The following is a 55,674-nucleotide window of genomic DNA, read 5'->3' as shown; positions in this document are numbered from 1 at the left end:
GCAGCCGGACACGGTGATGCTCGACGGCATCGGCCACTACCCGCAGACCGAGGCGCCGGAGCAGGTGCTGGCGCACTACCTGGCGTTCCGCGCGCGCCTGGCCGGGCAGGTGCAGCCGGCGGCCTGAAGGGGCCGCCGGCATCATCCCCGGACCTTATCGGGGCATATTCAGCCCCGGCGTCTTGGTTGTGACCGTCAAACGTCTGTTTGACACTCCGTAGCCATCAACCTGCCAGGGAGTTCCAACCATGAGTGATGCCGTTCGTTTCGACGACAAGGTCGTGATCGTCACCGGTGCCGGCGGCGGCCTCGGCCGTGCCCACGCCCTGCTGTTCGCCAGGCATGGCGCCAAGGTGGTGGTGAACGACCTGGGCGGCAGCACCCACGGCGAGGGCGCCAACGCCTCGGCGGCCGACCGCGTGGTGGCGGAGATCCGCGCCGCCGGCGGCACCGCCATCGCCAACCACGACTCGGTGACCGACGGCGAGAACATCGTGCGCCAGGCCGTGGAAGCCTTCGGCCGCGTCGACGTGGTGGTGAACAACGCCGGCATCCTGCGCGACAAGACCTTCCACAAGATGGAGGACGCCGACTGGGACCTGGTCTACAAGGTCCACGTCGAGGGCGCCTACAAGGTCACCCGCGCCGCCTGGCCGCTGATGCGCGAGCAGGGCTACGGGCGGGTGATCTTCACCGCCTCCACCTCGGGCATCTACGGCAACTTCGGGCAGAGCAACTACGGCATGGCCAAGCTCGGCCTCTACGGCCTGACCCGTACCCTGGCCCTGGAAGGCCGCAAGAACAACATCCTGGTCAACGCCATCGCCCCCACCGGCGGCACCCGCATGACCGAGGGGCTGATCCCGCCGCAGGTGTTCGAGCAGCTCAAGCCCGAGCTGGTCAGCCCGCTGGTGGTCTACCTGGGCAGCGAGGCCTGCCAGGACACCTCCGGCCTCTACGAGGTGGGCGGCGGCTGGATGGGCAAGGTGCGCTGGGAGCGCAGCCTGGGCTTCGGCTTCGACCCGCGCGAAGGCTTCGATGCCGAGGACGTGGCGGCGCACTGGCAGCAGATCAGCAGCTTCGAGAACGCGGTGCACCCGGCGGACAACGTCAAGGCCCTGCGCGAGATGATGGCCAACCTGCAGAAATACGTCGGCTGATCGCGACAGCCTGACGGGCGGAACGGCCAGGGTGCTGCTCCGCGCTCCGTGACGCAGTAAGGTGGAGGGCCGGCGCAAGTCGGCCTTCGTCCTTTCCGTCAGCCTGGAGTCCAGCATGAGCGTGATCGTCGAGCACAACGGCCCGGTAACCACCCTGATCATCGATCGTCCCGAGGCGCGCAACGCCGTCGACCGGCCCACCGCCGACGCCCTGGCCGAGGCCCTGCGCGCCTTCGAGGCCGACGAGCAGGCGAAGGTGGCGGTGCTCACCGGCGCCGGCGGCACCTTCTGCGCCGGCGCGGACCTCACCGCGGTGGCGCAGGACAGCGAAAGGCGCAACCGCCTGGAAAACGAAGGCGACGCCCCCATGGGCCCCAGCCGCATGCAGCTGAGCAAGCCGCTGATCGCCGCCATCGAGGGCTACGCGGTGGCCGGCGGCCTGGAGCTGGCGCTGCTCGCCGACCTGCGGGTGATGGCCGAGGACGCGGTGTGCGGGGTGTTCTGCCGGCGCTTCGGCGTGCCGCTGATCGACGGCGGCACCGTGCGCCTGCCGCGCATCGTCGGCCAGGGCAGGGCGCTGGACCTGATCCTCACCGGCCGCCCGGTGGCCGCCCAGGAAGCCCTGGGCATGGGCCTGGCCAACCGCGTGGTGGCCAAGGGCGAGGCCCGCGCCGCCGCCGAGGACCTGGCCCGGCAGATCGCCGACTTCCCCCAGGCCTGCATGCTGGCCGACCGCGGCAGCGTCTACGCGCAGTGGAACCAGTCGTTCGACGTGGCCATGGCCAACGAATTCCAGGGCGGGCTGATGGTGATCCTCAGCGGCGAGACCCAGACCGGGGCGCAACGCTTCGCGCGGGGGGAGGGGCGGCATGGGAAGTTTTGAGGGGTGGGGCGGGGCTGCTTTTCGTAGGAGCGCTCGCGAATGAAGTTTCCCTGGGGCGCTGCTGCATGAGGGAAGCGCCTTTCCCTCTCCCTAACCAGGGGACTGTCCTCTGCCTGCTGCGGGTTCGGCGTAATCCTGTGAGCATGGCGTATCAGGAGTAGGCCTGACTTCCAACTCGCTCCGAACGGCTCCCTCTCCCTTCAGGGAGAGGGCTGGGGAGAGGGGGCGGAGTCAACCCGAAACACTGCAATCACCGGGAAACTCCATTCGCGAGCAAGCTCGCTCCTACGAAGGGCCTCGGCCTCAGCGCTTGATGATCACGTACGTCTTGCGAACCGTCTCCTGGATGTCCCACACCCCCAGGCTGTTCTGCGGCAGCAGGAAGGCGTCGCCGGCCTGGAAGGCGATGGGCTCGCCGTCGTCCGGGGTGAAGGTGCCGCGGCCGCTGATGAAGTGGCAGAACTCCTGCTCGACGATCTGCCGGCGCCAGCGGCCCGGGGTGCATTCCCAGATGCCGGTGTCGACCTGGTCGGGGCGTTCCACTTCGGCCACGCGGGTGTGCGAGACGGGCTCGCCCAGGGGCACGGCGACCGGGTTGGCTTCGCCCAGGGGGGCGTTGGGGGTGTCCTTGAGGTGGGTGATCTTCATCGGGGCTCCAGGGTGTCGGTGGGAAAGGGGCGGCCGGCTTCAGCCGACCTTCCAGGTCATCAGGCCTTCCATGCTGGCGGCCAGCTTTTCCGCCAGCTGCCGGCGCCAGGCCGGGGTATGGGGGTTGGCCAGCACCTCGTCCTCGTGGACGAAGCTGCGGATGATCGCGTTGTAGCCCAGCCAGCGGCACGGCTCGGGTTCCCAGGCGCGCAGGGCGTCGGTCATGGCGCGGTCGTGGATCACCCAGTTCTGCCGGGTCTCCAGGCTGTCGTTGCCGAGGATCAGGTCGGCCAGGGTGCGCCCGCCCAGGTTGGTGGCGCCCACGCCCTCGCCGCCGTAGCCGCCGGACAGGGCGATGCCGTTGCGGCGGTCGACCAGCATGTGCGGGTGGAAGCGCCGCGACATGCCCAGGTTGCCGCCCCAGGTGTGGGTGATCTTCACGTCCCTGAGCTGCGGGAAGAGTTCGCCGAACAGGTAGCGGCGCAGGCCGACCTCGTCGTCGGTGAGGCTGAAGTCGCTGCGCAGCTTGCCGCCGAAGCGGTAGCCGCCGCGGGCGCCGAAGGCCAGGCGGTTGTCCCGGGTGCGCTGGCCGTAGGTGACCTGGCGGCTGAATTCGCTGAAGGCCTGGCCGCGCTCCAGGCCGATCTCCGCCCATACCGATTCCGGCAGCGGCTCGGTGGCCACCAGCAGGCTCTGCACCGGCAACTGGTAGTTGCCCAGGGGCGGCAGCGCGGCGGCGTAGCCTTCCACCGCCGGCACTATCCACTGGGCCTTCACGCTGCCCTTGTCGGTGCGCAGTTGGCCGGGCTGCCAGTGGCTGACGCGGCTCTTCTCGAACACTTGCACGCCCAGGCGTTCCACCGCGCGGGCCAGGCCGCGGGCCAGCCTGGCCGGGTCGATGGTGGCGCAGTGCGGGGTGTAGAGCGCGCCCAGGGCGCTGGGGATGCGCAGCTGCTCGGCCAGTTCGGCCTTCGACAGCCAGCGGTAGTCGTCCTCGCCCAGGCCCTCGTGGCGCAGGTCGGCCAGGTACTGGCGCAGGCGCCGTTCCTGTTCCGGGTAGCGGGCCGCGCAATAGAGCACGCCGCCCTTGCGGTAGTCGCAGTCGATGCCTTCGCGTTCCAGCACCCTGGCCACCTCGTCGGGGATGCCGTGCAACAGGTCCCAGGTCTCGCGGCGGCGCGGCTCGGGCATGCGGCCCACCAGGCGGTCCTCGCCCAGCAGCGCGCCCATCAGCCAGCCGCCGTTGCGCCCGGAGGCGCCGAAGCCGGCGGTCTCGGCCTCGAGGATGGCGACCTTCAGTTGCGGCGCGCGGGTCTTCAGGTAATAGGCCGTCCACAGCCCGGTGTAGCCGGCGCCGACGATGGCCACGTCGACCTCCAGGGCGCCTTCCAGGGCCGGGCGGGCGATGAAGTCGTCGTCCAGTTGGTTCATCCACAGGCTGATATGGCGCCATGCCGACATAGGGGCGACTCCGGGCAGAAGGGTGATGGGGAATGTGCGCAAGCCTAGAAGCGCCCGGCATTCCTGTCGTGCGCGCGGGTACGCGGGGAAAAGCCGGGGGCGTGGCGTTGTCAGGAGGATTGAGCGGGCCCTGCCCGCGATTCGCGCGCAGGGCGCGCTCCTACGAAGAGCACCTCGGCGTTACGGGGTTTCCATGCGCTTGAGGTATTCCCGCGGCGACAGCCCGGTCTGCTGGCGGAAGCAGCGGTAGAAAGCCGACAGCGAGTTGAAGCCGGCCGAGAAGGCCAGCTCGTCGATGCGCGCCGAGGTGGCCGGGCGCAGTTGCTCCAGCAGGTGCTGCAGGCGCTTCTGGTTGACGTACTGGTAGAAGCTCAGGCCCATCACCTGGTTGAGCAGGTAGGAAATCTGGTTGCGCGTGTAGCCGGTGGCGCCGGCCACCTGGGACAGGTCCAGGTCCGGCGCCAGGTACGGCTGTGCCTTGTGGAAGTATTCCTCCAGGTCGCCGGCCAGTTGGCTGAGCTGGCGCGGCGACAGGCCCAGGCGGCTGGCCGGCGGGCGGCTGTCGGCGGCGGCGCGCCCGGCGCCCGGCGCGTCCTCGCGGACCAGGGTGGCGTATTCGTTGATGCGCCAGATCAGCCCGTCGCGCACGCTGATGGCTTCGCTGGAGTGGAACACCGCCAGGCGCCCGCTGAGGGTGATGGCGGTGCGGTACTGGATGAAGGCCGTGTCGCCGTCCACGCGGATGCGGTCGATGTGGTCGAGGAACTCGTCCGGGCGGCTGGGCATGGTCTGTGTGACGTACTCGCGCAGGTCCGCCAGGCCCATGCGGCGGTTCTGGAAGTAGTCGTTGTATTCCACCTCGGGATGGTAGAGCGCTAGCGCCGCGTCCAGGTCGCGGCGCTTCCAGCTGTCGTGGTAGCGCTGCACCACGTCGCGGGTGCTCGGGGTGAGGTGGCCGTCGGCCGGGGTCGGGTGGGTCGCTTGCATGGCGCACAGGATGCCGCAGAGCGGCCCGCTCGGGTAGGGGGGAGGGGGTGACGTCATCCAGCTGCCGCATGACGGGCCATGCCTGGCGTCAATGGTGGCCGCCCGGGGCCGTCGCAGAGGGGGGGATTCACTCTTTCGGCTGAACGTGCAAATACCTCCTTGGTGCGCTTGGTCGCGCGGCACCCGGCTGAGTAGCGTGTAGCCGCCTAGACACCGTCAGGAGTGCCGAATGACAACAAAAACAAGGCGCGTATCGTTCCAACCGAAACTGCTGGCCGCCGCTGTAGCCCTGGGTTGCGCCACCCAGGCCGGGGCCGTCTCGTTCAACATCGGGGAAATCGAGGGGCAGCTCGATTCGACGCTGTCCGTGGGGGCCAGCTGGGGGCTGCGCGACGCCGACTCGGAATACGTCGGCGCCCGCAACGGCGGCCGCGCCTCGTCGCAGACGTCCGACGACGGCCGCCTCAACTTCAAGAAGGGCGAGACCTTCTCGAAGATCTTCAAGGGCATCCATGACCTGGAGCTGAAGTACGGCGACACCGGCGTCTTCGTCCGCGGCAAGTACTGGTACGACTTCGAGCTGAAGGACGAGCACCGCGAGCTCTACGACATCAGCGACGAAGGCCGCAGCATGGGCGCGCGTTCCTCCGGCGCCGAGCTGCTCGACGCCTTCATCTACCACAAGTACAGCATCGGCGACCTGCCCGGCACCGTGCGCCTGGGCAAGCAGGTGGTGAGCTGGGGCGAGAGCACCTTCATCCAGAACTCCATCAACAGCATCAACCCGGTCGACGTCGCCGCCTTCCGCCGCCCCGGCGCGGAGATCAAGGAAGGCCTGATCCCGGTGAGCATGTTCTACATGTCCCAGGGCCTGACCGACAGCCTCACCGCCGAGGGCTTCTACCAGCTGAAGTGGGAGAAGACGGTGGTCGACAACTGCAGCACCTTCTTCTCCACCACCGACGTCGCCGCCAACGGCTGCAACCAGCTGGCCTTCGCCGGCAGCGACTTCGACCCCGACCCGGCCAGCGGCTACCGCTACCTGGCGCGCACCGGCGACAACACGCCGAGCGACGGCGGCCAGTGGGGCCTGGCCCTGCGCTGGTACGCCGCGGAGCTGAACGACACCGAGTTCGGCGCGTACGTGATGAACTACCACAGCCGCAACCCGGTCTTCAGCACCGTCGCCGGCCAGGGCCTGGCCACCGCCGACCCGGTCACCGGCGCGGCCAGCGCGCAGTACCTGATCGAGTACCCGGAAGACATCCGCCTCTACGGCCTGAGCTTCCAGACCAACATCGGCGGCACCTCGGTGGCCGGCGAGGTCAGCTACCGGCCGAACATGCCGCTGCAGCTCAACAGCACCGACCTGACCGTGGCCGCGCTCTACCCGACCACGCTGTTCGGCAACCCCCTCTACGCCAGCGGCTTCGCCACGCCCACCGCCGGCGAGGTGATCCACGGCTACGTGCGCAAGCCGGTGACCCAGGCCCAGGTGACCGTGACGCAGTTCTTCGACCAGGTGCTGGCCGCCGAGCGCCTGACCCTGGTCGGCGAGGTGGGCTACAACCACATCAGCGGCATCGACGACAGCGAGCTGCGCTTCGGCCGAGACTCCATCTGGGGGATCGGCGAGCTGCCCAACAACTCCCTGTGCCAGGGCCTGCTGAACGCCGCCAACCCCGGCGAGTGCAACAACAAGGGCTTCTACACCACCAGCAGCTGGGGCTACCGCCTGCGCGGCATCCTCGACTACCCCAACGTGATCGCCGGCATCAACCTCAAGCCGAACCTGGCCTGGTCCCACGACGTGCACGGCTACGGGCCGAACTTCAGCGAGGGCGCCAAGGCGGTCAGCGTCGGGCTGGATGCGGACTACCAGAACACCTATACCGCCAGCATCAGCTATACCGATTTCTTCGGTGGCGATTACAACCCGATCAACGATCGCGACTTCATCGCCGTCAGCTTCGGCGTGAACTTCTGATCGGCCAGTCAAGGACAGGAAAGATGAACAAGATACGAATCCTGCAATGCGGCGCCCTGGCCCTGAGCCTGCTTTCCGGTGCCGTGATGGCGGCGGTGTCGGCGGACGAGGCGGCCAAGCTCGGCACCAGCCTCACGCCCATGGGCGCGCAGAAGGAAGGCAACGCCGACGGCAGCATCCCGGCCTGGACCGGCGGCATCGACAAGAGCGCCGGCAGCGAGGACGCCCGCGGCTTCCTCAGCGACCCCTTCGCCGGCGAGAAGCCGCTGTTCACCATCACCGCGCAGAACGTCGACCAGTACAAGGACAAGCTCACCGACGGCCAGGTGGCGCTGTTCAAGCGCTACCCGGACACCTACCGCATCCCGGTGTACAAGACCCACCGCACCTTCTCGCAGCCGGCGGAAATCTACCAGGCGGTGAAGACCAGCGCGGTCAACGTGCAGCCGATCAACGACGGCAACGGCCTGGCCAACTTCGACAAGAGCCGCTACTACGCCTTCCCGCTGCCGAAGAACGGTGTCGAGGTGCTGTGGAACCACATCACCCGCTACCGCGGCGGCAACCTGGCGCGCACCGTGGTCCAGGTCACCCCGCAGACCAACGGCAGCTACACGCCGATCCGCTTCGAGGAGACCGTGGCCTTCCCGCAGAACATGGGGGACGTCGACCTCGCCAAGGTCAGTAACATCCTCCTGTACTTCAAGCAGTCGGTAACGGCGCCGGCGCGCCTGGCCGGTAACGTGCTGCTGGTCCACGAGACCCTCGACCAGGTCAAGGAGCCGCGCCTGGCGTGGATCTACAACGCCGGCCAACGCCGCGTGCGGCGCGCCCCGCAGGTGGCCTACGACGGCCCCGGCACCGCCGCCGACGGCCTGCGCACCTCGGACAACTTCGACATGTTCTCCGGCGCCCCGGACCGTTACGACTGGAAACTGGTGGGCAAGAAGGAGCTGTACATCCCCTACAACAGCTACAAGCTGGGCCTGCCCACCTACAAGTACGACGACATCGTCAAGGCCGGCCACCTCAACCAGGACCTGACCCGCTACGAGCTGCACCGCGTGTGGGAAGTGGTGGGCACCGTGAAGCCGGGCGAGCGGCACATCTACGCCAAGCGCCACATGTACATCGACGAGGACAGCTGGCAGATCGCCGAGGTCGACCACTACGACGGCCGTGGCCAGCTGTGGCGCGTTTCCGAAGGCCACCAGATGTTCAACTACGCGCACCAGGCCGGCGGCTACGTGCCGGAGGTGATCTACGACGTGATTGCCGGCCGCTACCTGGCCCTGGGCCTGTTCAACGAAGAGAAGAGCGGCTACCGCTTCGGCATCAAGGCCAGCATGGCCGACTACACCCCGGCGGCGCTGCGCAACGAAGGCGTGCGCTGAGCCGGGCCATGGCCGGCGGCGGCGAGGGCTGCCGCCGGCCATGTACCCTTCTGTAATGCCAAAGGATGATATGTCGCTACATACATCCGGCTGATAGCCCTTCCCTGGGGGCGGCCCCCTGACTAGTCTCGAACGTCAGGATCGGTCGGACCCCTGCCCATGATCGACGCTGCCACCCCGCTCGCCTCGCTACCCCGCCTGCCCCCGCAGCACCTGCCGCGCGCACGCCTGCGCCAGGCCCTGCTGCTCGAGGAGCACCGCCTGCGCCTGCTGCTCGCCCCCCTGGGGCACGGCAAGACCGTGCTGCTGGGCGAGTGCGCCCGCGCCGCGCCGGCCGGCACCCGCGTCGCCTGGCTGGCGCTGGGCGGCGAACCGCTCGACGCCGCGGCCCTGTGCCGGCGCCTGGGCGAGGCCCTGGGCCTGGGGCCGGCCGGCGAGGCCGAGGTGCCGGGCCGCCTGCGCGACTGCCGCGAGCCGCTGTGGATCATGCTCGACGACTACCCCCGCGAACCCGATGCCGCGCTGGACGCCTGCCTCGACCGCCTGCTGGTCCAGGCCTCGCCCTGGGTGTCCTGGTGGCTGGCCAGCCGGCGGCGCCCGGCGTGCAACCTGGCGCGCCTGCTGCTGGAAGGCGAACTGCTGGAACTGGGCGAGGCGGAACTGGGCTTCGACGCCGCCGAGCTGGAGGCCTTCCTGCTGCGCAACGGCCGCGACTGGCCGGAGGAGCTGCGCCTGGCGCTGCTGGAACAGACCGATGGCTGGTGCGCCGGGGTACGCCTGCGCCTGCTCGGCTGGCCGGCCGAGGCGGGCACGCCCTCGCCCGGGCAACTGGCCGAGGCCGGCCGCCCGCTGCTGCGCGAATACCTGCAGCGGGAAATCCTCGACGCCCTGCCCGCGCCACAGGCGGAAGTGCTCTGCGACCTGGCGCGGCTCACCCGTTGCTGCACCTCCCTGGCCGAATACCTCTTCGAGGAACAGCCCGGCATCCTCGACTCCCTGCTGGAGCGCGGCGTCGGCCTGCATCGGGAGGAAGGCGCCGGCGCCTGGTACCGCCTGCCGCCGCTGCTGGCCGGCGAACTCGCCGACATGGGCCATGGCTCGCCCTGCGGCCTGCACCGCCGGGCCTGCCAGTGGTACAGCCAGCAGGGCGACCTCCACGCCGCCTTCGAGCATGCGCTGCGCGCCGACCAGCCCGACGTCGCCGCCAGCCTGCTGCAGCGCCTGACCGAAGACCAGCTGCTGCAGGGGCACAACGTCGCCCGGGTGCTGCGCCTGCGCGAGGAACTGCCGGAAGAACTGCTGTCGAGCACGCCGCGCCTGCTGATCCTCAACGCCTGGGCGCTGCTCTTCGCCGGGCGCCTGGACGAGGTGGAAGCCCTCCTGGAACGCTTCGCCCGCTTCCTGCCGATGCCCAGCGCGGCCCGCCAGCGCACGCTGGTGGCGCAGTGGCTGGGCCTGGCCGGCATGCTCGCCCACGCCCGGGGCCAGCGCGAGGCCGGGCCGCTGCTGCAGGCGGCCCTGGACGACCTGCCGGACGAGGCCTGGTCGCAGCGCCTGCTCTGCCTGTCCGGCCTCGGCCAGGTGGCGCTGATCGACGGCCACCTGGACGCGGCGCGCCTGCTCAACCGCGACGCCCTCAAGCTGGCCCGCGCCCAGGGCAGCGCCATCTTCGAGGCCTACCTGGAGATCGACCACGCCTACCTGCTGGCCCAGCGCGGCGAGCTGCTGCGCGCCGAGACCCTGCTGCGCCGCGTGCTCGACGCCCTGGCCGAGCAACGCCAGGCCGGTTGCCCGGTGGCCAGCCGCGCGCAACTGCGCCTGGGCTGGCTGTGCTACCACCAGGCACGCCCGGCCGAGGCGCGCCAGCTGCTGCAGGAGGGCCTGCGCGGCGCCCGCCGCAGCCTCGACTCCTGCGTCATCTACGGCTACATCGGCCTGGCGATGCTGGATGCGCGCCAGGGGCTGTTCGACAGCGCCTTCAACCGCCTGCTCGAAGCCGAGCGGCAGATGCAGCTGCAGCACGTGCCCGAGGCGGTCTACCGCGGCCCGCTGCTGCTGGCCAGCGGCACCCTGAGCCTGCGCCAGGGGCGCACCGCCCAGGCGCGGGAAATCTTCAGCCGGGTGCTGGGCCGCTACCGCGAGGATGGCCGCAGCGCACCGGCCTCGGCGGCGGACCTGCTGCTGCGGGTGGAGTGCCAGTTGGCCCTGGTCGACGCCCAGGACGGCCAGGTGCCGCAGGCGCTGGAGCGGCTCGGCGCGATGCTGGCGGACATGCGCCGGCAGGGGCGCATGGCGCTGGTCTGCGAGATCCTCCTGGGGCTGGCGCTGGCCCACGCCGCCGCCGGCGCCGACGAGCAGGCGCGGGCCTGCTGGCAGGAGGGCCTGCACCTGGCCCGCCACCACGGGCTGGAAGCGATACTGGACGACGCCCGCCGGCACCTGCCGGAACGCTTCGCCGAACAGGCCGGCGAGCGCCCCGCGCCGCTGCTCAGCCTGCGCGAACTGTCGGTGCTGGAACTCATCGCCCGCGGCTGCTCGAACCTGGAGATCGGCGAGCGGCTGTTCATCTCCCTGCACACCGTGAAGACCCACGCCCGGCGCATCAACGGCAAGCTCGGCGTCGAACGCCGCACCCAGGCCGTGGCCCGGGCCAAGGAGCTGGGGCTGCTGAAGGCGTGAAGGGCAGATAACCGCGAACGGCTATTCGCCCTACAGTTCCAGCGAGCCCGGCAGGCCGTGGTTCAGCGCCTGCCTGCCGAACACCTTGTTGGCGAGCACCGCGGCATTGATGGCCTCGGCCACGCTCGCCAGTTCGATTTCCTCGGGCGCGATGCGCATGATGCTGCTGCTGGAAAGGAACTTGAGGATGTCGGCCAGGTGCCAGATGAGCGTCGAGCCTCCATGGGCCGGGGCCGGGAAGGCGCCCTGGTACTTGTTCCTGAGCTTGAGCATGTACTGCCGGGAAACGCTGAGCTTGCTGGCGACGTCGCTCAGGCCCACGTAGTCGGGGGACACTTCCACCAGCGATGCGCCCGGGACGGCCCGCTGCACGTCCTTGATGGCGGAGACGATGGCGACTTCGGCGCTGCTGGCTTCGCGGATGAAGTCCAGGCCGAGCAGGCCCGGGATGCCCGTGCCGACGAACGCGTCGGTGCAGCCTTCGGCGCCCAGGCGCTCGACGATCTCATCGAACTGCGCGTCGGTCTGTGCGTCGATCTTGAACTTGAGGGTGAATTCGAATTCCATCGCTTCAGGTCTCGGAAGAATCCGTTGCCGATTCGGCCGCTTTCGCCGTTTCCGTCATTCCGCCAGTGCAGTTGTCCACCACTCGGCGGACCTGCCTGGCATGGTTGCCGGGGTTCTTGGGTGTGCTCCAGATGCAGGTCGTGCAATGGATGCCGCAGCGGCAATCGTTGGCGTTGAAGGGGCAGCGCAGCTTGCCCCACGCGTGGCCACCGCCCTCGATGACCGTCCAGCCCGCGCTTTCCGCATATTGCAGCGCCTTTTCCACGTCCTTGTCGGGATGCTTCTTGCGAGGCATGGGCTTCTCCAGCCTAGGAAAGCGTCGGTAGGTTGTCAAATGACAACCTATGCGATTGCTCGCTTCAGTGCAATGCCTTCTTCTGCACCGCGATCGCCTCGATGCGCTGGCCCAGGCGCAGTTGCTCGGCCGGGTCGTCGCTCAGCAGCAGGGCGCGTTCCAGGTCGTAGCGCTCGGCCTGGGGGCATTCCAACTGGTGGTAGAGGTCGGCGCGGGCCAGGTGGTCGGCGGCGTTGGCCGCGCCCAGTTCCAGCACGCGCTGGGCATCCTTCAGGGCGGCCAGGTGTTCGCCGGCGGCCTGGTGTAGTTGGCGCAGGTTGCGCGACAGGCGCTGGAGCATCTCGCGCGGCTCGGCGCTGCGCAGGAAGGCGGCGCTCAGCTCCACGTTCGGGCCCAGGTGGCGGGCCAGCAGGTCGCGGCAGTCGCGGGGGTAGAGGCGGCGGCCGGTGGCGGGATCGAGCAGGTGGTCGGCGCCGGGCACGCGCAGCAGGAAGCGCGCGGGGAAGTTCACCCCCTGCAGGGCGATGCCCAGGCGGCGCGCCAGCTCCAGGGCGACCAGCGCCAGCGACAGCGGCTGCCCGCGGCGCCGCTGCAGGACCTGGGACAACAGGGCGGCGCGGGCCAGCAGGGGCACGTTGTCGTCCTCGGCGAAGCCCAGCTCGTTCAGCCGGCGCAACAGCAGCTGGGCCTGCTCGGTGTCGCTGGTGGCCACCGGCAGCGTCGCCTGCAGTTGCCGCTCCAGCTCGTCGAGCACGCGCAGGGACTGCGCGGGCGGCAGGTACGGCTCGTGCTCGGCGGCTATCCACAGGGCCGCCTCGAACAGCGCTGGTGGCTCCTGGGCAAGGCAGGCGAGGCAGGCTTGGCGCGGGTCCATGGCGTTCTCCGGCTGATACTGCGTTTTACCCGCAGCGCCGGGGCTCCGTCCAGCGCCGCCGCGGCTGGTCGTCGGCGGCGCCGCTGGCCCGCGGCGCCTCTGCCTATACTGAGGGAGCCGGCCGCGGCAGGAGCCGTCGGCCGGCTTCCATGCGCCAGCAAGGGAGCGCCGCCATGTTCGACATGATGGAAGCCACCCGGCTAGAGAAACTGCACCTCGCCTACGACCCGGCCACCGGGCTGCGGGCCGTCATCGCCATCCACAGCACCCGCCTGGGGCCGGCCCTGGGTGGCTGCCGCTACCTGCCCTATCCCAACGACGAGGCGGCCCTGCGTGACGCCGCGCGCCTGGCCCAGGGCATGAGCTACAAGGCGGCCCTGGCCGGCCTGCGCCAGGGCGGCGGCAAGGCGGTGATCCTGCGCGCGCCCCACGTGGACAACCGCGGCGCGCTGTTCGAAGCCTTCGGCCGCTTCATCGAGTCCCTCGGCGGGGCCTACGTCACCGCGGTGGACAGCGGCACTTCCAGCGCCGACATGGACTGCATCGCCCAGCACACCGAGCACGTCACCAGCACCACCCGCGGCGGCGACCCCTCGCCGCACACCGCGCTGGGCGTGTTCGCCGGCATCCGCGCCAGCGCCCAGGCGCGCCTGGGCAGCGACGACCTGGAGGACCTGCGCATCGCCGTGCAGGGGCTGGGCCACGTGGGCTTCGCGCTGTGCGAGCACCTGCACGCGGCCGGCGCCGAGCTGCTGGTCAGCGACCTGGACCCGGGCAAGGTGCAACTGGCCGTGGAACAGTTCGGCGCCCAGCCCATCGCCAACGAGGCGCTGCTGACCACGCCCTGTGACATACTCGCGCCCTGCGGCCTGGGCGGGGTGCTCAGCTCGCCGGTGGTGGCGCAGCTGCGTTGCGCGGTGGTGGCCGGCGCGGCGAACAACCAGCTGGCGCACCCGGACGTGGCCGACGAACTGGAGGCCCGCGGCATCCTCTACGCGCCGGACTACGTGATCAATTCCGGCGGGCTGATCTACGTCGCCCTGCAGCACCAGGGCCAGGAGCTGCCGGCGATCACCGCGCACCTGGCGCAGATCGGCAACCGCCTGACCGAGGTGTTCGCCCACGCCCAGGCCGACCACCGCTCGCCGGCGCGGGTGGCCGACATGCTTGCAGAGCGGATTCTCTACGGGCATGGGGGATGAATAGACGCCCTGTAGGAGCGCGCCCTGCGCGCGATTTCGCGGGCAGGGCCCGCTCCTACAGGGGAATACCGAAGGTGGGGCGGCGTAGGAGCGGATTCGTCCGCGATCCGGCCGGCAGGCTGGTGTACGCCGTTGGCCGGGAGCAGCGGAGCAAGGGGCGACGGCGGATAACGCCGGGGCGTTATTGCCCTACGAAAGGCCTTTCGTGCTCATTCCCCTTCCGCGAACAGTTCTCCGAGGGCGTCGGGCTGGTTCTTGAAGGCGCGGGCGAAGGTGTCGCGGTGGCGGGCCATGAAGATGCCGACTTCCTCCACCTGCTCCTCGTTCAGCGAGGGCACCGCCTTGTGCAGGACGGCGGCGAGGTTCTCCGCCAGTTCGAGCATCTTGTCGTGCCGGTCGGCTTCTGCCTTATCCATGAACAGGCGCTCCGGATCGCGGCTGCTGCGGTACACCACTTCGACGGCCATTCATCACCTCGTATGCCTTCTTGCTGTCTGGGGGGAACAAGTACTGTTTATTTATACAGTCAAGCATAAGGCAATAGCCCGGCCCCTGGGAAGAGGTAAATTGCAGAAGGCCAGTATGGCCGGCGAACCGCTTCGGGGCACGCGGGGCCATGGCAGGGCATGCGACAAGTTGGCGCGGGGTGGGAGGATGGCGCGGGGCGTCGGCACCCGGCATGCTGGCCGGGCACGCAGGGGAGGGCTTCAGGAGGCGATGCGCAGGGCGCGGCCGGCGGTCATGTCCGCCAGCAGGCGCGGGGCGCTGTCGCCCTGCTCGATGGCGATACCGAAGCGGATGCTCTGGATCAGGCGTTGCAGCTGTTCCGCGTCCTGCAGCTGGGCATGGCGGATGAGCCGCTTGGCCGCAACGCCCGCCTCGGTCGAAAGCGTCAGGACGATGCTGCCGTCCGGCCGTTCGAGGCTGAAATTGACCCGGAACTGGGCCTGGAATGCATCGGTGAGTACCTGGAAGGGGCTTTCCATCTTCGATCCTGCCTGCGTGGTGGCGTGACCCTTCATGGACTGGAAGGCGTCAGCAAAGTTCGCATTCATATTGCCGCAGCCTCGGCAGGCTATTGCTGCCGGAGGTCAATGGCGTGTGTCTTGCACGTACCAAGCCAACAATCGCTTCAGCGAACCAGGAGTCGACGGATGAAACTGCAATGGGCCGAACGCATGCGCCAACAGATGCACGGAATGGCCGAGTCGCTGGGCAACCTGCTGGTGGAGGGCTTCCACTACCTGGCGCTGTTCGCCATCGGCGGCACCGTGTTCTGGTCGGCGGCGGTGGCCTTCGTCGAGATGTTCGAGAAGGGCCATGCGAGCATCGACGACATCCTGCTGCTGTTCATCTACCTCGAACTGGGCGCCATGGTCGGCATCTACTTCAAGACCAACCACATGCCGGTGCGCTTCCTGATCTACGTGGCGATGACCGCGCTGACGCGCCTGATGATCGCCGACATCCAGCACAACCACGTGCCCGACGACGGCATCATCCTGGTCTCGGTGGCCCTGTTGCTGCTGGCCCTGGCCATCCTGGTGGTGCGCTACGCCTCCTCGCGCTTCCCCTCGGCGCCCTCGGGCAGGGGCGAGCAGGCGCTGCTGCAGGACGACGAGCGCTGACGGCGGTTCGAACGGCAATGGCCCCCTTGGCGGCCGCCATGCACTAACATCGGAATAATTCGCGCCGCCGAGGGAAGACCCGCACGATGAAGGGCTGGAAGCTGTTCGCACCCCTGCTGCTCCTGGTAATCATCTCCATCACCCTGTACCTGCGTCTGCACACCCAGCCCCTGCTGCTGCAGGGCGAGGCGGACGCCACCGAGGTCATAGTCGCCTCCAAGGCCAAGGGCCGCGTCGAGCACCTGCACGTGCGGCGGGGCGACGACGTGACCCGCGGCCAGTTGCTGATCAGCCTGAGCAGCCCGGAGCTGCAGGCCCAGCTGGATTCCCTGCGCGCCGGGCGCAGCCAGGCCCAGGCGCAGCTGGACGAGTCCCTGCACGGCACCCGCGAGGAAACCCTGCGCGCCCTGCAGGCCAGCCTGTCGCAGGCCCAGGCCGAGCTGCGCAACGCCGACCTGGAGTACCAGCGCAACGAGGAACTGGCGGGGCGCGGCTTTGTCTCCCAGGCCCAGCTCGACCTGTCCCGGCGTGGCCGCGACGTGGCGCGCAACCAGGTGGCCGAGGCCCAGGCCAACCTCGACCAGGGCCAGCGCGGCGACCGCGCGGAAGTGCGCCAGGCCCTGCAGGCCGCGGTGCGCCGCGCCGACGCGCAGATCGCCGAGCTGCAGGCGCAGACCGACGACCTGGCGGTGCTCGCCCCGGTGGATGGCGAGGTGGGGCCGATCCCGGCGGAGGAGGGCGAGCTGATCAACGCCTACAGCCCGCTGCTGACCCTGGTGCGGCTGTCCGACAGCTACCTGGTGTTCAACCTGCGCGAGGACATCCTCGCCAAGGTGCGCAAGGGCGACCGGGTGAAGCTGCGCATCCCGGCGCTGGATAACGCCGAGGTGGAGGCCGAGGTGCGCTACATCGCCCCGCTGGGCGACTTCGCCACCAAGCGCGCCACCCGCGCCACCGGCGACTTCGACCTGAAGACCTTCGAGGTCCGCCTGTACCCGCTGCAACCGGTGCAGGGCCTGCGCCCGGGGATGAGCGCGCTGTGGCAATGGCAGCAGTAAGGCGCAACCTGCTGCGTTTCGCCCAGGCGTTCAACACCGAGACGCGCATCGCCGTACGCAGCTGGACCATCCACTGGCTCGGCTGGCTGTGGCCGCTGCTGCTGTTCACCCTGATCAGCGGCATCTACCAGGCCGGCACCCTGCTGGACATGCCGGTGGCCGTGGTCGACGCCGACCACAGCCACCTGTCGCGGCGCGTCGTGCGCGAGCTGGACGCCGGCTCCCACGCCCAGGTCGAGGTGCTCGGCGGCGGCCTGCAGGAAGGCCTGCGGCGCCTGCGCGCGGCCGACGACTACGCGCTGCTGTACATTCCCCGCGACTTCGAGGCCGACGCCCTGGCCGGGCGCCAGCCGCGCGCGGTGCTCTACTACAACTCGCTGTTCTATTCCGCCGGCTTCTACTCCACCCAGGATTTCAGCGGCCTGGTCAGCGGCGTCAACCAGGACCTGCGCCCCTACCTGGCGGCCGGCGCCGGCGCCGCGCTGCCAAAGCTGGCGAGCGTCAGCGTGGCCTACGAGAGCCTGTTCAACGCCAGCGGCAACTACATCTACTACCAGCAGTTCGCCGCCATCGTGCACCTGCTGCAGCTGTTCGTGATAGTCGCCACCGTCCACGTGCTGGCCCGCGAGGCCCCGGAGCTGCGCGCCTCCTCGCCGCACATCCTGCGCGCCCGCGCCCTGGGCGTGCGCCTGCTGGGCAAGCTGGCGCCCTACACCCTGCTGTTCAGCGCGCTGCTGATGCTGGAGCTGTTCCTGCTGGTGACGCTCAACGGCGCGAAGATCAACGGCAGCCCGCTGTGGATGCTGGCGATCACCGTGTGCTACGTGATGGCCGCGCAGAGCGTCGGCCTGGTGCTGTTCATCTTCACCGCCAACCGCTTCAGCGCCTATTCGCTGATCGGCCTGCTGATCGGCGTGGCGCAGACCTATTCCGGGGTGCTGCTGCCGGACCTGGCGATGCCCGAGATCGCCCGCTTCATTAGCCTGGCCGAGCCGCTGACGCACACTCTGCACGGCCTGTTCGACCAGTTCCTGCGCCAGGCCCCGCCGGAGTCCGGGCTGTACGCCTGCTGCCGGCTGCTGGTCTACCCGCTGCTGGCCTACATGATCGCCAAGCTGCGCCTGCGCCGGCGCCTCGACCTGAGCCCGGCCTGAGGAGGCGCCATGGAGAACTTCTGGAACGTCCTCAGGCAGACGCTGAAGAACATGCTGGGCAAGCCGCTGTGGCTGCTGACCGTGCTGTCGGTGGCGCTGACCACCTTGCCCTATGCCCACCGCACCATGGACGACCTGCCGGTGGCGGTGATCGACATGGACCACAGCGCCGCCTCCCGCGAGCTGATCCGCCTGCTCGACGCCGCGCCCAAGATCGCCGTGCGCAGCTACAGCGAGCTGCCCACGGCGCAGCACGACCTGGCCTGGCGGAAGCTGTTCGGCATCGTCATCCTCCCGGTGGATTTCGAGAAGCGCGTGCTGCGCGGCGAAGCGGTGAGTGTGCCGATCTTCGGCGACGCCACCAACCGCATGGCCAACGGGCAGATCCAGCAGGACATCAGCGCCACCTACAACGAACTGACGCTGCGCTACAACGCCGCGCTGCTGCTGCGCAACGGCTTCACCGCGGGCCAGGCCGAGGTGCTGCTGAGCCCGGTGGTGGGCCAGCTCACCGACCTGTTCAACCCCGGCACCAGCTTCGCCGCCATCGTCCTGCCGGGGCTGGTGACGCTGATCCTGCAGCACAGCCTGCTGCTGTCCTGCACCCGGGTGAACCTCAACCTGCGCGGCGGCACCCCGCGCTCGCTGCGCCAGCCGCCGTCCACGCGCTTCGGCCGCTATGCCGCGCAGCTGCTGATCTGGACGGTGCTGGGCATGCTCTTCTACGTGATCTGGCCGTGGCTGATGGGCTACCGCCAGACCGCCTCGTTCTTCATGCTCATGGGCCTGGTGCTGCCCTTCCTGCTGGCGGTGATCGCCCTGAGCGAGTTCCTCGCCGAGCTGCTGCCCTCGGAAGAGGCGGTGTACCTGACCATGACCTTCATCACCCTGCCGCTGTTCTACATGGCCGGCTTCACCTGGCCGCCCCAGGCCATGCCGGCCTGGGTGCAGTGGCTGGCCAACGGCATCCCCTCCACCTGGGCGATCCGCGCGGTGGTGGAGATGAACCAGATGAACCTGCCGCTCTCGGCGGTTGCCGACCGCATCCTGGTGCTGCTCGGCATGGCCGCCGCCTACGGCCTGCTGGGCACGCTGATCTACCAGTTCCGCAACTGGCGCTGGGACCAGCTCAAGGGTTGGTGAGCACCAGCGTTTTCCCACACCTGTAGGAGCGGGCCCTGCCCGCGATTCGCGCGCAGGGCGCGCTCCTACAAGGGCGCGGTGCGTGGCCATGGCGATGGGTATCGCTTCGCTCAACCCATCCTGCGAGTCGACGCGGCTCGGGAATGCCTTTCCATCCATCGCCGCCCCTTGCCGGGATGGCGCGCCCGTGGCATCTTTGCGTAAATGATAATACTTCGTATTTGAGCGGTGTTCACAGGCGCACCCCCGGTGCAACGCGCACCTGGCGCAGAGGGCTCCCGTGTCGTCCCCGTACGCTTCCACCCATTCCCAGGTCGGCGAACTCTACGCCGGCCACCACCACTGGCTGCTGGGCTGGCTCTACCGCCGCCTGGAATGCCACCAGCAGGCCGCCGACCTGGCCCAGGACACCTTCGTCCGCCTGCTCGATGGCCTCAGGCCCAAGGTGCGCAGCGCCTTCCTGCTGTCGCAGCCGGACGGCCTGACCTACCCGCAGATCGCCGGGCAGCTGGGCGTGTCGCTCAGCTCGGTGCAGCAGTACATGGCCCAGGCCTTTGCCCACTGCGACCAGGCGCTCTCCCCATGAGCCGGGCGCAGCCGCTGGAACACGGCGTGGTCGAGCAGGCCATCGGCTGGCGCGTGCGCCTGGCCTCGGGGCTGGCCGGCGCCGACGAACAGGCCGCCTACGGCCTGCGCGACTCGCGCAGCCTGCCGGTCCGCGCGCTGTACCGCACCCGCTACTGGGTGACGCTGGTGCCGGCCTAGCGCGCCATGCCATTGCTTCAGCGCCCGGTAGGGCGGTGCTCCGTAGCCGGATCCGGAACGCGCCTGGAATCACGGTCAAACGGCGTATAACCGCGAACGGTTATACGCCCTACGCCATGGCTGGGCATTGCGTAGGGCGCATAACGCCTACGGCGTTATCCGCCGTTTGCCTCAGGCATCGCTCGTCTTGCGCCGGTTCTTGTAGCTGCCGCGGATGTTCATCGCCGCCAGGCACAGCTGCAGCAGTACCAGGGCGTAGGCCTTGGCCGGCAGGCCCCAGGCTATCCACAGGGCGTTGCTGGCCAGGAAGGTCCAGAAGCCGAGCTTGCGCCGCCGGCGCTCGCGCGAGCCGACCAGCCAGGCGGCCAGTACCGTGACCAGCATCGCCGGCCATTGCAGCAGGTCGAGGAATTCGTGCATGAGGCGGTTTCCCGCGGCTGTCGTCCCTGCTTCAGACCAGCCCGGGCGCCGCGAAGTGCGGTCGGACTGCGTAGCCGTCGAGCAGCGCCTGTACCTTGTCCGCATCCAGTTCGCCGTTGAAGGGCAGGCCCAGGGCCTGGCGGTGGATGCCGGTGGCCGCCAGCCAGAGGGTGTCGATGCGCGCGGCCAGGGCGCCGGGCACGTCGGTCACCAGGGAGTCGCCGACGAACAGGATGTTCTGCACCCCGCGGGCCTGCAGCTGCCGTTCGGCGATGCGGAAGGCCGCCGGGTCCGGCTTGCCGAACCAGCGCACCTCGCCGCCTTCCTCGGCGAAGGCCTCGGCCAGGCGGCCGGCGCCGAACACCGTGCGCCCGGCGGAGACCACCACGCGGTCCGGGTTGGCGCAGAGGAAGGGCAGCTCCAGGGCATGGCGCAGCGGTTCGAAGCGCGCCTCCAGCTCGCCCTGGGGGAAGCTGCCGACGCCGAGGATCGCCCTGGCCTTGTGGATATCCGCATCGAAGCGCTCGCGGATGTGCTTCGGCCAGGTTTCCAGGGCATCGCCCACGCCGGCGATGTAGATGCCGCCGTCCTGCAGCCCTGCATCGTGCTCGATGGCGTCGATGGCCAACTGGCCGGAGGTGGTGATGCCGGTGTACAGCTCGCGCGGCACGCCCAGGCGCGCCAGGATGTCGGCCATTTCCGCGACGCTGCGCGAGGCGTTGCTGAGGAACCACACCGGCCGGCACTCGGCGGCGCGCCGGCGGAGCCAGGCGAGGGCGCCGGGGAAGACCTCGGCACCGTCCATCAGCACGCCCCAGAGGTCGAGGATGAAGCCGTCGTAGCCGGCGCAGAAGGCATCCAGGCCGGCGTGGTCGATGAGGCGGGTGTGGGTGACGGCGCTGAAGCGTGGGGAGGTCATGGCAAGCCTGTCGCGGGGGAAAAGCCCCAGCCTAGCGCACCGCGGGCCGGCAGGTGAATGCTTTCAGCTGGCCGGGTGGGCCTGGGCGACGCTCACCGGCGCCGGGGCCACCGGCACCTCCACCAGCCCGCGCAGGTGGCACAGGCTGAACGGGCTGGGGCTGCAGCGGCCCTCGGCCATGGCCTGGCGGATGGCGGCGACGTCGGCGTTCTGCACGTACCGGACGGCGTCGGCCATGTCGTCGGCGCTGCCGAAGCCGCCTTCGCGCATTTCCCTGAGCGCGTCTTCCTTGCTCCAGCCCTGGACCACCGTGCGGTACATGGCGGAAAACAGCCCGGTGCGGTCGCTGCCGTGCTTGCAGTGCATCAGCACCGGGCCCTGCTGCTGGGCGGCCTGGAGCAGATTGAGCACGCGGATCACGTCGGCGTCGTCGACGCGGTCGGCGTGGGTCGGGAAGCTCAGGACCTGCAGCGGCGCGGCGCCGGTCCAGGCCTTGTCGTCGTCCTTGATGAAGCTCAGCACCGTGTGCACGCCCAGCTGCTGCAGCAGCGGCAGGTCCTGGCCGTCGGGCAGGGCGCTGCGGTAGAGGGTGGGCGACATGCGGTAGAGGTTGAACGACTTGTCCACCGGCTGCGCCCAGTCGGCGGGGCGCTCGTCGGCGTGGGCCGCCCCGGCGGCGAGGGCGAGGGCGAGCAGGCAGCGGCGCAGGGCCGGGAAGGGCAGGGCGCGGCGCATGGCGGCCTCCTGGCTGGCGGAGCGCAGACAGTAGGCGGCGGGCGATAAAGCCCGGATGAAAAGATTGTGAAAAAAGCGTGAAGGCGCCCCGTGGCGATCAGCGGGGCAGGAAGCGCGCCTGCACCGGCGGGCGGAAGAACCACCAGGCGGCCAACGGGTAGACCAGGTAGTTCACCAGGTACAGCAGCAGCGCGGCGTGGCCCGGCGGGTTGCGCCAGGCGGCCAGGGCCACCAGCGCCAGGTACAGCAGGGCCAGGCCGGCGGCGTAGAAGCCAAGCAGGCGCCAGCGCTCGCCGACGCTGGGCAGGCGGCCCACGCGGCGGGCGAAGAAGAAGGCCATGCCGGCGCCGATGGCCAGCGCCACCAGCAGGTTCACCGGCACCAGGCCGTAGCGCAGCAGGGTGCGCAGCAGCACGTTGAGGACCATGGCGACGAGGATGCCGGCGAGGGCGTAGTAGCGGGTGCGGATGGGCATGGCTAGAGGCTCCCGTCCAGGCCGAAGCGTTTCTTCAGGGCCTTGTCCAGCAGGGCGGTGGGCAGCCAGCGGGCCAGCAGCGGCAGGGCGCGGCTGCCGTGACCGACGCGCAGCAGGCGCGGGCGTGGCTGGCGCTGCACGGCGGCCAGCAGCTGGCGGGCCAGTTCGGCGGCCGGGGTGGGCTGGTCCTGGGAGGCGCCGGCGCGGGCGCGGATGAACTCGCGCAGCGGCCACCAGGGCGAGCCTTCCGCCACCAGGGCATCCAGGTTGCGGTTGGCGTTGGCGCCGAAGCGGGAGGCGATGGCGCCGGGCTGCACCTCCAGCACCCCGATGCCGAAGGGCGAAAGCTCCAGGCGCAGCGCTTCGTTGATGGCGTGCAGCGCGGCCTTGGAGGCGCAGTAGGCGCCGGCGAAGGGGGTGACCAGCACGCCGGACACGCTGCCGATGTTCACCACCAGCCCACGGCGCTCGCGCAGCAGCCCGAAGCAGGCGCGGCTCAGCTCGACCACGGCGAAGACGTTGGTCTCGAACTGCCGGCGCAACGCTTCGGCGCCGCCGTCCAGCAGCGGGCCCATGGCGCCGTAGCCGGCGTTGTTGACCAGCACGTCCAGGCCGCCGGCCTCGCGCCGCAGCTGCTCGGCCAGGCGGGCGATGGCGGCGCCGTCGTCGACGTCCAGCTGCACACCGCGGAAGCCGGCCTGGCCCAGGGCGGCCACGTCCTCGTCGCGCCGGGCCGTGGCCCAGACGCTGTAGCCGGCGCCGCGGAAGGCCTCGGCCAGGGCGCGGCCGATGCCGCTGGAGCAACCGGTGATCAGGGCGACGGGTTGGGGCATGGCGGCTTTCCTTGGCGTGCGCGGCGGCATGGGTATTCGGCGCCTACCCTAACGGATTGCGCCGCGCGGGTGAACTCAATCGCCGAAGCGCCCCTCGATGCGCTCGGCGCGGAACTCCAGGGTGCTGGCGCGGTAGCCCGGGCGCAGTGCCGGCAGCGGCAGGCAGTCGCTCCAGGCATCGCCGCCGAGCAGCGCGCCGGGGCCGCGGTAGCGCGGCGCCTCGTAGAGGTTCTCGGCGAGGTCCGTGGTGTCGCCGGGGCGGTAGGCGGCGACCTTCCAGCGCAGCTCCAGCAGCGGCGCGTCGCTGCCGTTCTTCAGGTCGACGCGCAGCGGGCGCTCGGCCGGGCACAGCGTCGGCGCGTAGCGGATGCGCAGTTCCAGGCGCTCCAGGCGGCGCTGGTCGCGGCTGTCCTGCCAGATCGCCAGGGCCGCCACCAGGCCCAGGCCGACCAGGGCCGCGGCCGAGATCGGCAGGGCGCGGGCGGGGTAGCGCAAGAGGAGGATGATCCAGGTGACGATGAGGAGGATGCCGAAGAACATGGGCGCTTCCAGCGGGGACTTGCGCAGCAGCCTAGCAAATCCGCCGGTCTTCGAACGACTTCGAGCCGCGCTAGCGACCTGGGTCAAGGTTGCGCGGATTTGGTGCGCCGGGCGCTGCCTTCTGCCTCGAAAAGCCGCATAATGCACATTTGAGCAGGCACGCGGCGGCATATTTCCCTTGGGAAGTGTGCATTCTGAACATCGCTTGGTGTTCGTCATGCTCAAAGGTTTCCGCGTCGTTCCCCGTCGGCCTTTCCGGCCCGCTCCTTGCTCCAGGCCGACAGACATCCAACCACTTCGCGGAGACATCCATGAGTTCCCCCAGTGAATTCCCCCTGAGCGCCACGCCCAGGGAAGGGCGCAAAGGGCTGCTGCCCATCGCCATGGTGCTGTTCAGCTTCACCTTCTTCACCGGCACCATGTTCGCCGGCGGCAAGATCGGCATGGCCTTCGACTTCGTCGACATGCTCTGGGTCGCCGTCGTCGGCAACACGCTGCTGGCCGTCTACGCCGCCGCCCTGGGCCTGATCGCCTCGCGCAGCGGGCTGAACACCGTGCTCATGGGGCGCTTCTGTTTCGGCGAGCGCGGCAGCAAGCTGTCGGACTTCCTCCTGGGCTTCGCCGAGCTGGGCTGGTACGCCTGGGGCACCGCCACCGTGGCCATCGTGCTGGTGAAGATGCTGGCCCTGCCGGGCTGGCTGACCATTCCGCTGATGGTGCTGTTCGGCCTGGGCTTCAGCATTACCGCGATCATCGGCTTCCGGGGCCTGGACCTGCTCTCGCGGGTGTCGGTGCCGCTGATGTTCGTGCTGCTGGTGGCCTCGATGGTCATCGCCACCCACAAGGCCGGCGGCTGGTCCGGGCTGCTGGCGGTGCAGCCGGGCACCGGCATGACCTTCTCGGCCGCCGTGACCATGGTCTTCGGCACCTTCGCCAGCGGCGCCACCCAGGCCACCAATTGGACGCGCATGGCGCGCAGCGGGCGCATCGCGGTGGCCGCCAGCGTCATCAGCTTCCTCGTCGGCAACGGCCTGATGATAGTCGCCGGCGCCTGGTGCGCCATCGTCTACCAGAACGCCGACATCGTCGAAGTCATGGTCCTGCAGGGGCTGTCGTTCGCCGCGGTGGTCATGCTCTGCCTGAACCTGTGGACCATCCAGGGCCCGACCATCTACAACGTCTCCGCCGCGGCCTGCCACCTGGTGCGCAGCGAGCGCCGGCGCAGCATGACGCTGCTCGCCGCGGGGGTGGGCATCGTCCTGGCCATCGGCGGCATGTACGAGTGGCTGATTCCCTTCCTGGTGCTGCTGGGCTCGATCATCCCGCCGCTGGGCGGGGTGATCATGGCCGACTTCTGGCACCGCCACCGCGGCAACTACCCGGCGCTGGTCGGCCCGCACATCCCGGCGTTCAACGTCGCCGGCCTGGTGTCCTACGCGGTGGGCGCGGCGCTGGCCTACGCCTCGCCGTGGATCGCCCCGCTGGTGGGCATCGCCGCCTCGGCGGCCTGCTACATCATGCTCGGCGAAATCGCCCGCGCCCGCGCCGGCGTGGCGGAGCCGCGCGCTTGAGCCTGAGCGTCGAGGAAATCCTCCGCCTGCCGGGGCTGGAGAGCCTGACCCTGCGGGCCGGCGCGCGCAACCTGCGGCGCAGCGTGCGCTGGTCCTACGTGGCGGAGAACGAAGGCATCGCCGAGTGGGTGATGGGGGGCGAGCTGGTATTCGTCACCGGCATCAACCACCCGCGCGACGAGGCCAACCTGCTGCGCCTGGCCCGCGAGGGCGTCGCCTGCGGCATCGCCGGGCTGGTGATCCTCACCGGCGACGAGTTCATCCAGCGCATCCCCGAGGCGCTGGTGGAACTGGCCGAGCGCGAGGGCCTGCCGCTGATCGAGCAGCCCTACGCGCTGAAGATGGTCGTCGTCACCCACCTGATCGGCACGGCCCTGGTGCAGATGACCCAGGTGAAGCACTCGCGGCGCGACATCCTCGGCCAGCTGCTCAGCGGCGACTGCCCGAGCCTGGCCATCGTCCGCCGCCGCGCCGGGCACCTGCAGCTGCCGCTGGAGGCGCCACGGCGCCTGGTGGCGCTGCGCCTGGCCGGCATCGACCGGCTGTTCCGCGAGCACGCCCCGGAGGAGGCCGAGCGCCGCCTGCAGCTGTACCGCCAGCAGTTGCTCGACCGCCTGGAGGACTGGCAGCGCAACCTGCCGGACGCGCTGCCGACCCTCGTCCAGGGCGACCTGTTCGTGCTGCTGCTGGCCGACTGCGAGCAGGCCTGCGGGCGCGATGCCCTGCTGGGCCTGGCGGCGACTTTGGCGCGGGAGCTGCCATTGCGCGCCTACCTCGGCCTGTCGGCGCCCGCCGCGGACTGCGCCGACTTCCCCCGCGCGCTGCTGCAGGCGCGCCAGGCGCTGGAGGTGGCCGAGGGGCTGCGCCCGCCGGGCGGCCTCTGCGACTACCGCGAGCTGGGCGTGCTGCGCCTGCTGCGGGCCATTCCCGATCGCACGGTGATCGAGCAGTTCCTCCACGACACCCTCGGCGCCCTGCTGGCGCCGGGGCGCAAGCAGCCGCAGCTGCTGGTCGACACCCTCGACGCCCTGCTCCAGGAGGGAGGCAACGCCCTGCGCGCCGCCCAGCGCCTGGGCATCCACCGCAACACCCTGAACCAGCGGATCGCGCGCATCGAGTCGTTGAGCGGCCAGTCCCTCGACGACCCGCAGTTCCGCCTGAACGCATCCATGGCGCTGCTCATCCGCCGCACGTCCAGCGCCCAGCTCGAGGAGCCAAGACAATGAAGATCGTCAACGCCAAGCTGCGCAAGCAAGAAGGCCTGTTCACCATCCGCTGCGAGGGCGAGACCATCGCCGAGGTGCTGCCCCAGGCGGCCAGCGTCGCCGCCGCCGGCGAGGACCTCGACGCCGCCGGGCAACTGGTGATCGCGCCGCTGGTGGAGCCGCACATCCACCTCGACGCCACCCTCACCGCCGGCGAGCCGGAATGGAACATGAGCGGCACCCTGTTCGAGGGCATCGAGCGCTGGGCGCAGCGCAAGGAAACCATCACGCACGAAGACACCAAGGCCCGCGCCCACACCACCATCCGCATGCTCGCCGCCCACGGCATCCAGCACGTGCGCACCCACGTCGACGTCACCGATCCCTCGCTGGCGGCGCTCAAGGCCATGCTGGAGGTGAAGGCGGAGGCCAAGCACCTGGTGGACCTGCAGATCGTCGCCTTCCCGCAGGAGGGCATCGAGTCCTACGAGGGCGGCCGCGCGCTGATGGAGGAGGCCATCCGCCTGGGCGCCGACGTGGTCGGCGGCATCCCGCATTTCGAGAACACCCGCGAGCAGGGCGTCAGCTCGATCAGGTTCCTCATGGACCTGGCCGAGCGCAGCGGCTGCCTGGTGGACGTGCACTGCGACGAGACCGACGACCCCAACTCGCGCTTCCTCGAAGTGCTCGCCGAAGAGGCGCGGGTGCGCGGCATGGGCGCGCGGGTCACCGCCAGCCACACCACGGCCATGGGCTCCTACGACAACGCCTACTGCTCCAAGCTGTTCCGCCTGCTCAGGCGCTCGGGCATCAGCTTCGTCTCCTGCCCGACCGAGAGCATCCACCTGCAGGGGCGCTTCGACAGCTTCCCGAAACGCCGCGGCGTGACCCGCGTGGCCGAGATCGACCGCGCCGGCATGAACGTGTGCTTCGGCCAGGATTCGATCAAGGACCCCTGGTACCCGCTGGGCAACGGCAACATCCTGCGGGTGCTCGATGCCGGCCTGCACATCTGCCACATGATGGGCTTCGACGACCTGCAGCGCAGCCTCGACCTGGTCACCGACAACAGCGCCCGCGCGCTGAACCTGGGCGAGCGCTACGGCATCGCCGCCGGCCGCCCGGCCAACCTGCTGGTGCTGGGCGTGGACAGCGACTACGAGGCGGTGCGCCAGCAGACCAGGGCGCTGTATTCCATCCGCCACGGCCGCGTGCTGATGCGCCGCGCGCCGGAGAGCGTGGAGCTGCTCGAAAGTTGATGCCGGGATACCTGTAGGAGCGGGCCCTGCCCGCGATTCGCGCGCAGGGCGCGCTCCTACAGGGGAATGGCGTGGGTGGGGCGGCGTAGGAGCGGATCTCATCCGCGATCCGCGCCGATATGTCCGGCTATCGCGGACAAGGTCCGGGCGAGCACGGCTTCTTGTAGGAGCGAGCTTGCTCGCGAACGGCTTCGCTGCGGGGCTGGTTCGCGAGCAAGCTCGCTCCTACGAAGAGCCTCCCGGCGTGGCCGGCAAGGCAGCCCCGTAGGATGGGGTGAGCGAAGCGATACCCATCGCCGCCCCACCCACGGCATTCCCCTCGCACAAAGAAAAACCCCCAGGCACCGGGCCTGGGGGCGATTGGCATCGATGGGGGAGACGCCGTCCTTCAACTAGCGAGCGACCACCTGGGCACGGATGCCGCTCTCTTCGGTTCGACCGTAGACGTCCTCCAGACGTTCGATGTCGTCTTCGCCCAGGTAGCTGCCGGACTGCACTTCGATGATCTCCAGCGGGATCTTGCCGGGGTTGGCCAGGCGGTGCACCGAGGCGATGGGGATGTAGGTGGACTGGTTCTCGGTGAGCAGGAACACCTTGTCGTCGCAGGTCACCTGGGCGGTGCCGGAGACCACGATCCAGTGCTCGGCGCGGTGGTGGTGCATCTGCAGCGAGAGCTGCGCGCCGGGCTTGACGGTGATGTGCTTGACCTGGAAGCGGCCGCCCATGTCCACCGAGTCGTAGCTGCCCCAGGGGCGGTAGACGGCGCAGTGGTTCTGGGTTTCGCTGCGGCCGGCGGCGTCCAGTTCGTTGACCACCTTCTTCACGTCCTGCACGTGGTCGCGGTGGGCGATCATCATGGCGTCCTTGGTTTCCACCACCACGATGTCGTCCAGGCCGACCACCGAGACCAGCTTGCCGTTGCCGTGCACCAGGCAGTTGCGGCTGTCGTGGACCAGCACGTCGCCCTTGGTGACGTTGCCGTTGGCGTCCTTGTCGTGCACTTCCCAGATCGACGACCAGCTGCCGACGTCGTTCCAGCCGGCGGCCAGGGGCACCACGCAGGCGCGCTGGGTCTTCTCCATCACCGCGTAGTCGATGGAGTTGTCCGGGCAGCACTCGAAGGTGGCCGGGTCGATGTTGACCAGGTCGCCCTCGTGCTGGCTGCGCTCCAGGGCCAGCAGGCAGGTGTCGTAGATGTCGGCGTCGTGGCGCTTGAGTTCTTCCAGGAAGCGGCTGGCGCGGAACAGGAACATGCCGCTGTTCCAGAAGTGCCCGCCTTGCTCGACGAACTGGCGGGCGCGGGCCTCGTCGGGTTTCTCGATGAAGCGCTCGACCCGCGAGACACCGTCGGGCAGCTTGTCGTCGGCGCTGGCGCGGATGTAGCCGTAGCCGGTTTCCGGGCGGCTGGCCGGCACGCCGAAGAGCACCATCTCGCCCTTCTCGGCGGCGACGGTGGCCAGGGCCAGGGCGCGCTGGAAGGCGCGGGGGTCTTCCAGCACGTGGTCGGCCGGGAGCACCAGCAGCAGTTCGTCGCGGCCTTCGGCGACCAGCTTCATGGCGGCGATGGCCACGGCCGGGGCGGTGTTGCGGCCGAAGGGTTCGAGCAGGATGCCCTGGGTCTTGAGCTTCAACTGCTCCAGCTGTTCCTGGAGGATGAAGCGGTGTTCCTTGTTGCTCACCACCAGCGGCGGCTCCATGCCTTCGAAGGCCAGGCGCTCGAGGGTCTGCTGGAACAGCGTGTGCTCGCCGGCCAGGGCCAGGAACTGCTTGGGATACAGCTTGCGGGAAAGGGGCCAGAGTCGCGAGCCGCTACCACCGGAAAGAATGACGGGGATCATGTGGGGTTTCTCCTTAAAGCGTTCATGCGTTCTGTGGGGCGCCGGGCGCCGTTACCGTTTCGGGTGACCTCTCCGTGCGGGCCGTCTTGGCAGCTCGCTGATTTTTGGGTGCCGGTGTGGCCGGTCTTCTTGTGGTGTTCTTTTTGGTGATTTTTTGTGGGGGCTGTTCGGCGTGAAGGAGAGCCACCTCGCTCGCCGGTTCGCACAGAGCTTTCCGCTTGCACGGATAGCTCCCTCTCCCTTCAGGGAGAGGGCGGGGGGAGAGGGAGCGGACTTCGCGCCGATATGTCATGAGCGGATGAGCCTCAGTCCGCCTTCACCGGCCGCTTGACCCACACCGGCGACAGCTTGCCGCCCTCGCCGGTGACGTACAGGCACACCACTTCGCCGCGCTCCAGGGTGACGGGCTTGAGGTCGCTGACCTTCTTGCCGCCCTCGAACAGCGCCAGGTTCACTTTCACCGGGTTGATCTCGCGGTCGCCGTGGCTCTGCGGGGCGACGTTGCCGACCACCTCGGTCTTGCCGTCGGCGGTCTTCAGGGTCAGCGCCTGGCCGCTGAGGTTCTGCACGCGCACCAGGGCCTTCTGCTTGTTCTTGAAGGGCGGCTCGGGCACCAGCTTGGGCTGGCCGCCGGGCTGGCTGACCAGGGTGTAGTAGGCGTCCGGGTCGAGCTTCACCGGCAGGCTCTGGCTGCCGACCTTGGCGGTGTAGTTGCCCGGCGGCAGGAACTTGAAGTCGCTGGAGCCCAGGGGCGAGACGTCGTTGAGCTGGGCGTTGCCGACGCTCACCGAGAGTTCGCTGTTGCCGGCGTTGTAGGCCCGCACGAAGGCCGAGCCCTTGGGCGCCTGCGGGCCGTAGAGGGCGGCTTCGCCGGCGTGGGCGCCGAAGGCGGCCAGGCCCAGGGCCAGTGCCAGGGCGGGGGACTTCCAGCCGAGGGTCTTGGAACGAGTCATGGGGTGTACCTCCGTCTTCACTTTTTCATGGGGCGCGCTGGCGCCCTTTGCGTGGCGCTCAGTGCGCCGCGGTCAGGCCCGGCGGGTTGGCCGCCAGGCGTTCGTCACGGTTGCCGGCCGCGCGCAGCTGGGCCAGCCAGTCGGCATCGAACTGGCTGAGGTCGCTGTGCATCGGCAGGTAGCGTTCGGGGAATTCCCACACCAGCAGGCGCGGCGGCTTCTGCTGGAAGCCCGGGTCCTTGAGCAGTTCGAGCATGGGTTCGAGGGGGCCCTTGCCTTCCTTGGCGTAGTTGATCAGGTCGGTGGACAGCGCCTGCTTGAGGGCGCCGGCGAAGTTCCAGTGGGGGTTGGCGCTGTAGCTGGTGCCCACCAGGGCCACCTGCGGCTCGGCGCCGTCGCCGAACAGGTCGCCGCCGGCCGCGGCGTCTTCGGCCGGGTGGGTCTGGCGCGCCTGCAGCTGGTCCGGCGCCGGCAGCAGGTCGCTGAACAGCGGGTCCAGGGGCAGGAAGGTCAGCAGGTCGCCCTTGTGCGGCGCGGCCTTGCTGGCGTCGGTGATGAAGGTCTGCTGCGGCAGGTCGAGGTTCTGCCCCTCGCGGATGCTCTGGGCCAGGCGCTGGGCCACGGCCTCGGCGCCCAGCGGCGTCCAGTGGGTGTCGGTGCGCAGGAACACCTGGCCGTTGTTCTTGGCCTGCTCCAATGTCTCCAGCAGCTTGGGCGCGGCCATGCCGGCCTGGCGGGCGCGCTGCAGGAACTCGTCGTAGAGCCCGACGTGCAGCTGCGCCGGCTGTTCCTTGCCGAGGTACTCGGGGTAGATGCGCGCCTTGGCCGGGATGATCGCCAGCACCAGCTTCACGCCGCGGCGCTCCAGCTCCTGCTGCACGCCGCGCACCAGGGCCCAGTTGTCGTCCAGCTGGGTCAGGCTGGGCGCCGGCTTGAATTCTTCGTCTGTGTACAGCCAGCCGTCCTTGCCGATCACCACGCCCGGGCGGCCTTCGTCGAACAGGGCATAGTCCAGCGCGGCCCAGAGGTTGGTGCCCAGGCGCTTGATGGGGAACTGGTCGTCGTAGTGGCCTTCGAAGGCGTGGGCCAGCTTGCCGTTGAGCACGCTGGTGCCTTCGGCGGCGGCGAAGCTCGGGAAGGCCTTCAGCGACCAGCCGGCCAGGCCGACCAGCAGAGCGCCGAAGGCGGCGACGTAGGCGTATTGCAGGGGTCTGGAGATAGTCGGTTGCATGGTCCGGCCTCGCTCAGAACTGGAAGTAGAGGAAGGGCGAGTAGCTCTGCGCGGAGAGCTTCAGCACCGAGGCGGCGAACAGCGCCAGCAGTGCCGCGCGGGTGGCCAGCACGGGCAGCTGGGTGAGCCAGTGCGGGCGGTACACCGCGGCGCCGCTGCGCGAGTAGGCGATGGCCGCCGGGTCGCCCTCGGCGTCCTGCGGGCTGCGCGGCTGGGCGCTGGCCGGGCCGTCGGCGGCGACTTCGTCGGCCTTGGCCGCGGCCTTCGGCGCCTTGGCCTGCAGCGGCTGGTTGTAGAACTGGCGCAGGCCGAAGATGGCCAGCACCACGTAGGCCACCACCAGGGTGCCCACCTGCAGGCCGGTGAGGCTGGCGCGGCTCTGCTCGGACAGGCTCCAGTCGCCGAAGCTGAACATGGCCTCGTACATGCGCCAGGCCACGTGCAGGTTCTCGGCGCGGAAGATCACCCAGCCGACGATCACCAGCAGGAAGGTGAAGGCCCACTTCAGCGGGTTGAGCGCGCGCGGCGCGGCGTTCACCCCCAGGGCGCGCTCGATGGCCAGCCATACGCCGTGCCAGGCGCCCCAGATGATGTAGGTGACGTTGGCGCCGTGCCACAGGCCGCCCAGCAGCATGGTCAGGATCAGGTTGCGGTAGGTCTGGAAGGTGCTGCCGCGGTTGCCGCCCAGGCTGATGTACAGGTAGTCGCGCAGCCAGGTGGACAGGCTGATGTGCCAGCGCCGCCAGAACTCGGTGATGGACTGGCTGATGTAGGGCTGGTTGAAGTTCTCCATGAAGCGGAAGCCCATCATCAGGCCCAGGCCGATGGCCATGTCGCTGTAGCCGGAGAAGTCGAAGTACAGCTGCGCGGTGTAGGCCAGCGCGCCCAGCCAGGCGTCGCCGGTGGTCGGGTCCTGCAGGGCGAAGCAGTGGTCGGCCAGGGCCGCCAGGGTGTCGGCGATGAACACCTTCTTGACGAAGCCCTGCATGAAGCGGGTGCAGCCTTCGGCGAACTTGTCGAGGGTGTGGGTGCGGTGGTTGAACTGGTCGACCAGGTCCTTGAAGCGCAGCACGGGGCCGGCGATCAGGTGCGGGAAGATCGCCACGAAGGCGGCGAAGTCGATGAGGTTGCGCGTGGCCGGGGTGTCGCCGCGGTACACGTCGATGATGTAGCTGATCGACTCGAAGGTGTAGAAGCTGATGCCGATGGGCAGCAGGATGTGGGTGAGCACGAAGGGCTGCATGCCGAACGAGGTGATGATCTGGTTGAGGCTGTCGACGCCGAAGTTGGCGTACTTGAAGTAGCCCAGCACGGCCAGGTCGACCACCACGCCGAGGATCAGCCAGCGTTTGGCCGCCAGGGTGCGCACGCCGGCCGCGCCGATGCGCAGGCCGATCCAGTAGTTGAACAGCGTCACCCCGGCGAACAGGGCGAGGAAGTCCACCCGCCACCAGGCGTAGAAGATGTAGCTGGCCACCAGCAGCAACAGGTTGCGGTAGCGGTTCCCGCTCAGGTAGTACAGGCCGAGGAAGATCGGCAGGAACAGGAACAGGAACACGTTGGAAGAAAAGACCATTGCCCGTCTCGCTCTGGAGCTTCGTACCCTGGGTGGCTCCAGCCCTTCCGGCGCCGTGCGGCGCGCAAGGAAAAGGCCGGTGTCACCCGCCAGTTCCTCCCCGTTGTGTCGCTAAGGTGGTGCGCCCGCCCGGCGTCTTGTGCGCTTGGGTCGGGGTATCGCTGGGCCCCGCGTGTGCGGGAAGGGCGGTCAGGCGGCGGATAACGCGGAGCGTTATTCGCCCTACGCCAGGGGGCAGTCCGAACGTAGGGCGAATAACCGTTCGCGGTTATCCGCCGTTGCCTCAGCTGCCGTTGCCGCGGTTGAACACCCTGGTCACGTCGCCCCCCAGGCGGAAGCTGTTGAACGGCTCCATCTTCCTGCGCCAGTCCTGGGTCTTCGGCGCGCAGCTGTAGAGGGCGCAGTAGGGCTCCAGCCAGGCGAACTTGCTGTTTTCCTTCAGGTCGGTCATGTCCTGGTCGTTGCCGGTCCGGCGGTCGAAGTCCTGCTGGTCGTTCACGCCCTGCATCACCCGCTCGGCCAGGCGCTGCAGCGCGCCGCCGTTCTCCTGGCGCAGGTCCACGCCGTTGACCTGGGCGAAGGCGGCGATCATCGCCAGCGGCGGCAGGCTGTAGTTGTGGTAGGACAGGGCGCGCTGGCGGCGCTTGAGTTCGTTGGGCAGGTAGCCCTGGGCGTCGACCTGGCTGGCCGCCACCTTGAACTCGCGCACCGACCAGTCGAACAGGTCGCGGCGGTTGGTCACCACGGCGGTGGACATCACCGACCAGGCCGCCCAGTAGCTGTGGTTGTTGATCTTCTTCAGCGGTAGGTTGCTCCAGTCGCTGACCACCTGGGTGCCGAGCTTGCCGAACCACTGCTCGATCTGCGCCGCCTGCTGCGGGTAGGCCGCCAGCGGGCGGCTGCTGGAGAACTTCAGGCGCAGGTAGGACGAGGACAGGCTGCCCAGGGCCCATTTGCGCATGGACTTGCCGGTGTGGTTGAAGTCGGCGCTTTCCAGCGCATCGGCCCGGGCCCAGGTGGTCAGCCAGTTCAGCGCGCAGTCCAGGTCGCCCTTGTGGCCGCTGCGCATGTACTGGGTGATCAGCTTGGTGGTGCCGCGCTCCATGTCGGTGATGTCCTTGATCTGCTCGCGGAACCTGCCCTCGGCGGCCACGTTGAGGGTGGCGCGCGCCGAGTCGGAGCCCTCGTACTTGCTGGTGAACTGCAGCGAGCCGGTGTAGGGCGCGGGCACCGCCGGGCAGCTGTCGGCGTCGCCCTTGCGCTCGCCGACCGCGGCGAAGTAGCCCGGCGGCGGCACCAGGTCGGCGGCCTGGCTGCTCTGGCCGTACAGGCTGGCCAGGCTGCCCAGGGCCATGGCCGGCCAGAGCAGGCGCAGGGCCTTGCTGCGGGAAAGTCGCTGGATGGACATGGTTCTACCTCCCGGCCACGCGGCTGTCGGTGGCCTTGATCTGCGGCGTCTGGCACAGCTTCGCCTCGACCTCGAGGCCGGCCGGCATGTCGTCGGGCGCCTCGATTTCCAGGGAGAGGAACTGCTGGTCCGGCCAGTCCTCGTCGTTGCGCAGCTCGAAGACGTAGCGCCCGCCGGTGTCCACGGCCTTGGACTGCTCGATCTTCAGCTGCTCGCGGCGGCCGTTCATGTACCAGACGGTGTTCTTCAGTTCGTGGATGCCCGGGTCGCTGTAGGTGACGTCGGCGGTGTAGCTGCCGCTGCGGATCGGCAGCGCGCCGCTGTTGAGCAGCACCTCGTTGCGCCCGGCGTGCAGCTTGACCTTGCGGCTGAGCACGGCCTTCTGCTCGGCGCAGCCGTTGGCCACCAGGGGCATGGCCTGGCGGTAGAAGCTCTTCTGCGCCATGTCGTAGTGGGTGGCGAATTCCCAGACCAGGATCTTCGGCGGCTTGTCGTGGAATTCCTTGCTGGTCAGGTAGGCCAGCAGCGAGCTGTCGAAGCCGCCGCCGGAGACGGCGTTGTTGAGGATGTCGACTTTGCCGTACTGCTCCAGGAAGCCGACGAAGTTGTACGCCGGGCCGCTGTTGGAGGTGCCGACCACCGCCACCTGCGGGTCGCCGCCGTCGCCGAACAGGTCGCCGCCGCCGCTGTCGCCCACCGGCTCGGTCTCGAAGCGGTCGACGTACTGCGGCGCGTAGCTGCTGCCGCACAGCTGCGCGGCGGCCTTGTGGAAGGTGCCGAGCTTGGACAGCAGGCCCACGCGCTTGCTTTCGAATTCCTTCTTCGGGATGTCGGCGTAGGCGGGCATCTCTTTCAGGGTTTCGGCGGCGATCTTCGCGCTGCGCATGGCGCCGTAGGGCGTCCAGTGGTGGTCGCCCTTGAAGTAGTAGGGGTGCGCTTCCTTCTCGTCGAACAGCGGCGAGAAGTCCGGGGTGTAGATGCCGGCCTCGCGGAACTTGGCGATGGTCGCCAGGTAGTTCTTCTTCGCCAGTTCGTAGTTGAAGCTGGCCTTCTCTTCGGGGCTGAGCTTCTCGCGGTTGATGAGGCCGCGGGTAGGCTGGTAGACCACCATCAGCTCGACGCCGCGGCGCCTGAGCGCCTCGTTCAGCGCCTTGAGTTCGCGCCAGCCCTCGGGCGTGGTGCCGAAGTCGGTGCGCAGGTCGTAGGTGGTGCGGAACAGCCAGTCTTCCTGGGCCGGCACCAGGTGGGTAAAGAAGCCCAGGTACTTGGTGTTGTAGGCCTTGTCGTCGGCCGCGGCCGGGCACAGGCCGGCCGCGGGCAGGGCGCTGTAGGTCGGCGCGTCGGCGGCGCCGGCGGCGAGAGCACCGTGGGCCAGCAGCAGGCCGGCGGCGAGGCTCGACAGGCGCAGCAGATGATGGGGGCGGATGGTCATGGTACGGGTCCTCAATTCTGCAGTTCGGCCTGGCTTTCCACGGGGTCGATCAGCACGGCGCGCTGCTGGCGCACGAGCAGGTCGAGGATCTGGTCCTGCTTCTCGCCGAGCACGCCGTTGAAGCTGATGCCGGAGGATTTGGTCGGGCCGAGCATGGCCACCTTGTAGAGTTCCAGCGACAGCGGCGAATCCACCGACAGCGGGCCGGAGCCGTTGCCGACCAGCTTGCCGCCGACCACGATGAGCGACACCTTGGTGTCGAAGGGGTCGAGGTCGATGTTGCGGTCGGTGTTGGACAGGTCCTTGATGTGCCCGTACACGCCCAGCAGCTGGTTGCCGGCGGCGAGGTTCTCGTACAGGCGGATGTTCACGCTGTTGCGGATGCGGATGCCGTGGCGGCGGTTGCCCAGCACCTGGTTGCCGTAGATGAGGTTGTCGCCGCTCTCGTACAGGGTGATGCCGTCGGAGTGGTTGCGGTACACCTCGTTGTAGGCCACCAGGTTACGTTCGGAGTTACGGTCCAGGACGATGCCGGAGAGGTGGTTGTCGTAGGTCTTGTTGTGGAAGATCCAGCTGTCGTTGACCTCCCGCGAGACGATGATGCCGTGCTTCTTCTTCGTCCCGTACACGGTGTTCTCGGCGATGATCAGGCGGTGCGAACGGTCGTGCGGGTCGATGCCGTAGATGACGTTGTCGCGGTAGGTGTTGCCGCGCACCACCAGGTCGTCGGCCTCGTAGCAGTAGAAGCCGTACCAGTTGTCGACGAAGGTGGAGCCGATCACCCAGCCCTTGGGCCGCGGGCGCTTCATGGTCTTGTCCATGCCCGGGCTGTACTGCGAGATGGAGATGCCGTAGGCCTTGGAGGCGTTGTAGCCGAAGCTGGTAAAGGTGCTGTCGACCAGGTACGCCTCGGCGCCGCCCCAGGACACCAGGAAGGGGCGGAACTCGTTGGGGCTCTTGAACCAGGCCGGCTCGCCCTTCGCCTCGTTCCAGGCGGTGACCTTGGTGTTGCGCACGAACAGCTTGCCGTCGTTGACCAGGAAGGCGCCGCGGTCCTGGGACAGGCGCAGCTCCTTGACCTTGCCGTCGACCTCGAGGGTCGCGCCCTGGCTGACCACGATCGGCAGGCGGGCGACGAACACGCCGGGCTCGACCTGCTCCAGCGCCTTGCCGAGCTTGCCGGCGAGCTGCGCGAGGTTGACGTAGCCGCCCTCGATGAAGATGGCCTGGGGCATCTGCCGCTGGCGCTTCACCCACTCGGCCAGGCGGTTCTGCCCGCCGGTGAATTCCTTCAGCGGTTGCTGCTGCACCATGCGTTGCACCACGGCCTTGCCGCCGGGCTTGCGCACGATCTTCTTCGCCACCGCCTCGGCGGTGTAGCCGGAGAGGTCGGGCAGCTTCGGCGGCTCCAGGTGCAGCGGGCCCTCGGGCAGCGCGGTGACCGTGTAGTTGCCGGTTTCCTTGAGGCCCTGGACGTGGCCGGGCTGGTTGGCCGGCGAGGGCTGCTCGCTGGCCTCGGCATCCTTGGCGTTGGCCGCCGGGGTCGAGGCCCAGGCGGGGCCCGTGGCGGCCAGCAGGCCGCCGAGCAGCAGGGCGGCCAGGGGGAGCGGATGGCGGTTCATGGTGGGTTCTCCCTGTGGGCGTGGAGCCGGAAGGCGCTGGTTCCCCGCGTGCGCGGGAGTGACGGTCGCCGGGCGGGGGATGCGAGCCCCCGCGCTCCCCGTGCCCGTTCGCACGCGGGAGGGTTGTTCCGTCATCCCCGCGAACGCGGGGAACCAGTGACTGCCAGCTCGCATCGCCCTGATCCTCAGAAGCGCCAGATGAAATCGACGAAGGCGTGGTGCATCGTCGAGTCGACGTGGCTGCCGTAGGCGTCGCCGGGCTTGAACACGCCGCCGCGGAAGCGCACCAGGGCCGAGGGCTCGTCGATGTACTGGCTCATCGAGGCGGGCAGCAGGCCCTGCTTGAAGTACTTGGTGACCACCAGGTCGACTTCCTGGCCGATATCCTTGGAGTTGTTCTCCAGCGGCGCGCTGATGCCGCTGTTGCCGATGTCCGAGTCGCCGTCCACGCGCCAGAACTTGTGGTACACGACGCTGGCGTCGTAGTCGTCGCGCAGCTGCCAGGCGCCGAACAGGGTGGCGTCCTGCAGGTTGGAAAGCTCGCCGCGGAAGGCCTCGCCGAAGCGGTGCACGCGGGCGCGGGTGCCGGTGAAGTTGGAGCGGTTGCTCTGCAGGCCGGTCTGCTCGTACTGGTCCTCGCCGTCGTGGCCGCCGCCGCTGCCGCGGGCGTAGCCGACGCCGGCGCGCCATTGCTCGTCGATGTTCCAGCGCAGGCCCAGGTCGATGCCGTAGGCGTTGACGTCGCCGCTCTGCTTGCCGGTGGCCACGCGCTCGCCGTCCACCGCGGCGCTGGTCAGGCGGTCGCGGTTGCCGGTCAGCCAGGTGGCGCTGGCCCAGTAGTTCAGCGGCATCTGCGAACGGTAGTTGTAGCCGTCGCCGTTGGCCTCGACGCCGACCCAGGTGAGGTCGCCGGTGGAGCGCTTGTCCAGCGAGTCGATGGTCTCGCCCGGGTCCGGCAGGTTGCCGCTGTCGTCGCTGTGGTGCAGGCGCAGGCCCACCCAGTGGTGCGGCGCCCACTGCGTGGAGATGTCGCCGAACAGGTGGGTGCGGTCCTCGTCTTCCGGCGCCAGGTCGGTGATGTCGGTGCGGTACTCGGAGAAGCGCTGGGCGGCGCCCAGGTGGGCGCGCAGCAGGGTGGTGTCGAAGGTCCAGTTCAGCGCCTCGATGTTGGTGTCCTGCCACATGCCGCTGTCGTCGCGCAGGCGCTGGCGGCCGAAGCGCAGGTGCTCGCCGGGGTACTGGGTGAGGCCGGCGTAGTCCACCCAGAACTCGCGCAGGGCGAGGTAGGCGTCGTCCGGCTCGCGCTTGTCGTCGCTGCTGTCGCGGCCGCTGGCGTCGACTTCGTCGGACTGCAGGGTGTCGGTCTGGATGGTGTCGGTGGCGGCCACCGCCTGGCCCATCACGTAGGCGCTCCACTGCCCCCACTGGCCGAAGGCCCAGGGCCGCAGGTCGATGCCGATGCCGTTGAGGTCGCCGCCGTGGGCGGTGCCCAGGTCGCGGTCGTCCTCGGACTCGGCGGTGATCTTGATGTCGATGCCGTAGTTCTTCGGCGGCGTGTCGTCGGCCCAGGCGCCGGTGGCCAGCAGGGTGCCGGCCAGGCTCATGCCGGCGCCGAGCATCGCCGGGAACAGCCGGGCGCGGCGGATGGCGCGGGCCAGGCGGATCGGTTGGAGGAGCGGGGCGGAGGTCGGGTCGGGGCGCTTCATAGGCTTTCTTGTTCCTGTTCGTTCTGCATGAGGCTGACGGTGGCCTGCCAGTTGGCGCCGCGGGCCTGTTCCTCGCGCTTGAGCAGTTGCTGCGCCTGGCTCAGTTCAGCCGGCTGCAGCTGCGGTTGCAGTTCGCTCATCAGGTCGCCGGCCTGGGGTATCTGCTGGCGCTGCGCCAGGGTGCCGAAGACGTAGGCGTTGACGCGGTTGGGCTGCACGCCGCGGCCTTGCGACCAGAGCTGGGCCAGGGCCATGTCGGCGCTGGCCTGGCCTGCGCGGGCGGCGATCAGCAGGTGGTCGGCGGCCTTCTGCGGGTAGACCTTGCCGAGGAAGCCGCGGCGGTAGATCTGCCCCAGGTAGTAGTGTGCCTGGGGCTCGCTGGCGGCGGCCTTGAGCAGGTGCTGCTCGGCCTTCTGCGGGTCCTGGGGCATCCACTTGCCGTCGTAGTACAGGCGCCCCAGCAGCAGCTCGGCGCGCGGCTGGGCGGCGTCCTGGGCTTTCTTCAGGTAGTCGAGCATCTGGTCGACGTCGCCCAGCTCGGGGTAGTCGTACTGCAGCTTGGCGAGGTCGACCCAGGCCGCGGGATAGCTCGGCGCCAGTTCGCCGAGCAGGGCCTGGGCGGTCTGCGGGTCGGGCTTGCCGAGGTCGGCGTCGGCCAGCACCTGGGCCACCGATTCCACGCGCTCGGGCGGCACCCGGCCGGCCTTGTGCGCGGCGCGCAGGCGGTCGAGGTGGGCCTTCTGCTTGTCCGCGTCGCCCTGCACCTGGTAGACCGTGGCCAGCTCCATCCAGCACACGTCCATGCGCGTCAGCCAGCGCTGGCAGACCTGCTCGATCTCGCCCAGGTGCTGGTTGTAGGTGCCCTGGGTGCGGTACAGGATGATCTGCGCCAGGTCCGCCTGGGGCAGGCCCTGGGCGCGCCACTGGTCGATGCGCTGCTGCGGGTTGACCCCCGGCCAGGCCTGCGGGTACTGCAGGTAGAGCACGATCAGCGGCACCAGGGCGCTGTCCTCGCCTTCGTCGAAGGCGCGGTTGAGCAGTTGCTCGGCCTCGCGGTGCTCGGCGTCGCTGGCGCCGGGCTTGGCCGCCAGCCACTTGCCCAGGCGCGCGCGGGCCCGCGGCGAGGTCTCGGCCGCGTCGCGGTAGAGCTTCTCGGCCTTGGCCTGGGCGGCGCTGTCGCCGCTGGCGGCCTGCATGTCGGCCAGGCCGATCTGCGCGTCGGTGTAGCCGAGGGTGGCCAGGGCCTGGTAGTTGGCCTGGGCGGTGGCGATGTCGCCGCGGGCCATGGCCTCGTCGGCCAGGCGCTGGTCCGGCAGGCCGGCGCAGCCGGCGGCCAGGCCGATGGCCAGGGCCAGGGCGGCGCCGCGCAGCGGATGGTGGGCGATGGCGTTCATGCTTGGGTCCTCAGCGCGCGGTGGCCATGGCCATGGCCTTGTTCAGCAGGGTGCGGCCGGGCAGGCCGCCGATGCTGACTTCCGCCGGGCGCCCGGCGAGCTGGCTGTCCAGCGGCTGCTCGGGCTGGATCTGCGCACGGATTTCCGAGGACAGGTCGCCATCCACCGGCGCGGTGCGCAGGATGCGGCCGCTGCGCACCTCGCTGTCGCCGGCGACCTGGAAGTGCACCAGGGTGCCCGGCGAGAGCTCGGCGGCGTTGCGATAGGCGAAGCGCGCCTCGACGGTGGCGCTGGCCTCGCGCGGGGCCAGGGTGAAGATCACGTCGCCCTTGTTGGCGTACTGGCCGTTGGCGACGCGCTGCTCGATCACCCGGCAGTCGCAGGGGCTGGTGAGGGTGCCCTTGAGCTGGTGGCCGAAGAGCTTCTCGATGTTGCCGGGGTTGAGCTGCTCGTCGGACAGGTTGCCCTTGAGCAGGTCCAGCAGGCTGGTGGAGAAGGTGGCGATGGGCGCGCCCTTGGCCACGTCGGCGTCCAGCTGCACCAGGCTGTCCACGGTGCCCTCGCGGGGCATGGTGATCTGCTGGGCGGGGATGTTGACCACGCCGGAGTCGGCATGGGTGACGAAGTACAGGTTGTACAGCTGGTTGAGGATGAAGGCGAAGGCGCCGACGCCGACCACGAAGATGGCGGTGCTCAGGGTCACCGCGCGGACGCGGCCGAAGAAGCCCATGCCGCCGCCGGCGCCGCCGTGCTTGCGGGCCTTGGTGAAGTTCTCGCGCTGCAGGGTGTTGAGCATGTCGCCGACGCTGACCACCTCGCCGGCCAGGTACGCGGTGATCAGGTAGCGCAGGGCGGCGACCTCGCGCGGCTTCAGGTGCTGGAACTCGCAGCCGGTGCGGCGGCTGTCCGGGTCGAAGGAGCGCACCTGGAACTCCACCTCCAGGGCGAAGCTGATGCTGTCGATCTGGAACAGCAGCTTGCCCTTGTGGATGTCGCCGACCTGGATCGGCGCGCCGCTGGCGGTGAAGGCGAAGCCGCCGGCGGAAAGGTCCAGCAGCCTTGCGTCGACGCCCTCGCGGTTGGCGCCGATGTAGCGGATGCGCGCGGGCAGCTTGACCCGCGCGTGCTGGCGCTGGGCTTCGGATTCGTGCACGACGTTGACGTTGACGGCGGTATTCATGAAGTCGGTCCTATGTTCGAAACGGGTCGGATCGGCCGCGGGCCGGTTGCTCAAGGGGTCATACGATCGTCAGGAGTACGGCGACGAACACACTGGCGGCAGAGAAGGTCATGGCGCGCGAGGACCAGGTGTTGAACCAGCGCTGGTAGCTGTTCAGGCCGCGGTCGAGCTTGGTGCTCTGGCGCGTCCAGGACTGCTGGTCGAGGCGGAAGAACACGTAGATCTTCACCAGGGCGCCGACGATCTGGTTGTAATAGAGGATCAGCGGGTAGGCCGGGCCGATCGGGTGGCCGGACAGCGACAGCAGCAGGGTGAGGATCAGGCGGGTGATGCCGATCCACAGCAGGTACACCAGCAGGAAGGTGATGCTGTACTTGATGCTGGCGATGATCGCCGCCACCAGGCCGAGCAGGCAGGTCCACATGGACAGGCGCTGGTCGAACAGCACCACGGTGGTGAACCAGCCCAGGCGCCGGGGGCCCAGGGCCAGGGCGCGGGAGTTCTGCCGCAGGTTGTTGCCGTACCAGCGGAACATCAGCTTGCGGCTGGCCTTGATGAAGCTCTTCTCCGGCGGGTGCTCGACGGTGTTGATGGCCGCGTCCGGCACGTAGAAGGTGTCGTAGCCCAGGCGCATCAGGCTGTACCAGCTGGACTTGTCGTCGCCGGTGAGGAACTGGAAGCGCCCCAGGCGCCAGTGGTCCAGGTGGTCGGCCTCGACGTCGGCGATGAAGTCGGGGTCGGTGACCACCGCGGCGCGGAACACCGACATGCGCCCGGTCATGGTCAGCACGCGCTTGGACAGGGCCATGGAGCACATGTTGATGTGGCGCTGGGCGAAGCGCAGCTTGTGCCACTGGCTCATCACGTAGCCGCCCTGCACCTCGCAGAATTCGTTGGTGGTCAGGCCGCCGACCTGGGGGAACAGCTTGAACCAGGGCACCGTGGCCTTGACCACGCCGGGTTCGAGCACGGTGTCGCCGTCGATCACCGCCACCACCGAGCCTTCGTCGGGCATGTGCCGGGAGATGGCGCGGAAGCCGTGGGCCAGGCCGTCGCGCTTGCCGGTGCCGGGGATGCGCACGAAGTCCAGCTTCACGTGGGCCGGCGGGTTGAGCTTGTGCCACTGCTGCTTGATCAGCACCTGGTCGGACATCTCGACGATGGAGCAGACCACGGTGGTCGGGTAGCCGCAGGCGATGGCCTCCTGGATCACCGAGCGGTAGACCATGGAGGTGGTCATGGCGTCGATGCGGAAGCTGGTGACCATCAGGTAGACGTGGGACGGGTCCGCCGCCTTGCCGAGCTTGCGCAGGCGCCGCTTGTAGTGCGGGTAGACGAGGTGCAGGAAGAGCATGCCGCGCAGGAAGTGCAGGCCGCCCATGGAGTAGCGCCAGATGCCCACCGCGCCGATGATCAGCAGGAAGTCGCGGGCATTGGGGTCGAACACCGTCGGCGGCACGAGCAGCGCCAGGCCCATCAGCAGGCAGAGGAAGGCCAGCCAGCCGGTGGCTTCGCCGAGGGCTCGTTTGTATGCGTCCATGATGAGGTCCGTCAGTCGCGTCGTAGGGCTGAGGCGCTGGGCTCCCGCGTTCGCGGGAGTGACGGGCTTTCCCCGTCATCCCCGCGAACGCGGGGATCCAGCGACTTTCAGGCGCTTACCAGCAGATGCCTTCGGCGCGCTCGTCGGTGCCGTGGGCCATGAAGCCGATCAGGTCGACCACCTTCTTGCCCTCGGGCGCCTTGTTCACCACGTCGACGAACAGCTCGTCGCCGTTGCCCAGCACCAGCACGTCGGAGGTCTTCACCACCTGGTCGAGGTCGGAGACCAGCAGCGAGGAGACGTGGGGGATCTTCGACTCGATGTACTCCTTGTTCGCGCCATGGACGCGGGCGTACTCGACGTTGCGGTCGAAGATCTGCAGCTCGTAGCCCTTGCCGATGAGCATCTCGGCCAGTTCCACCAGCGGGCTTTCGCGCAGGTCGTCGGTGCCGGACTTGAACGACAGGCCGAGCAGGCCGACCTTGCGGCTGCCGTGGGCGGTGATGATGTCGAAGGCCTTCTGCACCTGGTAGGCGTTGCTGCGCATGATCGAGCCGATCATCGGGTGCTCGACGTCCAGCTGGCCGGCGCGGTAGGTGAGGGCGCGCACGTCCTTGGGCAGGCAGGAGCCGCCGAAGGCGAAGCCGGGCTTCATGTAGTAGCGCGACAGGTTCAGCTTGCGGTCCTGGCAGACCACGTCCATCACCTCGCGGCCATCGACGCCGACGGCCTTGGCGATGTTGCCGATCTCGTTGGCGAAGGTGACCTTGGCCGCGTGCCAGACGTTGCAGGTGTACTTGATCATTTCCGCGACCTCGATGGACTTGCGGATGATCGGCGCGTCCAGCTCGCGGTAGATTTCCTCCAGCAGGTCGCCGGTCTGGGCGTCCAGCTCGCCGATGACGGTCATGGGCGGGAAGTCGTAGTCCTTGATCGCAGTGCTCTCGCGGAGGAATTCCGGGTTGGTGCCGACGCCGAAGTCGACGCCGGCCTGCTTGCCCGAGCAGTCCTCGATGATCGGGATCACCACGTTCTTCACGGTGCCCGGCAGCACGGTGCTGCGCACCACCACGGTGTGGCGGCCGGCCTTCTCGCGGATGGCGTAGCCGATCTCGCGGCACACGCTCTCGATGTAGCCCAGGTCCAGGTCGCCGTTCTTCTTGCTCGGGGTGCCGACGCAGATGAAGGAGACGTCGCTGTCCAGCACCGCCTGCTTGAAGTCGGTGGTGCCCGACAGCCGCGAGGTGCGGATGCCCTGTTCCAGCAGGGGCTCCAGCCCCGGTTCGACGATGGGCGACTTGCCGCGGTTGATCAGGTCGATCTTGGTGGTGGAAACGTCCACGCCGATCACTTCGTGACCACGGGCGGACAGGCAACCGGCGCATACTGCACCGACGTAGCCAAGACCAAAGATGCTGATACGCATCGTATTCACCTCTGCTTTGTCGAGCTGTTAAAAGTTGGCCGTCTGGCCAATTCCCTTTTGTCGCGGCGCCCCTTTCAGGCGCGCCGCTTCAGGCAGTCCGTGAGTGACTCGAATTTTCTGCACTCAATTCGGGCAGAGTTCCGCGGCATGCACTTTAATGTTTCAGGAGGATTGCAAAGTTAGAACTAATTGCACTCTTCCGATGCGCTAAAGTTTGCTTTGGAGTTCTGCATTAATTTCATAAGCCATTGAAATTATTCAGGTTGAACGAGGCCGTCGAGCGCCGCTCGATGCGTTTTCGAAAAACCTGTTATGGGCAACAAACCCATGATTGGGCGTTGCGGAAGTAGGATGTTCGACGCCGCTCGATAGTTCCTGCCACCCATCCTGTGAGGCCGTCGGAATTAAATATCCATTGGCCATCAAAGAGCGCGCTTTTGATATCAGCTTGTAACGCGAGCGTCGTTTTCGGCGGGCTTGCAAAATGCAACGGCTGGGAAAAGTTCCGCAGTGATTCAGCCGTTTTACACTTCGTTCAGCTACCGTTCAGGATGCCCGGGAGGGTGTTTCAAGGTATTTCGTGCAACTTGCAATCTTGAATTGCATGTAATGGCGGGATGCTTTTAATGGCCAATGGATTACATCCGCGATGGCAAAACCGGCGCTTTTTCACGGCGGTGATGGCGCACGGGGGCGAGAAAATTTTTTTCAAAGTCCCCACGGTTACCGACGAACGGTAGCCTTGACCATTTTCGCCGTGTGGGTAATTCGACGGCGCGGGGCGCCCGGAAGGGGATCGACGGTAGCGCGGGGAGGGTGTGGCGGCCGTTTGGCCGCCACTTTCGGGGGCGAATCAGGCGTCGGGCTGGTCGCGCAGGAACACCAGGCGGTCGGCGGAGGACGCCTCGGCGGCGAAGCGGTAGCCGGCGTAGTCGAAGTCCTTCAGGCCCTCGGGGTCGGTCAGGCGCTCCTTGATCACGTAGCGGGCCATCAGGCCGCGGGCCTTCTTGGCGTAGAAGCTGATGATCTTGTACTGGCCGTTCTTCAGGTCCTTGAACTCGGTGTCGATGATGCGGGCGTCCAGCGCCTTGCGCTTCACCGCGCCGAAGTATTCGTTGGAGGCCAGGTTGAGCAGCACGGCATCGCCCTGCTCGGCGAGGTCCTGGCCGAGCCAGGCGCTGATGCGCTCGCCCCAGAACTCGTAGAGGTTGGCGCCGCGGGCGTTGGCCAGCCGGGTGCCCATCTCCAGGCGGTAGGGCTGCATCAGGTCCAGCGGCCGCAGCACGCCGTACAGGCCGGACAGCATGCGCAGGTGGCGCTGGGCGAAGTCGAAGTCGGCGTCGTCGAAGTCCTCGGCGGCGAGGCCGGTGTAGACGTCGCCCTTGAAGGCCAGCAGCGCCTGCCTGGCGTTGGCCGGGCTGAAGTCGGGGTGCCAGCTGGCGTAGCGCGCGGCGTTCAGGCCGGCGAGCTTGTCCGACAGGCTCATCAGGCTGCCGATCTGCGCCGGGGTCATCTCGCGCAACACGCCGATCAGCTCCTGGGCATCGTCCAGGTGCAGCGGCAGGGTGTGGCGGTCGGTGACCGGCGGGGTCTCGTAGTCCAGGGTCTTGGCGGGGGAAATCACCATCAGCATCGTGCGGTCTCCTCGAAGCGTCGGGCGATTGTAGGGAGTCGCGGGCGCCGGCTCCAGCTATGGGGACGATAGGAGGCGCTGTTCCACCGGCACCTGTTCCATGCGCTTGAGCAGTTCGCCGAGGAAGCAGCGCTCGGCCTGGGTGTGCTTCTGCTCGCGGTTCCACAGCAGGTGGATGTCCACGTTGGCCACGCCGTCCTCCGGCGGCAGCGCCCAGAGGCGGCCCTGGGCCAGGTCGTCGGCGACTATGTGCCGGGGCAGGCAGCCGATGCCGAAGCCGCAGTGCACCAGGCGGCGGACTTCCTCCAGGCTGGGCGAGGAGGCCACCAGCTTGCCGGTGAAGCCCTGCTGGTCGCGGAAGATGGTCAGCGGCGAGAGCACCTCGCCGATCTGGTCGCTGGTGAAGGTCACGTAGTTCTCGCCCTGCAGGTCGGCCAGGCGCAGGTCGCGGCGCCCGAAGAACGGATGGTGGCGGCCGCAGAGGAACACGTAGCGCTGGCGCAGGAAGGCGCGCTGCTCCAGGCGCGGCGAGGGCTGGCGGCACAGGGCCAGGCCGAGGGTGGCGGTCTTCTGCTGCAGCGCGCTGAGCACGTCGGCGCTGCGCATCACCTCGATGTCCAGTTCCACGCCGGGGTGGGCGCGGTGGAAGTCGGCGAGGAAGCCGTCGTAGAAGTCCGACTGGATCCGGCTGATGCTCAGCAGGCGGACCTTGCCCACCACCTGGTCGGCCGGCTGCTCCAGGGCGGCGGCCAGGCGCGAGACGTTGCCGTTGATGTCGCCGGCGATGCGCAGGATCTCCTCGCCCAGCGCCGTGACCTCGAAGCGCGGCCCGCGCCGCTGCACCAGCGCGGCGCCGAGTTGTTCCTCCAGGCGGCGCAGGGCCTGGCTGACCGCCGGCTGGGTCAGGTGCAGGCGCGCGGCGGCGCGGCTGATGCTGCGTTCCTGGCCGATCACCAGCCAGGTGCGCAGCAGGTTCCAGTCCAGGCGGTCGTTGAGGTGGCGGCCGGGTTCCATCGCGAGGCTCCGTGGGCAATCCGCTGATTATAAGCAGAAATTATTCTTTGAATAATGATTAGAAAATTGACTGATTATCCAGCCGGGGGCGATAACTCCACGGGCGCCGCAGAGCGCCGAGCCCTACCGCCGCTGCCCAGAACAAACCACAAGATCGGGAGCCTGACATGTCCCAACCCGCGCCACAGCCGGTCCGTGCCGCCACGGCCGCCTTCATCGGTACCATGATCGAGTGGTACGACTTCTATATCTACGCCACCGCCGCCGCCCTGGTGTTCGGCACCCTGTTCTTCCCCTCGCAAAGCCAGTTCCTCAGCACCATGGCCGCCTTCGGCACCTTCGCCGTGGGCTTCTTCGCCCGCCCGCTGGGCGGGCTGATCTTCGGCCACCTGGGCGACCGCATCGGGCGCAAGAAAGCGCTGCTGGTCACCCTGGTGATGATGGGCGTGGCCACCGTGTGCATCGGCCTGCTGCCGACCTACGGGCAGATCGGCCTGCTGGCGCCGGTGCTGCTGGTGGCGCTGCGCATCGTCCAGGGCATCGCCGTGGGCGGCGAGTGGGGCGGGGCGGTGCTGATGGCCGGCGAGCACGCGCCCAGCGGCCGGCGCACCTTCTTCGCCTCCTTCGCCCAGCTGGGCAGCCCGGCCGGGCTGATCCTCTCGCTGCTGGCATTCAAGGCCGTCACCAGCCTGGACGGCGCGGCCTTCCTCGACTGGGGCTGGCGCCTGCCGTTCCTGGCCAGCTCGGCGCTGCTGCTGGTGGGCCTGGCGATTCGCCTGGGCGTCAACGAATCCCCCGAGTTCGCCCGGGTGAAGCAGCAGGCCCGGCAGCACAAGCTGCCGGCGCTGGAAGTGCTGCGCAACGCCTGGCGGCCGCTGCTGCTGTGCATCGGCGCCAACACCATCGGCATCGCCGGCGTCTACTTCACCAACACCTTCATGATTTCCTACACCACGCAGAACCTGGCCATCGACCGCGCGCTGATCCTCGACTGCCTGTTCTACGTGGCGGTCATCCAGCTCTGCGTGCAGCCGCTGGCCGCGCGGCTGGCCGAAGTCATGGGCGCGGCGCGCTTCCTCAAGCTGGCCGCGCTGCTGGCGGTGGCCTCGCCCTATCCGATGTTCCTGCTGGTCAGCCAGGGCCATGCGCTGGCGATCATCCTCGGCATCGCCACCGCCGTGGTGTGCATGGCCAGCTTCTATTCGGTGATCGCCGGGTTCGTCAGCGAGGTGTTCGACACCCGCGTGCGCTATTCGGCGATCTCCATCGCCTACCAGGTCTGCGGTGCCATCGCCGGCGGGCTCACCCCGCTGGTCGGCACCTGGCTGGCGCACCGCTTCGACGGCCAGTGGCTGCCCCTGGCGCTGTTCTATTCCCTGCTGGCCGGCCTCTCGCTGCTGTGCATCGTCGGCCTCGACCGCCGGCTGCGCGTGCGCGCCGCGCCGGCCACCGCCTGACTCCAAGGAGACCCTGATGCTGAAGATCGATGCCGAGCGCCTGTGGGCGAGCCTGATGGACATGGCCCGGGTGGGCGCCACCGCCCGTGGCGGTTCGCGCCGGCTGGCGCTTTCGGAAGAGGACCGCCACGGCCGCGAGCTGTTCGAAGGCTGGTGCCGCGACGCCGGCCTGGGCCTGCGCCGCGACGCGGTGGGCAACCTGTTCGCCCGCCGCGCCGGCGAGGACGATGGCCTGGACCCCGTGGTGATGGGCAGCCACCTCGACACCCAGCCCGAGGGGGGCCGCTTCGACGGCGTGTACGGCGTGCTCGCCGGGCTGGAAGTGCTGCGCAGCCTGAATGACCGGGGCATCTGCACCCGCCGCCCGCTGGAGGTCGCGGTCTGGACCAACGAGGAAGGCGCGCGCTTCACCCCGGCCATGCTCGGCTCGGCGGCCTTCACCGGCGCCATGGCGCTGGACGCCGCGCTGAACGCCCGGGATGCCGAGGGCATCAGCGTCGGCGAGGCCCTTCGGGCGCTCGGCTGGCAGGGCGACCTGCCGCTGGGGCGCCGGCTGGATGCCTACTTCGAGGCGCACATCGAGCAGGGCCCGATCCTGGAGGACAACGCCGTCGACGTCGGCGTGGTCACCGGCGGCCAGGCCATCCGCTGGCTGGACGTGCGCGTGGGCGGCCAGGCCGCCCATGCCGGCACCACGCCGATGCCGCTGCGCCACGACGCGCTGTTCGGCGCCGCCGAGATGATCCAGGCGCTGGAGGCGCTGGCCCAGCGCTTCGCGCCCCATGGCCTGGTGACCGTGGGCCAGCTGGCGATCGCCAAGTCCTCGCGCAACACCATCGCCGGGCAGGTGGACTTCACCATCGACCTGCGCCACCACCAGGACGAGGTGATAGGCGCCATGGAGCAGGAGGCGCGTGCGCTGCTGGAGGCCATCGCCGCCCGCCGCGGGCTGGCGCTGGAGGCCGGCCTGCACTGGCTCAGCCCGGCCACGCCCTTCGACGCCGATTGCGTCGGCCACGTGCGCGAGGCGGTGCGGGCGCTGGGTTACTCGCACCAGGACATCGTCAGCGGCGCCGGCCACGACGCCATCCACCTGGCGCGCAGCTGCCCGACCGCGATGGTGTTCATCCCCTGCGTCGGCGGCCTGAGCCACAACGAGGCCGAGGACGTGATCCCCGCCCACGCCGCCCAGGGCGCCGACGTCCTGCTCAACGCCGTGCTGGCCCGCGCCGGCCGGATCGACTGAAGGAGACAGCCATGCAGACCTTCTTCCACCCCGACCAGTTGCTGCACGTGCCGCGCAGCTACTTTTCCCGTGGCCAGATGCGCACCCCGCAGGAGGTCCCGCAGCGCGCCGAGCACCTGCTGGCGGCCGTCCGCGCGCTGGGCTTCGCGCTGGACGAACCGCGGGACTTCGGCCGCGAACCGCTGCTGGCGGCGCACAGCGCCGCCTACCTGGACTTCCTCGAGCACGCCTACGAGCGTTGGCACCAGGTGCCGGAGGACTGGGGCGACGAGGTGATGTCCAACGTGTTCATCCGCGAGGGCAACCCGCTGCGCGGCATCCTCGCCCAGGCGGCGCGCTACCTCGCCGACGGCAGCTGCCCGGTGGGCCGGCACACCGGGCGCGCGGCCTACTGGTCGGCGCAGAGCGCGGTGGCGGCTGCGCGGGCGGTGCGCGACGGCGCGCCATCGGCCTATGCGCTGTGCCGCCCGCCGGGCCACCATGCGCGGGAGGAGGGCGCCGGCGGCTTCTGCTACCTGAACAACGCCGCCATCGCCGCCGCCGAGCTGCGCGCGCGGTTCGGCAAGGTCGCCATCCTCGATACCGACATGCACCACGGCCAGGGCATCCAGGAAATCTTCTACGGCCGCGACGACGTGCTCTACGTCTCGGTCCACGGCGACCCGACCAACTTCTACCCGGTGGTCGCCGGCTTCGACGACGAGCGCGGCGAGGGCCGCGGCGAGGGCTTCAACCTCAACCTGCCGATGCGCCATGGCGCCAGCGAGGAGGAGTTCTTCGCCCAGGTGGGCAAGGCGCTGCAGGCGGTGCGCCAGTTCGGGGCACAGGCGCTGGTGCTGTCCCTGGGGTTCGACATCTACCGCGAAGACCCGCAGTCCAAGGTGGCGGTGAGCACCGAGGGCTTCGCCCGGCTCGGGCGCGAGGTGGCGTCGCTGGGGTTGCCGCAGGTCATCGTGCAGGAAGGCGGCTACCACCTGCAGACGCTCGAGCGCAACGCACAGGCGTTCTTCGGCGGGCTAAGGGACTGATTTGCCGAAAAATGGCAGGGGGTTCGCGGGCGGTAGGACTTTTAAAACTAGCGCTCCGCGGGGCCCTCGCCAAGGTATTTCGTCGTCGGACGAAAAAAAGTTTTCTGAGAAGCAAAAAGACTTTTTATCGTCATGTTTTTTCCTGTATTTCTGGAGCCGTAGACCGCCGAACCCTGCAGACAGGTGGCGGCCCCGGCCCGTCCCTTGCTTGCACCTCTCTCGAGCCCCGGCATCGAGAGCCGGCGTCTCACCGCACGGCGGAGCGCTGTCACGGCATTCCGTCGTAACGCCCCCAGAATGAGGTGACACGCGTATGGATGACCACGGACGTTCCAGCACCAGCCAGCCGATCTTCTACGTCCTCGACACCAACGTTCTGATCCACGATCCCAACGCCCTGCTCAACTTCCAGGAACACCACGTCGCCATCCCGATGACGGTGCTGGAGGAACTCGACAAGCTCAAGACCGGAAAGCACTCCGTCGCCGCCGAATGCCGCCAGGCCATCCGCCTGATCGACCAGGTGCTCGGCGAGGCGAGCCCGGAGCAGGTGGAGGATGGCGTACCCATCCAGCGTGGCAAGAGCGGCCCCTGCGGCAGCCTGTCGATCCTCATGAGCAAGCGCGCCGAGCCCATCACCTGGCTGCCGGAGCACCTCAACGACAACAAGATCATCAACCAGCTGGTCGAGCTGCAGAGCCGCAACAGCAGCCGCCGGGTGGTGCTGGTCACCAAGGACATCAACATGCGCCTGAAGGCGCGCGCCTGCGGGGTGGCGGCCGAGGACTACCACACCGACCAACTGATCGACGACGTGGCCCTGCTGCCGCGCGGCTACCACTCGCTGAACGGCTCGTTCTGGGACCGCGTCAGCAAGGTCGAGACGCGCCAGGACCACGGCCGCACCTGGCACCGCGTGCAGCTCACCGACAACCTGCCGGCGGTGCACATCAACGAGTTCATCGTCGACGAGCAGGGCTTCGTCGGCTGGATCAAGGGCATCCAGCAGGACGAGCTGCTGATCCTCGACCTGCACCAGGAGCCGCTGCTGCACCAGGAAGCCTGGGGCCTGCGCCCGCGCGACCTGTACCAGTCGCTGGCGCTGTACGCGCTGCTCGACCCGGACATCCACCTGGTCAACCTGTCCGGCGCCGCCGGCTCGGGCAAGACCATCCTGGCCCTGGCCGCGGCCATCGAGCAGACCATGGTCACCAAGCGCTACCGGCGCATCATCGCCACCCGCAGCGTGCAGGGCCTGGACGAGGACATCGGCTTCCTGCCCGGCACCGAGGCCGAGAAGATGGAGCCCTGGCTGGGGGCCATCACCGACAACCTAGAGGCCCTGCATTCGGACGACGAATGCACCCACGGCAGCGTCGACTACATCCTCAGCAAGGTGCCGCTGCAGTTCAAGTCGCTGAACTACATCCGCGGCCGCAGCTTCCAGCAGAGCCTGATCCTCATCGACGAGTGCCAGAACCTCACCCCGCACCAGATGAAGACCATCATCACCCGCGCCGGCAACGGCTCCAAGGTGATCTGCCTGGGCAACCTGGCGCAGATCGACACCCCCTACCTGTCGGCCACCAGCTCCGGCCTGACCTACCTGACCGAACGCTTCAAGGACTTCCCCCACGGCGTGCACGTGACCCTGCAGGGGGTACCGCGCTCGGTGCTGGCGGAGTTCGCCGAGGCGCATTTGTAAGCACCGACGGGCTCGCCGGAGCGTAGGGCGTACAACCGTTCGCGGTTGTACGCCGCTTCACCGCAACCTCGGGCTGGCTCCATGGCCGAGCCCGCCGTGGCCTTGAACAGGCGCTTCGTGCTCGGGCCCGCAGCGCTCCGGGGCCACGGTCAAACGGCGGATAACCGCGAACGGTTATTCGCCCTACGCCTGGCCCACCCCTTGCGCTCATACGGCGCGCCCCCCGCCTACCTCTTTCTGTATACAATCCCCCTCCTTTTTTACCCTTCCCCCGGGCCCCCGCGGCCCGCGCAGGGCGTACACTTGATGCCATCCCTCGTTCTACCCGGAGACCTTCCTTGCTCACCCATCTCGATTCCCAGGGCCGCGCCAACATGGTCGACGTCACCGACAAGGCGGTGACCTCCCGTGAAGCCGTGGCCGAAGCGCGGGTGCGCATGCGCCCGGAGACCCTGCGGCTGATCCAGGACGGCGGCCACCCCAAGGGCGACGTCTTCGCCGTGGCGCGCATCGCCGGCATCCAGGCGGCCAAGCGCACCCACGAGCTGATCCCGCTGTGCCACCCGCTGCTGCTCACCAGCGTCAAGGTCGAGCTGCAGGCCGACGGCGAGGATGCCGTGCGCATCGAGGCGCGCTGCAAGCTGGCCGGGCAGACCGGCGTGGAGATGGAGGCGCTGACCGCCGCCAGCGTCGCCGCGCTGACCATCTATGACATGTGCAAGGCCGTGGACAAGGGCATGACCATCGAAGGCGTGCGCCTGCTGGAGAAGCTCGGCGGCAAGAGCGGCCACTACCGTGCGGAGGATGGGCAATGATCCGTGTGCAATACTTCGCCCGCTACCGCGAGGCCCTCGGCCTGGATGGCGAGCAACTGGGCTGGAGCGAGGCCTTCGCGAAGATCGACGACCTCCGCGGCTACCTGCTGGAGCGCGGCGGCGCCTGGCAGGTGCTGGCCGAGCAGAACCTGATGTGCGCGCGCAACCAGGAGTTGTGCGCCCTCGACGAGCCCCTCGCCGACGGCGACGAGGTGGCCTTCTTCCCCACCGTCACCGGAGGCTGAGGCCATGGCCGTGCGTGTCCAGCAAAGCCCCTTCGATCCCGGCGCCGAGGTCAACGCGCTGCACGCCGCCAACGTCGGCATCGGCGCGGTGGTCGGCTTCGTCGGCTACGTGCGTGACTTCAACGACGGCCGCGAGGTCGGCGGCATGTTCCTCGAACACTATCCGGGCATGACCGAGAAGGCCCTGGAGAAGATCGCCGTCGAGGCCAACGAGCGCTGGCCGCTGCTGCGCCTGGAGATCCTCCACCGCATCGGCCGCCTGGAGCCGGGCCAGCCCATCGTCTTCGTCGGCACCGCCAGCGCCCACCGCCAGGCGGCGTTCGACGCCTGCAACTTCGTCATGGACTACCTCAAGACCCGCGCGCCCTTCTGGAAGAAGGAAGACACCGCCGAGGGCCCGCGCTGGGTGGAAGGCCGCTGCAGCGACCAGGCCGCGGCGCAGCGCTGGGACAAATAGCCGCGCTACCTCTTCCGGGGAATGGGCAGGCCGGCTGCCGAGGCGCAGGCTGGGCGCCGTCCCATCCTTCCCCGGAGGCAGCCATGAGCCACCTGGCCACGCAGGACTTCCAGAGCCTGCAGATCGCCGTGCTGACCGTCAGCGACACCCGTACCCTGCAAACCGACGACTCCGGCCAGACCCTGGCCGACGCCCTGCGCGAGGCCGGCCACGTGCTGGCCGAGCGGCGCCTGGTGGTCGATGACATCCACCAGATCCGCGCGGTGGTCTGCGCCTGGATCGCCGACCCGCGCATCCAGGTCGGGCTGATCACCGGCGGCACCGGCTTCACCGCCCGCGACAACACCCCGCAGGCCGTCGAACCGCTGCTGGAGCGGCGCGTCGAGGGCTTCGGCGAACTTTTCCGCCAGGTCTCCCTGGCCGAGATCGGCACCTCCAGCATCCAGTCGCGGGCCCTGGCCGGCGTCACCAACGACACCCTGGTCTGCTGCCTGCCCGGCTCGCCCGGCGCCTGCCGCACCGCCTGGCGGGAAATCCTCGCCGCGCAACTGGACAGCCGCACCCGGCCGTGCAGCTTCGTGCCGCACCTGAAGACCCCGCCCAGGCCCGAGGGTGGCTGCGGCGGCGGCGCCTGTGCCTGCGGCAGCCGGTCATGAGCGGCTGCGGCTGTGACGGCCACGGCCTGAAGCCGGTGGACGAGGCCCTGGCCGAACTGCTGGCGCGCGCCCCGGCGCCGCCGGCGGTGGAGTCCGTGGCCCTGGCCGAGGCCCTGGGCCGGGTACTGGCCAGTGACCTCGAGGCCCCCTGCGACCTGCCGCACTGGGACAACAGCGCGATGGACGGCTACGCCCTGCGCGCGGCCGACGTGCCGGCGGGCGGCGGCAGCCTGGCGCTGGCCGGCTGCATCGCCGCCGGCGAGGCGGGCG

General features: G+C 69.0%; 52 protein-coding genes and 1 pseudogene (2 of these 53 cut by a window edge). 25 read left to right on the top strand and 28 right to left on the bottom strand.

What is annotated here, in order from left to right:
- From CHC02_RS00775 to CHC02_RS00765, 3 genes are all read left to right on the top strand, one after another.
- On the top strand, positions 1 to 127 hold the end of the coding sequence (locus CHC02_RS00775) for an alpha/beta fold hydrolase (RefSeq protein ID WP_089389613.1). It extends 770 nt beyond the left edge of the window; the window shows 127 of its 897 coding nt (coding positions 771-897); the start codon falls outside the window, past its left edge; the stop codon is at positions 125 to 127.
- 121 nt (positions 128 to 248) lie between these two features.
- Positions 249 to 1,160 carry an SDR family oxidoreductase gene (locus tag CHC02_RS00770; protein WP_089389612.1) on the top strand — a complete coding sequence of 304 codons (912 nt, stop codon included), beginning with the start codon at positions 249 to 251 and terminating at the stop codon, positions 1,158 to 1,160.
- Positions 1,161 to 1,275: 115 nt separating this feature from the next.
- Positions 1,276 to 2,043: a crotonase/enoyl-CoA hydratase family protein gene (locus tag CHC02_RS00765; protein ID WP_089389611.1), complete on the top strand. Its 768-nt coding sequence runs from the start codon at positions 1,276 to 1,278 to the stop codon at positions 2,041 to 2,043.
- A 303-nt stretch (positions 2,044 to 2,346) separates the two neighbouring features.
- On the opposite strand, the gene CHC02_RS00760 is transcribed toward CHC02_RS00765, so the two are convergent.
- From CHC02_RS00760 to CHC02_RS00750, 3 genes are all read right to left on the bottom strand, one after another.
- Positions 2,347 to 2,691 carry a cupin domain-containing protein gene (locus tag CHC02_RS00760; RefSeq protein ID WP_089389610.1) on the bottom strand — a complete coding sequence of 115 codons (345 nt, stop codon included), beginning with the start codon at positions 2,689 to 2,691 and terminating at the stop codon, positions 2,347 to 2,349.
- A gap of 39 nt (positions 2,692 to 2,730) precedes the next feature.
- The gene (locus CHC02_RS00755) at positions 2,731 to 4,152 is read right to left on the bottom strand and encodes an NAD(P)/FAD-dependent oxidoreductase (RefSeq protein WP_089389609.1); all 1,422 of its coding nucleotides are present in this window, start codon (positions 4,150 to 4,152) and stop codon (positions 2,731 to 2,733) included.
- Positions 4,153 to 4,332: 180 nt separating this feature from the next.
- Positions 4,333 to 5,139, bottom strand: coding sequence for an AraC family transcriptional regulator (locus tag CHC02_RS00750; protein WP_244160908.1), 807 nt, complete (start codon positions 5,137 to 5,139; stop codon positions 4,333 to 4,335).
- A gap of 229 nt (positions 5,140 to 5,368) precedes the next feature.
- On the opposite strand from CHC02_RS00750, the gene CHC02_RS00745 reads away from it, so the two are divergent.
- The 3 genes from CHC02_RS00745 (at position 5,369) to CHC02_RS00735 (ending at position 11,199) form a co-directional block, all read left to right on the top strand.
- Positions 5,369 to 7,126 carry a DUF1302 domain-containing protein gene (locus tag CHC02_RS00745; protein WP_089389608.1) on the top strand — a complete coding sequence of 586 codons (1,758 nt, stop codon included), beginning with the start codon at positions 5,369 to 5,371 and terminating at the stop codon, positions 7,124 to 7,126.
- A 23-nt stretch (positions 7,127 to 7,149) separates the two neighbouring features.
- Positions 7,150 to 8,520 carry a DUF1329 domain-containing protein gene (locus tag CHC02_RS00740; protein ID WP_089389607.1) on the top strand — a complete coding sequence of 457 codons (1,371 nt, stop codon included), beginning with the start codon at positions 7,150 to 7,152 and terminating at the stop codon, positions 8,518 to 8,520.
- Positions 8,521 to 8,679: 159 nt separating this feature from the next.
- Complete coding sequence (locus CHC02_RS00735) at positions 8,680 to 11,199, top strand: LuxR C-terminal-related transcriptional regulator (RefSeq protein ID WP_089389606.1); 2,520 nt, start codon at positions 8,680 to 8,682, stop codon at positions 11,197 to 11,199.
- Positions 11,200 to 11,229: 30 nt separating this feature from the next.
- On the opposite strand, the gene CHC02_RS00730 is transcribed toward CHC02_RS00735, so the two are convergent.
- The 3 genes from CHC02_RS00730 to CHC02_RS00720 form a co-directional block, all read right to left on the bottom strand.
- Entirely contained in the window at positions 11,230 to 11,766 is a 537-nt protein-coding gene (locus CHC02_RS00730) for a helix-turn-helix transcriptional regulator (RefSeq protein WP_089389605.1), read from the bottom strand.
- 4 nt (positions 11,767 to 11,770) lie between these two features.
- The gene (locus CHC02_RS00725) at positions 11,771 to 12,061 is read right to left on the bottom strand and encodes a hypothetical protein (RefSeq protein ID WP_089389604.1); all 291 of its coding nucleotides are present in this window, start codon (positions 12,059 to 12,061) and stop codon (positions 11,771 to 11,773) included.
- 64 nt (positions 12,062 to 12,125) lie between these two features.
- On the bottom strand, positions 12,126 to 12,935 hold the full coding sequence (locus tag CHC02_RS00720; protein WP_089389603.1) for a SirB1 family protein: 810 nt from the start codon (positions 12,933 to 12,935) through the stop codon (positions 12,126 to 12,128).
- Between the two features lie 173 nt (positions 12,936 to 13,108).
- Between CHC02_RS00720 and CHC02_RS00715 the strand changes: the two genes are divergently transcribed.
- Positions 13,109 to 14,137 carry a Glu/Leu/Phe/Val dehydrogenase family protein gene (locus CHC02_RS00715; RefSeq protein WP_089389836.1) on the top strand — a complete coding sequence of 343 codons (1,029 nt, stop codon included), beginning with the start codon at positions 13,109 to 13,111 and terminating at the stop codon, positions 14,135 to 14,137.
- A 209-nt stretch (positions 14,138 to 14,346) separates the two neighbouring features.
- Here the strand turns inward: CHC02_RS00715 and CHC02_RS00710 are convergent, their stop codons facing one another.
- Together CHC02_RS00710 and CHC02_RS00705 are read right to left on the bottom strand one after the other, a co-directional pair.
- Positions 14,347 to 14,604: a YebG family protein gene (locus CHC02_RS00710; protein WP_009616064.1), complete on the bottom strand. Its 258-nt coding sequence runs from the start codon at positions 14,602 to 14,604 to the stop codon at positions 14,347 to 14,349.
- A gap of 240 nt (positions 14,605 to 14,844) precedes the next feature.
- Entirely contained in the window at positions 14,845 to 15,123 is a 279-nt protein-coding gene (locus tag CHC02_RS00705) for a DUF3509 domain-containing protein (protein WP_089389602.1), read from the bottom strand.
- A gap of 168 nt (positions 15,124 to 15,291) precedes the next feature.
- Between CHC02_RS00705 and CHC02_RS00700 the strand changes: the two are divergent.
- The 6 genes and pseudogenes from CHC02_RS00700 to CHC02_RS00675 all read left to right on the top strand — a co-directional run bounded on the left by CHC02_RS00700 (position 15,292) and on the right by CHC02_RS00675 (position 19,885).
- Positions 15,292 to 15,823: pseudogene (locus tag CHC02_RS00700) on the top strand (phosphate-starvation-inducible protein PsiE).
- 28 nt (positions 15,824 to 15,851) lie between these two features.
- Positions 15,852 to 16,823 carry an HlyD family secretion protein gene (locus tag CHC02_RS00695; protein ID WP_089389600.1) on the top strand — a complete coding sequence of 324 codons (972 nt, stop codon included), beginning with the start codon at positions 15,852 to 15,854 and terminating at the stop codon, positions 16,821 to 16,823.
- The gene (locus CHC02_RS00690) at positions 16,805 to 17,977 is read left to right on the top strand and encodes an ABC transporter permease (protein WP_089389599.1); all 1,173 of its coding nucleotides are present in this window, start codon (positions 16,805 to 16,807) and stop codon (positions 17,975 to 17,977) included. The genes CHC02_RS00695 and CHC02_RS00690 overlap by 19 nt, the downstream gene beginning before the upstream one ends.
- Positions 17,978 to 17,986: 9 nt before the next feature.
- Positions 17,987 to 19,120, top strand: a complete 1,134-nt coding sequence (locus tag CHC02_RS00685) for an ABC transporter permease (protein WP_089389598.1) — start codon at positions 17,987 to 17,989, stop codon at positions 19,118 to 19,120.
- A gap of 280 nt (positions 19,121 to 19,400) precedes the next feature.
- Complete coding sequence (locus CHC02_RS00680) at positions 19,401 to 19,706, top strand: sigma factor-like helix-turn-helix DNA-binding protein (RefSeq protein ID WP_089389597.1); 306 nt, start codon at positions 19,401 to 19,403, stop codon at positions 19,704 to 19,706.
- Complete coding sequence (locus CHC02_RS00675; RefSeq protein WP_089389596.1) at positions 19,703 to 19,885, top strand: hypothetical protein; 183 nt, start codon at positions 19,703 to 19,705, stop codon at positions 19,883 to 19,885. Before CHC02_RS00680 ends, CHC02_RS00675 begins: the two co-directional genes overlap by 4 nt.
- Positions 19,886 to 20,056: 171 nt before the next feature.
- On the opposite strand, the gene CHC02_RS00670 is transcribed toward CHC02_RS00675, so the two are convergent.
- From CHC02_RS00670 to CHC02_RS00645, 6 genes are all read right to left on the bottom strand, one after another.
- Entirely contained in the window at positions 20,057 to 20,305 is a 249-nt protein-coding gene (locus CHC02_RS00670; RefSeq protein ID WP_089389595.1) for a hypothetical protein, read from the bottom strand.
- A 31-nt stretch (positions 20,306 to 20,336) separates the two neighbouring features.
- On the bottom strand, positions 20,337 to 21,224 hold the full coding sequence (locus CHC02_RS00665; RefSeq protein ID WP_089389594.1) for a TIGR01459 family HAD-type hydrolase: 888 nt from the start codon (positions 21,222 to 21,224) through the stop codon (positions 20,337 to 20,339).
- Between the two features lie 63 nt (positions 21,225 to 21,287).
- A complete protein-coding gene (locus CHC02_RS00660) occupies positions 21,288 to 21,959 on the bottom strand; it encodes a tyrosine-protein phosphatase (RefSeq protein ID WP_089389593.1) in 672 nt (223 codons plus the stop codon).
- A gap of 97 nt (positions 21,960 to 22,056) precedes the next feature.
- Complete coding sequence (locus CHC02_RS00655) at positions 22,057 to 22,434, bottom strand: hypothetical protein (protein WP_089389592.1); 378 nt, start codon at positions 22,432 to 22,434, stop codon at positions 22,057 to 22,059.
- 2 nt (positions 22,435 to 22,436) lie between these two features.
- On the bottom strand, positions 22,437 to 23,267 hold the full coding sequence (locus CHC02_RS00650) for an SDR family oxidoreductase (RefSeq protein WP_089389591.1): 831 nt from the start codon (positions 23,265 to 23,267) through the stop codon (positions 22,437 to 22,439).
- Positions 23,268 to 23,342: 75 nt separating this feature from the next.
- Positions 23,343 to 23,807 carry a multidrug transporter gene (locus CHC02_RS00645; RefSeq protein WP_089389590.1) on the bottom strand — a complete coding sequence of 155 codons (465 nt, stop codon included), beginning with the start codon at positions 23,805 to 23,807 and terminating at the stop codon, positions 23,343 to 23,345.
- 311 nt (positions 23,808 to 24,118) lie between these two features.
- Between CHC02_RS00645 and codB the strand changes: the two genes are divergently transcribed.
- Genes codB through codA form a run of 3 tightly spaced genes read left to right on the top strand, consistent with a single transcriptional unit; the run spans position 24,119 to position 27,842 of the window.
- Entirely contained in the window at positions 24,119 to 25,378 is a 1,260-nt protein-coding gene (codB, locus tag CHC02_RS00640) for a cytosine permease (protein ID WP_089389589.1), read from the top strand.
- A complete protein-coding gene (locus CHC02_RS00635) occupies positions 25,375 to 26,604 on the top strand; it encodes a PucR family transcriptional regulator (protein WP_089389588.1) in 1,230 nt (409 codons plus the stop codon). The genes codB and CHC02_RS00635 overlap by 4 nt, the downstream gene beginning before the upstream one ends.
- On the top strand, positions 26,601 to 27,842 hold the full coding sequence (gene codA, locus CHC02_RS00630; protein ID WP_089389587.1) for a cytosine deaminase: 1,242 nt from the start codon (positions 26,601 to 26,603) through the stop codon (positions 27,840 to 27,842). Before CHC02_RS00635 ends, codA begins: the two co-directional genes overlap by 4 nt.
- A 392-nt stretch (positions 27,843 to 28,234) precedes the next feature.
- Here codA and CHC02_RS00625 read toward each other — a convergent pair whose 3' ends face one another.
- The 14 genes from CHC02_RS00625 to CHC02_RS00560 form a co-directional block, all read right to left on the bottom strand.
- Positions 28,235 to 29,680 (bottom strand): mannose-1-phosphate guanylyltransferase/mannose-6-phosphate isomerase, encoded by a 1,446-nt coding sequence (locus CHC02_RS00625; protein ID WP_089389586.1) that lies wholly within the window; start codon positions 29,678 to 29,680, stop codon positions 28,235 to 28,237.
- Positions 29,681 to 29,985: 305 nt separating this feature from the next.
- Entirely contained in the window at positions 29,986 to 30,633 is a 648-nt protein-coding gene (gene algF, locus CHC02_RS00620; protein ID WP_043273119.1) for an alginate O-acetyltransferase AlgF, read from the bottom strand.
- Positions 30,634 to 30,691: 58 nt separating this feature from the next.
- Entirely contained in the window at positions 30,692 to 31,864 is a 1,173-nt protein-coding gene (locus CHC02_RS00615; protein ID WP_089389585.1) for an alginate O-acetyltransferase, read from the bottom strand.
- Positions 31,865 to 31,877: 13 nt separating this feature from the next.
- Positions 31,878 to 33,440, bottom strand: coding sequence for an MBOAT family O-acyltransferase (locus CHC02_RS00610; RefSeq protein ID WP_089389584.1), 1,563 nt, complete (start codon positions 33,438 to 33,440; stop codon positions 31,878 to 31,880).
- A 283-nt stretch (positions 33,441 to 33,723) separates the two neighbouring features.
- On the bottom strand, positions 33,724 to 34,794 hold the full coding sequence (locus CHC02_RS00605) for a mannuronate-specific alginate lyase (protein WP_425262390.1): 1,071 nt from the start codon (positions 34,792 to 34,794) through the stop codon (positions 33,724 to 33,726).
- A gap of 58 nt (positions 34,795 to 34,852) precedes the next feature.
- On the bottom strand, positions 34,853 to 36,280 hold the full coding sequence (locus tag CHC02_RS00600; RefSeq protein ID WP_089389582.1) for an alginate O-acetyltransferase: 1,428 nt from the start codon (positions 36,278 to 36,280) through the stop codon (positions 34,853 to 34,855).
- Between the two features lie 11 nt (positions 36,281 to 36,291).
- Positions 36,292 to 37,902, bottom strand: coding sequence for a mannuronan 5-epimerase AlgG (gene algG / locus CHC02_RS00595; RefSeq protein ID WP_089389581.1), 1,611 nt, complete (start codon positions 37,900 to 37,902; stop codon positions 36,292 to 36,294).
- 185 nt (positions 37,903 to 38,087) lie between these two features.
- Positions 38,088 to 39,521, bottom strand: coding sequence for an alginate export family protein (locus CHC02_RS00590; protein WP_089389835.1), 1,434 nt, complete (start codon positions 39,519 to 39,521; stop codon positions 38,088 to 38,090).
- A gap of 83 nt (positions 39,522 to 39,604) precedes the next feature.
- The gene (gene algK / locus CHC02_RS00585) at positions 39,605 to 41,002 is read right to left on the bottom strand and encodes an alginate biosynthesis TPR repeat lipoprotein AlgK (protein ID WP_089389580.1); all 1,398 of its coding nucleotides are present in this window, start codon (positions 41,000 to 41,002) and stop codon (positions 39,605 to 39,607) included.
- Between the two features lie 10 nt (positions 41,003 to 41,012).
- Complete coding sequence (locus CHC02_RS00580) at positions 41,013 to 42,182, bottom strand: alginate biosynthesis protein Alg44 (RefSeq protein WP_089389579.1); 1,170 nt, start codon at positions 42,180 to 42,182, stop codon at positions 41,013 to 41,015.
- A gap of 58 nt (positions 42,183 to 42,240) precedes the next feature.
- Positions 42,241 to 43,725, bottom strand: a complete 1,485-nt coding sequence (alg8, locus tag CHC02_RS00575) for a mannuronan synthase (protein WP_089389578.1) — start codon at positions 43,723 to 43,725, stop codon at positions 42,241 to 42,243.
- A gap of 112 nt (positions 43,726 to 43,837) precedes the next feature.
- Entirely contained in the window at positions 43,838 to 45,148 is a 1,311-nt protein-coding gene (gene algD, locus CHC02_RS00570; protein WP_089389577.1) for a GDP-mannose 6-dehydrogenase, read from the bottom strand.
- 853 nt (positions 45,149 to 46,001) lie between these two features.
- Positions 46,002 to 46,781, bottom strand: coding sequence for a peroxide stress protein YaaA (gene yaaA, locus CHC02_RS00565; protein ID WP_089389576.1), 780 nt, complete (start codon positions 46,779 to 46,781; stop codon positions 46,002 to 46,004).
- A 57-nt stretch (positions 46,782 to 46,838) separates the two neighbouring features.
- Positions 46,839 to 47,795: a LysR family transcriptional regulator gene (locus CHC02_RS00560; RefSeq protein ID WP_089389575.1), complete on the bottom strand. Its 957-nt coding sequence runs from the start codon at positions 47,793 to 47,795 to the stop codon at positions 46,839 to 46,841.
- Between the two features lie 167 nt (positions 47,796 to 47,962).
- Between CHC02_RS00560 and CHC02_RS00555 the strand changes: the two genes are divergently transcribed.
- From CHC02_RS00555 to CHC02_RS00515, 9 genes are all read left to right on the top strand, one after another.
- Positions 47,963 to 49,252: an MFS transporter gene (locus CHC02_RS00555; RefSeq protein ID WP_089389574.1), complete on the top strand. Its 1,290-nt coding sequence runs from the start codon at positions 47,963 to 47,965 to the stop codon at positions 49,250 to 49,252.
- A gap of 16 nt (positions 49,253 to 49,268) precedes the next feature.
- Complete coding sequence (locus CHC02_RS00550) at positions 49,269 to 50,498, top strand: Zn-dependent hydrolase (protein ID WP_089389573.1); 1,230 nt, start codon at positions 49,269 to 49,271, stop codon at positions 50,496 to 50,498.
- An 11-nt stretch (positions 50,499 to 50,509) separates the two neighbouring features.
- Positions 50,510 to 51,526: a histone deacetylase family protein gene (locus CHC02_RS00545; protein WP_089389572.1), complete on the top strand. Its 1,017-nt coding sequence runs from the start codon at positions 50,510 to 50,512 to the stop codon at positions 51,524 to 51,526.
- A 313-nt stretch (positions 51,527 to 51,839) separates the two neighbouring features.
- Positions 51,840 to 53,231, top strand: coding sequence for a PhoH family protein (locus CHC02_RS00540; protein ID WP_089389571.1), 1,392 nt, complete (start codon positions 51,840 to 51,842; stop codon positions 53,229 to 53,231).
- A gap of 338 nt (positions 53,232 to 53,569) precedes the next feature.
- Complete coding sequence (gene moaC, locus CHC02_RS00535) at positions 53,570 to 54,046, top strand: cyclic pyranopterin monophosphate synthase MoaC (protein ID WP_089389570.1); 477 nt, start codon at positions 53,570 to 53,572, stop codon at positions 54,044 to 54,046.
- Positions 54,043 to 54,291 (top strand): MoaD/ThiS family protein, encoded by a 249-nt coding sequence (locus CHC02_RS00530; protein ID WP_089389569.1) that lies wholly within the window; start codon positions 54,043 to 54,045, stop codon positions 54,289 to 54,291. The genes moaC and CHC02_RS00530 overlap by 4 nt, the downstream gene beginning before the upstream one ends.
- Positions 54,292 to 54,295: 4 nt before the next feature.
- Entirely contained in the window at positions 54,296 to 54,748 is a 453-nt protein-coding gene (moaE, locus tag CHC02_RS00525; RefSeq protein WP_089389568.1) for a molybdopterin synthase catalytic subunit MoaE, read from the top strand.
- 83 nt (positions 54,749 to 54,831) lie between these two features.
- Positions 54,832 to 55,404 carry a molybdenum cofactor biosynthesis protein B gene (gene moaB / locus CHC02_RS00520; RefSeq protein ID WP_089389567.1) on the top strand — a complete coding sequence of 191 codons (573 nt, stop codon included), beginning with the start codon at positions 54,832 to 54,834 and terminating at the stop codon, positions 55,402 to 55,404.
- Positions 55,401 to 55,674 carry the start of a molybdopterin molybdotransferase MoeA gene (locus CHC02_RS00515; protein WP_089389566.1) on the top strand. Its footprint extends 962 nt past the window's final position, so 274 of the gene's 1,236 nt are visible here — the first part of the coding sequence; its start codon is at positions 55,401 to 55,403; the stop codon falls past the right edge of the window. The genes moaB and CHC02_RS00515 overlap by 4 nt, the downstream gene beginning before the upstream one ends.

Origin of the sequence: Pseudomonas delhiensis (assembly GCF_900187975.1) — a bacterium.
In the GTDB taxonomy this organism is placed as follows: domain Bacteria; phylum Pseudomonadota; class Gammaproteobacteria; order Pseudomonadales; family Pseudomonadaceae; genus Pseudomonas; species Pseudomonas delhiensis.
Note: the sequence above shows the minus strand (reverse complement) of the source record. Positions and strands in the feature narration are given on the sequence as shown.

Coding starts and splice junctions, on each gene's coding strand:
- CHC02_RS00645 (WP_089389590.1), bottom strand. CDS start 23,807: ATGTTCTTCGGCATCCTCCTCATCGTCACCTGGATCATCCTCCTCTTG.
- CHC02_RS00650 (WP_089389591.1), bottom strand. CDS start 23,267: ATGCCCCAACCCGTCGCCCTGATCACCGGTTGCTCCAGCGGCATCGGC.
- CHC02_RS00555 (WP_089389574.1), top strand. CDS start 47,963: ATGTCCCAACCCGCGCCACAGCCGGTCCGTGCCGCCACGGCCGCCTTC.
- CHC02_RS00755 (WP_089389609.1), bottom strand. CDS start 4,152: ATGTCGGCATGGCGCCATATCAGCCTGTGGATGAACCAACTGGACGAC.
- CHC02_RS00695 (WP_089389600.1), top strand. CDS start 15,852: ATGAAGGGCTGGAAGCTGTTCGCACCCCTGCTGCTCCTGGTAATCATC.
- CHC02_RS00665 (WP_089389594.1), bottom strand. CDS start 21,224: ATGACCTCCCCACGCTTCAGCGCCGTCACCCACACCCGCCTCATCGAC.
- CHC02_RS00530 (WP_089389569.1), top strand. CDS start 54,043: ATGATCCGTGTGCAATACTTCGCCCGCTACCGCGAGGCCCTCGGCCTG.
- CHC02_RS00715 (WP_089389836.1), top strand. CDS start 13,109: ATGTTCGACATGATGGAAGCCACCCGGCTAGAGAAACTGCACCTCGCC.
- CHC02_RS00710 (WP_009616064.1), bottom strand. CDS start 14,604: ATGGCCGTCGAAGTGGTGTACCGCAGCAGCCGCGATCCGGAGCGCCTG.
- CHC02_RS00550 (WP_089389573.1), top strand. CDS start 49,269: ATGCTGAAGATCGATGCCGAGCGCCTGTGGGCGAGCCTGATGGACATG.
- yaaA (WP_089389576.1), bottom strand. CDS start 46,781: ATGCTGATGGTGATTTCCCCCGCCAAGACCCTGGACTACGAGACCCCG.
- CHC02_RS00745 (WP_089389608.1), top strand. CDS start 5,369: ATGACAACAAAAACAAGGCGCGTATCGTTCCAACCGAAACTGCTGGCC.
- CHC02_RS00670 (WP_089389595.1), bottom strand. CDS start 20,305: ATGCACGAATTCCTCGACCTGCTGCAATGGCCGGCGATGCTGGTCACG.
- codB (WP_089389589.1), top strand. CDS start 24,119: ATGAGTTCCCCCAGTGAATTCCCCCTGAGCGCCACGCCCAGGGAAGGG.
- CHC02_RS00740 (WP_089389607.1), top strand. CDS start 7,150: ATGAACAAGATACGAATCCTGCAATGCGGCGCCCTGGCCCTGAGCCTG.
- CHC02_RS00730 (WP_089389605.1), bottom strand. CDS start 11,766: ATGGAATTCGAATTCACCCTCAAGTTCAAGATCGACGCACAGACCGAC.
- CHC02_RS00685 (WP_089389598.1), top strand. CDS start 17,987: ATGGAGAACTTCTGGAACGTCCTCAGGCAGACGCTGAAGAACATGCTG.
- CHC02_RS00705 (WP_089389602.1), bottom strand. CDS start 15,123: ATGGAAAGCCCCTTCCAGGTACTCACCGATGCATTCCAGGCCCAGTTC.
- CHC02_RS00540 (WP_089389571.1), top strand. CDS start 51,840: ATGGATGACCACGGACGTTCCAGCACCAGCCAGCCGATCTTCTACGTC.
- moaB (WP_089389567.1), top strand. CDS start 54,832: ATGAGCCACCTGGCCACGCAGGACTTCCAGAGCCTGCAGATCGCCGTG.
- codA (WP_089389587.1), top strand. CDS start 26,601: ATGAAGATCGTCAACGCCAAGCTGCGCAAGCAAGAAGGCCTGTTCACC.
- CHC02_RS00545 (WP_089389572.1), top strand. CDS start 50,510: ATGCAGACCTTCTTCCACCCCGACCAGTTGCTGCACGTGCCGCGCAGC.
- CHC02_RS00590 (WP_089389835.1), bottom strand. CDS start 39,521: ATGCTCGGCGCCGGCATGAGCCTGGCCGGCACCCTGCTGGCCACCGGC.
- CHC02_RS00625 (WP_089389586.1), bottom strand. CDS start 29,680: ATGATCCCCGTCATTCTTTCCGGTGGTAGCGGCTCGCGACTCTGGCCC.
- CHC02_RS00560 (WP_089389575.1), bottom strand. CDS start 47,795: ATGGAACCCGGCCGCCACCTCAACGACCGCCTGGACTGGAACCTGCTG.
- CHC02_RS00720 (WP_089389603.1), bottom strand. CDS start 12,935: ATGGACCCGCGCCAAGCCTGCCTCGCCTGCCTTGCCCAGGAGCCACCA.
- CHC02_RS00600 (WP_089389582.1), bottom strand. CDS start 36,280: ATGACCATCCGCCCCCATCATCTGCTGCGCCTGTCGAGCCTCGCCGCC.
- CHC02_RS00605 (WP_425262390.1), bottom strand. CDS start 34,794: ATGGCCCTGGGCAGCCTGGCCAGCCTGTACGGCCAGAGCAGCCAGGCC.
- algG (WP_089389581.1), bottom strand. CDS start 37,902: ATGAACCGCCATCCGCTCCCCCTGGCCGCCCTGCTGCTCGGCGGCCTG.
- CHC02_RS00610 (WP_089389584.1), bottom strand. CDS start 33,440: ATGGTCTTTTCTTCCAACGTGTTCCTGTTCCTGTTCCTGCCGATCTTC.
- CHC02_RS00615 (WP_089389585.1), bottom strand. CDS start 31,864: ATGCAACCGACTATCTCCAGACCCCTGCAATACGCCTACGTCGCCGCC.
- CHC02_RS00580 (WP_089389579.1), bottom strand. CDS start 42,182: ATGAATACCGCCGTCAACGTCAACGTCGTGCACGAATCCGAAGCCCAG.
- CHC02_RS00750 (WP_244160908.1), bottom strand. CDS start 5,139: ATGCAAGCGACCCACCCGACCCCGGCCGACGGCCACCTCACCCCGAGC.
- CHC02_RS00660 (WP_089389593.1), bottom strand. CDS start 21,959: ATGCGCCGCGCCCTGCCCTTCCCGGCCCTGCGCCGCTGCCTGCTCGCC.
- CHC02_RS00770 (WP_089389612.1), top strand. CDS start 249: ATGAGTGATGCCGTTCGTTTCGACGACAAGGTCGTGATCGTCACCGGT.
- CHC02_RS00655 (WP_089389592.1), bottom strand. CDS start 22,434: ATGCCCATCCGCACCCGCTACTACGCCCTCGCCGGCATCCTCGTCGCC.
- CHC02_RS00735 (WP_089389606.1), top strand. CDS start 8,680: ATGATCGACGCTGCCACCCCGCTCGCCTCGCTACCCCGCCTGCCCCCG.
- algF (WP_043273119.1), bottom strand. CDS start 30,633: ATGACTCGTTCCAAGACCCTCGGCTGGAAGTCCCCCGCCCTGGCACTG.
- algD (WP_089389577.1), bottom strand. CDS start 45,148: ATGCGTATCAGCATCTTTGGTCTTGGCTACGTCGGTGCAGTATGCGCC.
- CHC02_RS00760 (WP_089389610.1), bottom strand. CDS start 2,691: ATGAAGATCACCCACCTCAAGGACACCCCCAACGCCCCCCTGGGCGAA.
- CHC02_RS00725 (WP_089389604.1), bottom strand. CDS start 12,061: ATGCCTCGCAAGAAGCATCCCGACAAGGACGTGGAAAAGGCGCTGCAA.
- CHC02_RS00675 (WP_089389596.1), top strand. CDS start 19,703: ATGAGCCGGGCGCAGCCGCTGGAACACGGCGTGGTCGAGCAGGCCATC.
- moaE (WP_089389568.1), top strand. CDS start 54,296: ATGGCCGTGCGTGTCCAGCAAAGCCCCTTCGATCCCGGCGCCGAGGTC.
- algK (WP_089389580.1), bottom strand. CDS start 41,002: ATGAACGCCATCGCCCACCATCCGCTGCGCGGCGCCGCCCTGGCCCTG.
- CHC02_RS00765 (WP_089389611.1), top strand. CDS start 1,276: ATGAGCGTGATCGTCGAGCACAACGGCCCGGTAACCACCCTGATCATC.